This is a genomic window from Psychrobacter sp. TS_SC_6 (assembly GCF_056156305.1).
In genome coordinates this window covers 2,825,902-2,883,572 of sequence record NZ_CM149590.1, presented here as the reverse complement: position 1 = coordinate 2,883,572, position 57,671 = coordinate 2,825,902, and the positions used below count along the sequence as shown (strand labels likewise).

The following is a 57,671-nucleotide window of genomic DNA, read 5'->3' as shown; positions in this document are numbered from 1 at the left end:
GCTTTTAAGGACTTCTGGCGCGACCACCACATTGTCAGACGTGAGTTGTTGCCATAAGGGCAGCCCTGAGGACAGTTCTACTTTTCCGTATAGTGGGTAAGAAGGGGAGACGGCTTTGACACGGGCAAGTAAGGTTTGCTCATCAGTCACAACCATTGCGCTAAATTGGTAATCAAACACCTTTTGGGTATCAGCGATGGTGTCTACTTGCGCCAAAACCTCGCTTGGCCAGTCTTGCTGACTGTTTAATATCAAATCACCACCGACCAGCGCCCGCTGATTGTCATTGATATAGCGATCAACAGACTGCTGGATAGAGTCAAGGGTGAGGTAAGTGGCAAGCGATAACGTCAGCGTTAATAGAAACAATACGGGATATATCCAGCGTTGCCACCAGCTGCGGCTGAGTGCTTGTGCGCCCAAGTGACGCGCTAATATTTGGCTAATGATAGAATCAGAGCGACTGTCCATTGATTTATGATCTATTGGTTGGTTACTCATTAAGATACAACCCGTCCATCATGCATGGTAATGACGCGATCAGCCATCTCGGCAAGCGCGGGATCATGGGTCACGACGACCAATGCCGAACCAACTTGTTGCCTCAAATCTAATAACAGTTGCATGACTTGATTGGCATTTTGTTCATCTAAATTGCCCGTTGGCTCATCGGCAAAGACAATCTTTGGGTGTGAAACCAAAGCTCTTGCGACCGCTGTACGTTGCTGCTCACCACCTGACAACTGATTGGGCAAACTGTCACGCCTGTGACCCAAATCGACCGCGTCGATCAACTCATCTACACGTGCTGTATTGGGACGACGAGCGATATCGAGTGGAAAAGCAATGTTCTCCGCCACCGTCAATGTCGGCAGCAAGTGAAACGATTGAAAAACAAATCCCATGTCGCGCTGACGAATGACAGCAAGCGCATCTTCATCAAGACTGCTTAACGTTTGATCCGCCAGCTCAACTGAGCCACTATCAGGATAATCGAGTGCCGCCAGCAGTCCTAGTAGTGTCGATTTACCAGAGCCTGATTTACCCATGATGACCACAAACTCGCCAGCGTTGACATGAATATCGACGTCTTTAATAATAGATAAGGACTGGTCGCCAACGTGTACGGTTTTATTTAGCTTAGTGGCAGTGAGCAGGGCTGCTTGCGAGGTAGGTAAGTCTGATGTCATTGTGCAGTCTCAGTAGGCGTATTGGTCACATTCGACGGATTTATTTTTTTAAGCTCAGGCTGCAATATCGGCAAGATATTGTTGTTAACGATCAGCGTATAACCTTCTTTGGTCGGATGAATGGCATCCGCTTGATTGAGCTTAGGATCGCCGCCAACACCGTCTAAAAAGAACGGAATAAGTGTCAAGTTCATGTCTTTCGCCACGCGAGGATATATCTCTGCAAAAGATTTTACATAATCAGAGCCAAGGTTATCATAGATCTGCATACCGCCCAAAATGACTTCGCTGCCGTTGTCTTGCAAGCGTTTAACAGCGGTACGGATATTGGCCTCAACCGTCGCGACATCAATACCACGGATAGCATCATTGGCACCAATGGTCAAAATAGTGATATCAGGTTTGGTCTGCAATACCCAATCTAATCGGTTGACCAAGCCTGTACTGGTCTCGCCGCTCAATCCTGAATTAATCACTTTAAGGTCTTTATAACCAAGTTCTTGCAGGCGTGTTTGTAGCTGAGCGGGGTAATTGGCGTTGTTATCGACCCCAAGCCCTTCTGTCAACGAGTCACCTAACGCCAATATGGTCAAAGACGCTTGTTGTTCAGCGGGGATCGTTGTAGATGTGGTTTGAGACAGTTGAGTGTCAGAGGTTTGATTGGTATTTGTATGGCTGTTTTGAGTGCCAGTATCCGTCTTAGCTTCATTGGCATCAGGCGTTTTTTGACAACCACTGATTGCGATTGCTACGGTCAATACTGCAACCGTGAGCAAGCGCTGCGGTAAGCGAAAAGGTCTGTTCATCATAATTCTGCTGTCCTATAGTCAATAGAACCAGTCTAGCAGAATCAGAGAAACAGCAATATGGTGCAAAAGTTAATTGATTAATGATAAAAATTAAACCTTCTTACCATCGACCATCACTGGACGGCTGACTAGCCACGCAAATCCTACGTTTACCACCATCAATATCAGCATAATGAGTAAGGGTAAATCCCAGTTGTCCGTTCTTTCATGTAACCAACCAGTCCCTAATGGGCCAAAAAACGCAATCAAATAACCAACGGCTTGAGCCATACCAGACAGCTCGCTAGATTGGTTGGTGGTATAAGTCCGCAAAGAGAACAGCATCATGCTCAACGTAAAAATCGCTGAACAACCAATGCCCATCAGCGCCGACCACAACCACGCCAAATCAGCAGATAAATAGCTGACTCCTAAGATACCAATCACATTTAAAACCGCCGCAAGTACTGCCAGTGCCTGAATAGGCCGCCCACGGTTAATCAGCCACGTTAAGCTTAAGATAGATATCGGTGCCATAAACTGAAACACTGATCCCATTTGTCCAGCCTGCACAGCTGACAGCCCTTTACTGACCCAAATAGACGGTAAAAAACTGGCAACAGTATAAAATAACAAAGATTGTAACCCCATAAAGACAGCGATTTGCCACGCAAAAGGCGTACGCCACATCGATATTTCTGAAGATCCGATTGTTGGTAAGGGAACTGCTTGATAACTGGATGAACCAAGCTGCAATCGTAAAAATGTCCAAATAACGATAGCAAAGACGCCCAATAATGACCAGCCACCCAGCGCCCATTGCCAGCCTACTTGTTCAGATAATGGTAGTACCACCCCAGCCACTATGCCCGCTGTTACTGTCATAGTTAAACTAAATAGCCCAGTTATCAAAGGAATCTGCTTGGGCGTGCGCTGTTTAATCACAGGGGCAGCCAAGGTATTGGCAAAACCGATAGCCAAGGTTAGCAATAATGTGCCAACTAAAAACCCAGACCAAGTGGGAATAACCGTACGAATAATCATACCGACGGTCAATAATGCAATCATCGCAATGAGCGTATTTTCAAGCCCAAAGCGCTTGCCAATCGTTGGAGCAATGAGCGCGCCCATCGCAAAAGTTAGCATCGGTACTGCACCCAGCCAACCAACTTGAGTCTCAGAGATATTAAGGGCGTCTTGTACCACGGGCGCAATAGAACCAAGTGCAACGATAGGCGCGCGCATATTGGTCGCCAAAAGAATCATGGCACACAACACCAGCCAAAACGTAAAGCGCGAAGAGGGCAGCTGAAACGGTGAAGGATTATCCGTCTGAGACTGTAAAGGCAAATCATTTTGCACATTAGGAGAGGTAGAAGACATGGCAGCACGAATATTATTAGAATAAGAAAAAGGACACGTCATTAAACAGCGCCAAAGAGTCGTCGCTTGCAAAATAACACCGAAAAAATCTCACAAAGAAGATGAGTGAGATGAAAAAATAGAATGTCGAAATATTGGCAGAAAGCAATTCATATGAACTTGTTGCCTTAACGGGTAAGGCAATATGAATATCTATAAGTAATGATGTAGAACAATAACGCTGCACCACAAAAAATAGCGCCAGCCCTTTTTTTATAAGGTCTGGCGCTATTATAAGAACAAATGACGGCTAAATACTACCAGCGTATGGTAACAAACCGACTATTTATACCGATTTGCCCAATTGAGCCGCTTTTAAAGCGTTCTCTTGTTGTTCGGCGATTAGAGAGTCGCATTTATTAGGATCATCACCGCAGTACGAGCATTTCTCATTGCCCATCAATTTGGCAACACCGCCACAAGACCCTCTAAGCGGCTTTTTATTGACCATATAACCGATACCCATAAAGATAAAAAACAGTATGAATACAGTAAAGGTGATAGCAAGCATAGGAAGCAGTTGGCTAAGCATAGAGGAGACCTCGCGTTAAAAGTAGGACAGTTATCTGTGTGATAACCTCTTAATAGTATAGCAAAAATTCATCTTGTCCGTTTGAGCTTCTCAGCTTAGTAAGACAACTTAAGAAAGATACCGAATTAGCTTCTATGAGTTTTTTTAGATTTAGCTGGACTTTTTATCAGCACGTAATGCTTGCATAGCAGGTGTTTGCACCACTTGCCAATCATCAATGCTGTCCGCAGCTGCTTCTATGCTCACACCATCTGCCAATACAACAAACAATGCCGCTATGTTTTGCTCCTTGGCGAGGCTCAAAGCTTTTTTGTAAGGCATAGCAGTTAAGGCGGTTGCCCAAGCATCAGCCAGCGCGACAGTGTCTGCCGCGACGGTTACCGATGGTGCACCACCTACAATCGGCTCACCTGTGGTCGGGTCAATGGTATGACTGTAGTGCTTACCATCAAAGATGACTGAGTTACGATAGTTGCCAGAGGTCGCTAGATGCATCGTGTTGCCATTATTTATCGGTTGACGAATCACTGCCATAGTTTGGCGCTCGCTGACGGTACTACCTTCAATCGGTGCATCAATCGCAATTTGCCAAGGTTGTTGTTGTGCACTGACACCAGAGGTTGCCACCTCACCACCAATCTCAACCATATAGTTGCGAATTTGATAATTGTTTTTTAGCACATCAGCGATGACATCGACACCATAGCCTTTAGCCACTGCTGAAAAATCAAGCCCAACACCTTCTTTGGTTTTATAGATGGTCTTGTCCTTTTGAATGATACTTTCAAAGTCGACCAAGGCTTTGGCTTGCGCAATCTCAAGCGCCGTCGGTGGGCTTTGCAAACGCTCAACGGTCATCGTGCTACCAAAGCCCCAAGTGTCTATTAATGGCATCACTGTAGGATCAAAGGCGCCACTAGATAGCTCGTAAACTCGTCTTGAAGCTACCAATACATGATTAAAATCTTCATCAATGGTTATAGGCTCATCTTTGCCTAATTGATTAAATCTAGAGATGGTAGAATCCGCTTGATAAGTGGACATACTGTCATTGATATCTTGTAGGCGCTTATTTATGGCTGCTTGTATAGCCGCTTCATCAGCACCCTTAGGAAGCTGATAACTAATATGATAGCTGGTGCCCATGGTCTCACCGCTCAGGTTATTATAATCGGTCTTTTGCTGGCAAGCGCTCATCCCTAGTGCGGCGCTTATAGCAATAGCAATAGTAGGTAGTAGGGCGGTATTCATCGATTCAACAGAAAATAAGAGTGGTGTTGATTTTTGCATGCTTGGTTTTTTCATATGAGTCATCACAACTTGATATAGCTAAGGGGTAAATGAGATGTTAGCTATTAAGTAAGCTAAGCGCTGCCTATTTTACACCCCTTGTCACCCATAACGCCAATTGTCGGCTTAAAACATTTTTAAACATGGATTGCTATGTAATATATAGTTATTTAACATGCTAGATTTATTTGACTTGCGACTCACGAATGAGCTTATAAAGTTTTAGCGGTAGCGTATGCTTGTTTTGCTTGCTGAACATCGGTTATATCAAAAGGGATAAAGATATGATTTTTGCTATTTTTACAGCGGCTTTTTAGGGCGTGTTGAACATTCACAAATAGGCACTGCTGATCGCTAAAACTGTTCCAGACAAGGCGCAAGTCGATGATAATGTGAATACCTTAGCAAGACTTGCAACACCGTATGGGGCAGTTTTAGCATCAGCCTGAAAGGACAGGACTCTTTTTTGCCGCTTCATTGCTAAAAATAGACGTATAGAATGACTATACTTACTATTTTTACCTTCGAATCGCCTAAAAAATAGTCTTTGTCAGTGCCATGGTCGAATGTTCAACACGCCCTACCATTGCTAGATTTTCTTTATCACGTCCACTTAGAATAATACGAGCGCCGCGTTTGGCAAAGGCGATGGTTAATGCTTCGCCGATACCGCTTGATGCGCCTGTTATCCAAATGGTCAAATCTTTATAGTTGCTTTTCATAGGAATCCTTTCCGTTTCGCCCATAAAAAAAGAGCCTCAATTGAGACTCTTTTTTTAGCATATATTATTCTGTTAATTGTGATTGCTTAATGATTAAGCTTAACCACTTATCTTAACCGCCGAAGTCATCAAGCATGATATTTTCATCTTCAACACCCAAACTGTGTAGCATATCGATGACCGCCGCATTCATCATTGGTGGTCCACACATATAAAATTCACAGTCTTCAGGATTTGGATGATCTTTCAGATAGTTTTCAAGTAAGACGTTATGGATAAACCCAGTTGGACCTTCCCAGTTGTCTTCAGGAAGTGGGTCAGACAAGGCCACATGCCACTCAAAGTTATCAAACTCTTCTGCTAGTTGATCATAATCTTCAACATAGAACATCTCACGAATAGAGCGTGCACCGTACCAGAAACTAATCTTACGATCTGTATTCAAACGTTTTAACTGGTCAAAAATATGCGAGCGCATCGGTGCCATACCCGCACCACCACCGACAAATATCATCTCAGCTTCCGTTTTCTTGGCAAAGAATTCACCATAAGGACCTGAAACCGTGACTTTATCGCCAGGTACTAAGCTAAATACCCATGAAGACATTTTGCCTGGTGGAATATTGTCAGGACCACGTGGTGGTGGACTTGCGATACGGATATTGAACTTGATTAAGCCTTTTTCTTCAGGATAGTTAGCCATCGAGTAAGCTCGGATAACAGGTTCATCGACTTTTGACACATAGTTGAAGATACCAAATTTTTCCCAATCTTCACGATACTCCTCGTCAACCACAAAGTCTTTATAATGTACTTCATGCGGTGGCGCTTCTAATTGCACATAACCACCAGCGCGGAAGTTCACTTCTTCGCCTTCTGGAATTTTAAGCACCAATTCTTTAATAAAGGTGGCAACGTTATCATTAGAGACAACCTCACATTCCCACTTTTGTACATCAAAAAACTCAGGGTCAATCTCGATTTTCATGTCTTGCTTAACGGCTACCTGACAGGCAAGACGCATATGATTGCGAATCTCACCTTGGGTAAAGTAGCCAGTTTCGGTGGGCAAAATAGAGCCACCACCTTCAATCACTCGGCAACGACACTGCGCGCACGTACCACCGCCACCACAAGCGGAAGATAAGAATATACCTTCACTAGCAAGGGTTTGTAGTAGTTTGCCGCCTGCAGGCGTCACCACATCATTGTCGGGATTATCATTGATATGAATGGTCACATCGCCTGAACTGACCAGTCTTGAGCGCGCCATCAAAATAACGGCAACGAAGCTCATGATGATCAAGGTAAACATAGCAACGCCACCAATCGTCGTAGCATAATCCATGGTAGGTATCCTTAATCTATGGGGTAGGGGCAAGGTCACTATAATCATGCTGCCTAACCCTACCGAATAAATGAATTAAATAGGTCAAAGTGCTGAGTGAGTAAGCAATAGCCTTTAAATAGACAATCGCTTAAATGGACATGCCGCCAAATGACATAAAACCCAATGACATCAGACCAACTGTAATAAAGGTAATACCCAAGCCCCGTAGCGGTGCAGGTACGTCTGAATACTTGAGCTTTTCACGGATACCCGCTAAGGCAGTAATAGCAATCGCCCAACCAAAGCCTGCACCCAAACCATAAACGACCGACTCACCGAAGTTATAATCACGTTCAACCATGAACAGTACACCACCCATAATGGCGCAGTTAACCGTAATCAGTGGTAAGAAAATTCCAAGCGCGTTATATAAACTGGGTACAAATTTATCCAAGAACATCTCTAAGATTTGTACCACAGCAGCAATCAGACCGATATAACTGAGGAAACCCAAAAAGCTTAAATCTACATCTGGAAAACCTGCCCAAGCGAGTGCGCCATCTTTTAGAATGAACTGAAAGAGTAGGTTATTTAGCGGTACGGTAAGTGCCATGACAAAAACCACAGCAACCCCAAGACCGATAGCCGTAGAGACCTTTTTTGATACGGCTAAAAAGGTACACATGCCTAAGAAGTAGGCCAGCGCCATATTCTCGATAAAGACCGAGGTTATAAATAAACTGACATAATGTCCCATTAGTGACCGCCTCCTTGTGCCATGCCTTTAGATTGCGGCTTCATTACGAATTCAGCATCTTCGACCTGTTCTGGTTTCCATGTACGGATAATTACGATAAACAGGGCAATAATAAAGAACGCTGACGGCGGTAATAACAGCAGTCCGTTTGGTACATACCAACCCCCATCAGCCACGGTTTGTAAAAGAGTGATACCAAACCAGCTACCACCGCCCAAAATCTCACGAATAGTTGCGACAAATAATAGGACTGCCGAATAACCCAAACCGTTACCGATACCATCTAAGAAACTTGGTATAGGCGGATTGCTCATGGCAAATGCTTCAGCACGACCCATGACGATACAGTTGGTGATGATCAAACCAACGAAGACGGATAAGCCTTTACTAACGTCATAAGCGACCGCTTTTAATATCTGATCGACTACGATAACCAAAGAAGCAATAATCGTCATCTGCACAATAATACGAATACTTGATGGGATTTGTTTACGAATGGTAGAGATAAAGAAGCTTGAAAAGGCAGTAACTAACGTTAACGCAACGCTCATTACCAGCGCATTTGCTACGCTAGTCGTTACCGCGAGCGCAGAACAGATACCTAAAATTTGCAAGCCAATCGGGTTGTTGTCAAAAATAGGGTTAACTAAAATACTCTTAGTATCAGCCATGTTATGCCTCCTTGCCGTGAGCTACTGGTGCTACTGCTACCAGTTCAGTTACGGGATGGGTCAGTTTTTGAGTCTGATTGTGATGTAGGTCTTGACCCAATTTTTTATACGGGCTTTGACTTGCTTTGACTTCAGCATCTGTCAATGTTTTACCGCTTTCTTTACGCAGCTGGTCTAAGTACGGCTTATAGCCTTGATCGCCAAGCCAAAACTGAATCATATTGCTGACGCCGCGACCAGTTAAGGTTGCCCCGCTGATACCATCTACCCAATTTTCTTTCGGACTACCAGCTTTGGTGACACCAGTAGCAACAGCACCGTTCTCGTCATAAGATTGAATGCCGCTCCACATGGCGCGCCATTCTGGCTCTTCGATACGAGCGCCTAGACCTGGGGTTTCTTTATGCTCATAGAAGCTGATACCTTTGATAGTATTCATGTCGCTCTCAAGCGTTAAGAAACCATAAATCGTACCCCAAAGACCGTAACCTTGAATCGGTAGAACTATCACTTCAGGTTTGCCAGCCTCATCATTTTTGACATAGACTTTGGCATATTTAGGCTTACGACCGATACCAGCAGGATCATTACCGCCCAAGTCTTCACTAAGCGCTTTATTTTTGGTCGCTTGGCTGGCGTCATAAGCATTACGATCTGGAATGCCAGCTGCTTTTAGGGCGTCGTCATCAAGGTAGTTGCCTTTATTAAGGTCAACGATTTGGACTTCAAAATCTTTAAAACGCTCAGCGACATCTTCATTGGTATCAGATGTCGGGTCAAACATACCCGCGGCAACCAAGATATTCTTATTACGGTCTAAGCGCGCGTTTTCTATTTGTGCAGGCTTTAGACCAACAGCTGCAGCCGAGACCAATACTGAACACACCAAGCATAGCGTCAACGCCACGCCGATGGTTTTTGCATTATTACTTTTGGGCTTGGACATAGCGAACCCTCCGAGCGGTTTGGCGTTTGATGTTTGCTTGGGTCACAAAGTAATCAAACAATGGAGCAAATAAGTTAGCAAATAAAATGGCTAGCATGATGCCTTCTGGGAAAGCTGGGTTGATGACACGAATCAATACGGTCATAAAACCAATCAAGATACCGTAAGCCCAGCGCCCTTTATTAGTATGCGCAGCAGATACTGGGTCAGTTGCCATAAATACGGCACCAAAGGCAAAACCACCGATAACTAAATGCCAGTAAAACGGCAAGCTCATCATCATATTATCTTCAGAGCCAATCATATTAAACACAAGAGATGTGGCAATCAGACCGACCACACAACCTGCCATGATGCGCCATGAGGCAATGCGCGTCCAAAGTAGGACCGCAGCACCCATGAGGATTGCCAAGGTTGATACTTCACCTATACTGCCTTGCATATTGCCTAAGAATGCATCACTCCACGTGATGGCATTGCCATAAACATCAACAAAATCTTGTGGGACAACCCCAAGGGCAGCAAGACCAAGTGGCGTTGCACCTGAAAAACCATCAACCGCGGTCCATACTGAGTCGCCTGACATATAGGCAGGATAAGCAAAGTATAAGAACGCACGACCCGATAGGGCAGGGTTAAGAAAGTTTTTACCCGTACCACCGAATACTTCTTTTGCCACGACCACACCAAAGATAATACCTAAGGCAACTTGCCATAATGGAATATCTGGTGGTAGAGTTAGCGCAAACAGTACAGAGGTAACGAAGAAACCTTCGTTGACTTCATGACCACGGACGACGGCAAAGATAATCTCACAGAGAATGCCAACCCCAAAGGTCACAAGATAAATCGGTAAGAACTGCATAGCACCGTAGACGAAACTTGCCCAGATACTGTCTGGGTTATAGCCTGCCATACTGGTGATAATGGTGCGCCAGCCTTCAGGCTGTAAGCCGAGAGTTGCAATCGCAGTCAATGCTTGATGACCGACATTGTACATACCCCAAAACATCGCTGGGAATGTACATAGCCACACAGTAATCATAATACGCTTTAGATCGATACCGTCGCGTACATGTGATGAGGCGTAAGTCGTTGAGCTTGGTTGACGCAAAAACGTATCAAACATCTCAAAGATAGCGTAGTATTTTGCATGTTTGCCACCCTTGGTGAAAGACGGCTCCATACGATCGAACATATTGTGTAAAAATTTCATCGTGGTTAGCCCTCCAGCTCAATGCGCGTTAAGTTATCACGCAAAATATCGCCGAATTCATATTTGCCAGGAGATACGAAGGTGCATAATGCTAAATCTTCTTCGTCCAATTCAAGTACACCCAAATCTACAGCCGTGATAATGTCTTCGACAATCAAAGCACGTAGTAATTGCGTTGGCAGATAGTCTTGTGGCATGACCTCTTCATAGACACCGATTGGCACCATCGCTCTAGGTGAGCCATTACTCGTCGTGGTGAAGTTATACTTTTTACCACCAAAAAACTGTGAAATATAGATAGGCAGTTTAGAGAAACGATTTGCACCTGGCGTAAAGAAGTGGAACGCTGGACGCTCACGACCTTCTGCCAACACGCTGACTTGATTATGAAAACGACCAAGATAGGCAATATTGCCAAATACTTGACGCCCAGACAGCACTGAACCTGAAATCACACGGTTCTCGCCAGCTGTCAAATTACCTTTGGTCAAGGCAGCAATATCCGCACCGCGTTCGGTGGCGATAATATGAGGTTTGCTAACAGCAGGACCAGCTAAGCTCAACAGGCGACGCGTATATAAACGCCCGCTAGTAAATAGCTTGCCAATCGCAATCACATCTTGATAACCAATCGTCCAGACGCTTGTACCGCGCATGATAGGATGCAAGAAATGAATGTGCGTGCCTGCAAGACCAGCAGGATGTTTACCCGCAAAGCTATGATATTCAGTGACATTATTAGCCGCAGTTTTTGCAACTGGCGTCAACTGACTAGTGCCATGATGGCAGACAAAGGTCTTTGGGCTGAGGGTAGATAATACGGCAAGACCGTCATTAAATGCCTGCAATTGCTCATTAATCAGCAACATCGGGTCAAACGCCAATGGATTGGTATCCATTGCCGTGACAAAGATAGCATGAGGACGAGCACCGATTTCAGGAGCACGGCTAAATGGGCGCGTACGGAACGCCGTCCATTCACCAGAGGCAAGCAGTTGGGTTTCAACAACTTCAGAATCTAGGTCAGCAAGTTGCTGGGAGTCGTAGCGCTGAAATTCTACTTCCGCACCATTTGGGTCAACCGCAATCACAAGACTTTCAAACACACGACGTTCACCACGTTTGATCGCGATGACCTTACCAGCAGCAGGCGCAGTGTAGATAACGCCAGCCCGTTTTTTGTCTTCAAAAACGGGCTGGCCTTTTGCTACGATATCGCCTTCTTTGACATTCATTGTTGGCTTCATGCCAATATAATCATAGCCAATAAGTGCCACATGGGCGGGTCTGTGCTCAGATATCTCGCGGGAGGGTTCACCAGTGATGGGTAAATCCAAACCTTTCTTGATGGTAATCATAAGCGAAAACTTAGTCCATAGTCTAAAACGATACCAGACGTCCTGTGTGGTATATCGGCAGCATGAATGGTAACGCCATCACTAAAATAACCAAATCATATCTTATAGAAAGATAGGGATAAGGTTTTCTAACAATGACACTTCATGACTGCTAGTAAGAGTATTAACGCTGACCTTAGACTCCTTAACAACACGTTAATGTCTTATTCGAATGACCAAAGTGGCGACTGGCTACCAAGGTGTATACTAAAACATTCAAATTTAAAACCGTCCATAAAGGGATGGTTTTAAATAAAATACAGTTTTACCATACGATTTATTAAAATCTTAAAATTCATAATGTTGTGAGATTTAAGCAGCGCTATCCATTTGACTGAATATAAATAAGAGGTAAATGACTTATGATACTGAGTGAAAGCTATCTAAGCATTGTTGAATGACCTATGATTATAGGATAAACAACATTACTGAGTAATAGTCGTTGCTAAGCACAACGCTTAATAGATTATCAATGCCGTGCTGTCATCTACCTTGTGCTGATCGAAATCATCTATAGGTAGCAGACGATCGGGTTTTATCGCACAAATACAAATTTATCTAGGATTATACGCTAAACTGACCTAAAATTACCAGTTAGCAAGTGAATTTACCTAATGTTGCCAGTGATTCTTTGGGCTAAAACTTATGGTTATGAATATTTGTTTTTGCCATAAATAAGAGAGAGCTGTAGTCGATTCTATGACGGTATCTTAGGTTTGCACTTCTAGCCTCTTTATATTACCTTGATTGCTTGATACAAAGGGAGCTTCATGAATTTTATCAGTCATAAGTTCTATCCAGTTTTTGATTATTTTATTATTAATATCGTTTTATAAGGAATCCTATATGTGCGCTGTCCCTGTGATTATCCCTGCTATCGATCTAAAAGATGGTAAGTGTGTGCGCTTAAAACAAGGTCGTATGGAAGATGATACGGTATTTTCTGATGATCCTGTGGCAATGGCTGCACGTTGGGTAAAAGAAGGCGCACGCCGCTTGCATCTAGTTGATCTAAATGGGGCATTTGATGGGATTCCGGTACATAAGCAAGTGGTACATGATATTGCTAAAGCCTTCCCTAAGCTGCCCATTCAATTGGGCGGCGGTGTGCGCAATATGCAAACCATTGAGCAATATATTACTGCTGGTCTGACCTATATTATTATCGGTACTAAAGCGGTTGAAGATCCAGATTTCGTTGCCGAGGCGTGCCGTGAGTTTGCTGGACATATTATCGTTGGTATCGATGCCAAAGATGGCATGGTTGCCACTCATGGTTGGGCAAACGTGACTGACACCAAAGCCACGGAGCTTGCCAAACGTTTTGCTGATGTTGGCGTGTCTTCTATCGTCTATACCGATATCGCCCGTGATGGCATGATGCAAGGCGTTAATGTCGAGCAAACCGTCAATTTAGCACGTGAAGGTGGATTACCAGTGATTGCTTCAGGCGGCGTCACCGATATGAAAGATATTGAGCTGTTAAAACCTTATGGTGATTGTATCGAAGGTATCATCACTGGTCGCGCTATCTATGAAGGCACGTTAGATTTGGGCGAGGCACAACTTTATTTGGACGGTAAATAATATTTGAAAAATACGCTTATTAGATTTTGGATAGATAAGGTGTAATCAAGGATGCTTATGGCCGCTTATTTTGACCGCATTATGTTACGCAAGTGCCTAAAAGTGTGGAGTCAATGGCTGCTATTAAGCATCATGTTCAGCTTACCGGCTTATGCCATTCAAGAAAGCGAAACCGTTAATCCTACTGTATTAGATAATAATTCTGGCAAGCCTGCGCTTGATAGCAACGCATTACCTAATGCGGCTAATGACATTAATAGCACCCCTCTTCCTAGTAATACTCCTGAAAGTGGCATTTTGCCGGCTCAAGCACCAACTGTACCACCTCCGCTAACACCTATTTCAACTGAGCCAGCGCCTCTTATCAATGGCGAGAGTAGTAATAATACTCAAATTGAAACTGCTCAAACTGCGCAACATGATGATGACATCCGCCAACGTATCAGTGGGATATTTTCAGAAATTGAAGGATTGCAAGCCATCAATGTTGGTGTTACTCAAGGGATTGTCACTCTAACCGGTGAAACACCCAACGAGAAAAAAGCCCAGCAAGCCATTAATCTTACCAACCGTTTGACAGATGTCGTAACGGTCGAAGATAAGATTAACCGAACGCTTGATGTCCAAGATAATGTCACCACGGTTTACCAAAGCATTAAAGCCCAAACTAAAAACCTTATCAAAGCCGTGCCGTTATTATTGGTCGGGATTATTTTATTTGCTTTAGTAACTTGGTTTGGTAGTTGGTTGTCCAATCGACAAAAAATGTGGCAACGCTTAACGCCCAACCCTTTTGTCGCAGAATTATTATCGCAAACTGTCAAAGTCATCTTTATTATTTTGGGGCTTATATTAGCGCTAAGTTTGATTGGCGCGGAGACGATTTTAGGGACCTTACTTGGCGGTGCAGGGGTCATCGGTATCGCCGTTGGTTTTGCGGTCAAGGATACCATTGAAAACTATATTGCTTCTTTAATGCTCAGTATTCGCCAGCCATTTCGCGCTCGCGATCATATTTTGATTAATGCTCAGGAGGGAATAGTGGTGCGCCTGACGTCACGTGCGACTATTTTAATGACATTAGACGGCAATCAATTACGTATACCCAATGCCGAAGTCTTTAAAGCCACCATTTTAAATTACACCAAAAATCCTGAGCGCCGTTTCACTTTTGAATTAGGCGTTGATGCTAATGACGATCCGCTTGCTGCCATCAAAGTGGGTATCGATGCGATTTCTCAATTGGGTTTTGCCTTAGATAAGCCAAAAGTCACTGCGGTTATCAAGGAAGTGGGCGACTCAAACTTTATTTTGCAGTTTCAAGTATGGGTCAATCAATCAGAAGCTGATTTTTCCAAAGCCCGCAGTATCGCCATTCGCGAAACCAAGCATGCGTTGGAAGATGAAGGCTTTAGCTTACCTGAGCCTATTTACCAGCTGCGTTTTAATCATAAGCTAGAAAAAGCATTTGAGCATTTTCAAAACAATCACATCAGTGACGATAATGCTAACGTAAAGGTAAATGTGACGCCCAATACGTTGAATACTTCCAAAGCATCTAACAGCTCTCAAGCTACTGAAACGATGGTTGAGGATAAAGATAAAAGGCAAGCAAAGGCGCGAGCGAAGCATATCTTACAAGGTCGTAATGCTGAGGAGGTGCTTGATGCTCGTCCCGATGAAAAACTGATGGAAAAAGTTGAGCAAGAAATTGCCGAAAATTCAGATGAAACTGATTTATTGAGTAATAGTAGCCCGCAAGAGTAGCGTTGAATACCAACTATAAAAATGGGCATAAAAAATGCAGCGAAACGTCTAAATACATTTTATCTAAATAGACGAGAGTTTTTTATGCAAATAAAACATCTGATTATATTCGCGGTCGTTGGTATGGTTATGTTACTCGGTTTCAATGTCATGAATGGCAGTCAACGTGAAAAAAACCGAGAAGTTATAGCAGCGAGTAGTGAAAAGGAACTGGCTGATACAGCCGTCTCTGAAAATAAAGGTTCCCATATAAGCGATGCTAATGCCAGCGATACATCGAATATCGCAAGCGAACCCTTAGGTCAGCAGCCTAAAGCCCTTCTAGATGATGCTACTACCAAGATCGATCAGGCACAGCAAGCAGATGCTGCGCGCTTAGAGCAAATGAGTCCTGCGGAGCAGTGATAAATCTGTTATTAGAAAACTGAAGACAAAAAAAGGCTAACGATAACGTTAGCCTTTTTTAATACTTATAGATTCAAGCTGGTTTAGCTCTTTTTACTACTGCCTCTACCACCACGATTGCTGTTTCTCTTCGCAGGTGATTTCTTTGGCTGATCTTTGCTTGTGGAGCTGCGGTTTAGCTGACTAGAGTTTGAATGATCTTTCTTAGTTTGATTCATTTTACTAGATTGCAGCTTTGCTTGTAAACCAAAGTCAATTTGTAGCAGATCCATATTAACGCCAGCTACTTTCACTTTAACCAAATCGCCCAGCCCAAACACTGTGCCTCTGTCTTTACCGATAAGCTGTTGCTGCTGCTCATCATAAACAAAGAAATCGTCACCAACGTTTGAGATATGCACCAAACCATCGATATACAAATCCGTCAGAGTAATAAATAAACCAAAGTTCGTGACGGTAGTTACGACACCATCGAACTCTTCACCGACATGATCTTTCATATAATGACATTTGAGCCATGATTCTACGTAGCGTGAAGCCTTTTCAGCACGGCGCTCAGTATCTGAGGTTTGCATGCCAGCACCTTCTAATGAAAAATCCATCACAGGCTGTTTGGCATTTGTCACTTTCGCCTTGATCGCACGATGCAACATTAAATCAGGATAACGACGAATCGGCGAGGTAAAATGGCTATACTCGTCATAAGCCAAACCAAAGTGACCGATATTATCAGGAGAATAGTTTGCTTGCATCATCGAACGTAACAGCATGCTATGAATACTGATAGCATCAGGACGCTCTTTAGTCGCTTCAATAATACGCTGATAATCCGCTTGAGTAGGATTTTCTTCTGGGAAGCTTAGACCAAAGTTTTTGGCATATTCATGGATACGCATCGACTTTTCGCCATCAGGCTTATCATGATTGCGATATAACACAGGCAGCTCATTTTTTAGCGCAAAGTTTGCTGCACAAGTATTGGCAAGCAGCATACACTCTTCGATAAGCTTTTGCGCATCACCGCGCGTACGAGGCAAGATGGCTTCGATACCACCTTTTTCATTGAACTTAATATATGTCTCAACGGTCTCAAACTCCATTGCATGACGTTCTTCACGCTTTTTGAGGAGTAGCTCATACAGTTGATGTAAGGTATCGACAGATTTTTTGACCTCTTTATTTTCTGTCAACGATTTTGGAACGCTACTGTCTTTTGGATTCTCAAGATAAGCGTTTACTTGATTATAAGTCAAGCGTGCTTGCGAGTGCATGACGCCAGGATAAAACTCATAACTGGTAATTTTACCAGCACGTGATATCTTAATATCGGCAACCATACAGAGACGATCAAGATTAGGATTCAGCGAACATAGACCATTAGAAAGTACTTCAGGCAACATCGGAATCACTTGATGCGGGAAATATACTGACGTACCACGTTCATAAGCATTTTGATCCAGTGGCGAGTTCGGTGTCACATAGTAACTGACATCGGCAATTGCTACCAAGACGCGATAATTACCACCAGAACGCTTTTCTGCAAACACAGCATCATCAAAATCACGAGCATCTTCACCATCAATAGTTACTAATGGCAACTCACGTAAGTCGACACGACCTTTTAGATCTTTTTCAGTCGGCTCTTTATAATCATTTGCTTGATTGAGCACCGCTTCACTGAACTCTGATGGAATATCATAATTAAGTAACGTAGTCTCAATGATCAGTTCGCGATCATTGTCATCAGATAAGACTTCAGTGATTTTGCCTGTGGCAAATTCATGTTGATTTGGCCAATCAATAATATCAACTTTTACCGGCGAGCCTTGCTTAGCATTGAAAGCCTGTACATTGTCTTCTGTGACGGTAATCGGCTGATGGTTATTTGGGCTACCAAGCTCAACACAGTAACCGTCTTCATCATGAGCCAGCGTACCGATAAAATGATTTTGACGACGCTCAACGACATCAACGATACGACCTTCAGTACGACCGCGGTTGTCTGTTGAAGTACCGACCGCTTCTACGGTATCGCCATTAAAGACCCAACGCATTTGTTTTTCATGCAAGAATAGGTCAGGCATATCACTTAATAACACAAAGCCAAAACCTTTTGGATGGGCAGTCACTGTACCAGTGACGATATCGTGCTGAGTGACTGTACGATATCGATAAGGACGACCGTCGCGGTTTACTTGTCCATCGCGTGCCATCGCTTTTAGGCGATTGCCCAAAGCGTCAAATTGATCAGGATCAGCAATGTTAAAGGCTGTCGCCAATTGCTGATGGGTGATTTCACCGTGTTCATTAATCGTGCTTAATATAAGCTCGCGACTAGGAATCGGGTTATCATATTTTTGTGCCTCACTTGAGGCGTTTGGATCATTCCAACTCATAAATTACCGTATCTATTTTTAAATTATTAATAATGGCTATCTTAACACGAACAACGTCCCAATATCTTAGGTCAATTGTCTTATCTGTATTTGATAGCGAGTAGTCTTTAGTGGTCAAATTTTATTAAAAGTGAATGCTTATCCAAATTAAATATCAATATCGACCGTATTTGATTGATTGGTTATTTTTTCCATGTTCAATTCTTTTGACACTTCCAATACCGTGGTCTGATTAGATTTATCGAGGTATTTTTGGGCTTTATCAACCTCAGTGGTCAAAGTATTGACCGTTTGCTTCATACTCTCAAGCGCTTCAATTTTATAATTACTAATCATATCCATGGTGTCATAGACATTATTGAAGGCATTTTGCAGTTTATCAAGCTCAATAGTGCTGCTGGTCGCTTGCTCATGAATCTCAAGTGATTGACGCTTGAGCATTGCCGAAGTTGATTCAATCAAGCTACTGGTGGTTTTATTCAAAGCTGTGATTTGGTCAAGTACCAGTTTTTGGTTAGTCATGGCTTGTGCGACAACCACTGCCGTACGTAGGGCTGATATAGTGGTAGTAGTGGCGCGATCTACCCCTTTAATCAGCTCTAAATTGTTTTTACGGATAGTATCCAATGCTAAATAACCTTGAACGTTTACTGCCAATTGTGTCAAAAAGTCGGTGTTTTTTTGGCGGACATAAAACAGCATCTCTTCTTTAATAATACGTGCTTTCTCAGGGTCAGTCGCTTCTATCGCATAGACTTTTTGTTCAAGCTGCTCATCGATTTTTTTACCCACATAGATATACTGACGAATCGACTGCATCAGCTCCCACATATTGATTTTTTCTTGCTCAATCATGGCATTGTCTTTGAGTAGCTCATCTTTTCCATTATAGAGGCTTGTTACTACCGCATTAATATGTGATTGCGCCGATTCGTACTGACGGAAATAATCTTGTACTTTATTGCCAAATGGAATCAAACCAAACAGCTTACGTGAGCTGGTCAGCTCTTTTTTACTGGGGTCTAAATCTTCGACGATACCACGCAGCTCCGTCAACGACTTGGCAATAGGGGAGTTGTCAAATAAGCTGTCATTCAGGCTTTTTGCAGGTAGCGCTAACATACGATTAGAAACTTGCGCCGACTCGCGAATCTCTTTATTGCCCAAATTATGGATAGACTGGACGTTTTCTTTAAACTCATTACTATGCACTGAATTGTTGATTACATGATCAACAAAAGCATCGACTTTGGCATCAAGCTCTGGAATATCGCTTTCGTCCAATTTTACCATCTGATCAGCTTCACTTTTTTGTATCTCTTTGACAGGCTCAGGTGCAGTGAGGGTAAGGGTTGGTGTAGAGGTATTGGCAGGTGGAGTTAATTCTTGCATAAGATTTCCTATGATATCTAAAAGAGGTTATATTTTTTATCAGCGACATTTATAGCCGAGGTATAGATTATTTTTATCAGTTAAATTGCTTTTATTGAAATTATTATTAACAATTGCAGAATAGGTCTTTAGGTTACCGTGTAATGAAAAGTTTGAGAAGATGGATTTTGTAAATCACTGTCGGCTTCTTATATTTAAGGTTAACGATAGCCAAAGAGGTACAAGTGTCATAATTAACTGTAAAAATGCTTATTAAGCCCTACATACTAAAAACCACCAATACGCCGTAGCATATTGGTGGTGGGAAATCACGGATATCTATATAACCACAGCCACTACTAAGAATAGACGATTAAAAAGTCTATTTCTTCTTAGTAGGTCCTAACAGCATACCCATTTGACGACCTTCCATCTTAGGATACTGTTCGACGTTTGAGATATCAGCCGTATCTTCAATGATACGATCAAGTTGCTTGCGACCAATTTCTTGGTGCGCCATTTCACGTCCGCGGAAACGGATGCTAATTTTAACTTTGTCCTGATCTTCTAAGAAGCTAACGATTTTTCTGAGTTTAACCTGGTAATCGGCCTCTTCAGTGCTAGGACGTAGCTTCATCTCTTTTAGCTGAGTCTGCTTTTGATTCTTTTTAGCTTCTTTCGCCTTTTGCTTTTGATCATAGAGGAAATGTTTATAATCCATGATTTTACATACTGGCGGTTTGGCTTCGGGAACCAGCTCTACTAAATCTAGACTGTCTTCACGTGCCGCTTTCATTGCGGTGTCGATATCGACCACGCCCATTTGTTCACCGTCTTCTTTGACCAGACGGACTTCTTTGGCACTGATATCTTCATTGATGTTCAAACGGTTTGACTGTTTAATAGGTATTACTCCTGATCTATTTTTGGGATCTGTCGGCCTTTTTCAGCAACAGCTGCTTCTACTAATGTGATAAATTCAGCGACACTCATCACGCCTAGATTTTCGCCTTCGCGAGTCCTGACGTTGACGCTGCCTGATTCGACTTCTTTATCCCCTAATACTAGCATATAGGGAATACGTTCTAATGTTTTCTCTCGTATCTTAAATCCAATTTTTTCGTTACGCAAGTCACTAATGGCGCGTAAGCCTGCTTTTTTCAACTCATTGACCACATTTTCACACGCATCTGCCTGTTTATCTGTGATATTCATGACTACCACTTGTTGCGGTGCTAGCCATACTGGCATCCAACCAGCATAGTTCTCAATCAAAATACCGATAAAGCGCTCAAATGAACCCAAGATGGCACGGTGCAACATAATCGGTACTTCGCGCTCGTTTTGCTCATTGACAAATTCTGCATCAAGGCGTTCAGGCATGTTTGGATCAACCTGAATGGTGCCACACTGCCACACACGTCCTAAAGAGTCTTTGAGACTAAACTCAATCTTCGGGCCATAAAATGCACCTTCACCTGGGAGATAATCCCAATCAAGACCTGAACTATCTAATGCATCCGCTAGCGCTTTTTCTGCAAAATCCCAAGACTCATCGCTGCCGACACGTTTTTCAGGACGGGTCGAGAGTTTCATAATGATATTATCAAACCCAAAGTCTTCATAAACAGCAAGGGTCAGCTTAATAAAATCAGCAACTTCTTGCTGGATTTGCGACTGCGTACAGAAGATATGCGCATCGTCTTGAGTAAAACCGCGAACCCGCATCAAACCATGGAGCGAACCTGATGGCTCGTTTCGATGACATGAGCCAAACTCTGCCATACGTAGTGGCAAGTCACGGTAAGATTTTAAGCCTTGGTTAAAGACTTGCACGTGACAAGGACAGTTCATGGGTTTTACGGCATAATCGCGATTTTCGCTCGAAGTGGTAAACATATTGGTCGCATAGTTTCCCCAATGTCCAGAACGCTCCCACAAACTACGATCAACGATCTGTGGCGTTTTGATCTCTTCATAACCATTATCGTATTGTACTTTACGCATATATTGCTCAAGTACTTGATAAATCGTCCAGCCGTTCGGATGCCAAAACACCATGCCCGGCGCTTGTTCTTGCATATGGAACAGATTTAACGCTTTACCAATTTTACGATGGTCACGTTTTTCGGCTTCTTCGATACGCTGAATATACGCTTTTAAATCTTTCTTATCCGCCCACGCTGTACCATAAATACGTTGTAGCTGTTCGTTCTTAGCATCACCGCGCCAATAAGCACCTGACATTTTGGTCAGTTTAAAGACTTTTAAGAAGCGGGTGTTTGGTACATGCGGACCACGGCACATATCGACATATTCTTGATGATGATATAACCCAAAAGCCTCTTCACTCGGCATATCATTAATCAGTTTAAGTTTATAGTCTTCACCACGTGACTGAAATATCTCAATAGCCTCAGCACGTGGCGTCATTTTTTTGATAACGTCATAATCTTGCTTAATCAGCTCCATCATACGTTTTTCAATAGCTGCCATATGCTCAGGCGTAAACGGCGTCTTACTATAGATATCATAATAAAAACCGTCATCGATAACGGGACCAATCACCATTTTTACATCAGGATAGAGTTGCTTGACTGCATGACCTAATAGGTGAGCACAAGAATGGCGAATAATATCGACACCGTCATCATCTTTTGGCGTTACGATTTCAACTCTCGCATCTGCAACAATAGGATCGTGCGCATCTACCAACTGACCATCTACACGTCCAGCAACCGTCGCTTTAGCAAGTCCTGTCCCAATACTTTGCGCCACTTCCATGACCGTTGTATTGCCTTCGAAGTTTTTTACGCTACCATCGGGTAAAGTAATCGCTACCATAATCTATTCACCTTTTTGCGTCCGTTGGCAGTGATGATTGCAACCATCAATCATATAACCGTAAGACTACGTCAATTATATCTAATTGCTATGATATGTTGTAAGAGATAGGTATTACCTAAAGGCATAAAGTCCAGATAAGCAAACTTTGAACTACAAGGACTTATAAGAAGCACCATTAAGTAATATTATAAAGTCAGCTATTATAGCAAAAACTACTTATCAACACTAGATAGCTAGGGAATAGTGGCAGTTATGAATAGCCTTCTATATAGTCATTGATCAGTTTTCATATATAGGTGCTTTATGTTCCAATATCAATACAATCAAATAAAAGGTTGTTTAGTGATAAAAGCGGCTATTAAAGTAAGTTGATGACGGCGTTGAACAAACAGTGGGAAGGAAATTAGATAGAATATTCATAGAGTCAAAGTCTATTTACAACATGATTTGGAAATAGTAAAGTCAACTAACTGCTTAACCCATTGAAAACAATCGACTATTCAAAACCTGATGAAATTAGTTTAAGAATCTTTCATAAAGCGATTGACACCCTTGTCAGAATCTATATAATACGCCCCACAGCAAAGGAAGCTAGGCAGTAAGTTAACCAACTTATCACTTAGATTACCGAGTTGAAACAAATCAAGAAAAGAAGTTGACAGACTATTAAAACATGATATGATGGTCAGCTTGCTAAATAGGATAAACCAGATTGGTTTAATTATTTAGAAAGAACACTCTTACTGGACGACAGTAGAGACATTATTTAAAAGCATAACTAAAGAACAACTTGTGTGGATTTTTGCTGATTCAGAATGTTAAAAAATAAAGTTGGTTTTACTCTCTTTTCGGGAGTCATTCTAACTATAAAAATTATCATTTAAGACAGCAGAAAAACTCAAAGTTAATTCATTACGAACATAATTTTTAGCGATTTGCCAGATTAAATGAGCCAAGTTTAGAAGCTTCTTTAAAGAGCTTCATAGCAAGATTAAACTGAAGAGTTTGATCATGGCTCAGATTGAACGCTGGCGGCAGGCTTAACACATGCAAGTCGAGCGGAAACGATGATAGCTTGCTATCAGGCGTCGAGCGGCGGACGGGTGAGTAATACTTAGGAATCTACCTAGTAGTGGGGGATAGCACGGGGAAACTCGTATTAATACCGCATACGACCTACGGGAGAAAGGGGGCAGTTTACTGCTCTCGCTATTAGATGAGCCTAAGTCGGATTAGCTAGATGGTGGGGTAAAGGCCTACCATGGCGACGATCTGTAGCTGGTCTGAGAGGATGATCAGCCACACCGGGACTGAGACACGGCCCGGACTCCTACGGGAGGCAGCAGTGGGGAATATTGGACAATGGGGGAAACCCTGATCCAGCCATGCCGCGTGTGTGAAGAAGGCCTTTTGGTTGTAAAGCACTTTAAGCAGTGAAGAAGACTCTTCGGTTAATACCCGGAGACGATGACATTAGCTGCAGAATAAGCACCGGCTAACTCTGTGCCAGCAGCCGCGGTAATACAGAGGGTGCAAGCGTTAATCGGAATTACTGGGCGTAAAGGGAGCGTAGGTGGCTCGATAAGTCAGATGTGAAATCCCCGGGCTCAACCTGGGAACTGCATCTGATACTGTTGAGCTAGAGTATGTGAGAGGAAGGTAGAATTCCAGGTGTAGCGGTGAAATGCGTAGAGATCTGGAGGAATACCGATGGCGAAGGCAGCCTTCTGGCATAATACTGACACTGAGGCTCGAAAGCGTGGGTAGCAAACAGGATTAGATACCCTGGTAGTCCACGCCGTAAACGATGTCTACTAGTCGTTGGGTCCCTTGAGGACTTAGTGACGCAGCTAACGCAATAAGTAGACCGCCTGGGGAGTACGGCCGCAAGGTTAAAACTCAAATGAATTGACGGGGGCCCGCACAAGCGGTGGAGCATGTGGTTTAATTCGATGCAACGCGAAGAACCTTACCTGGTCTTGACATATCTAGAATCCTGCAGAGATGCGGGAGTGCCTTCGGGAATTAGAATACAGGTGCTGCATGGCTGTCGTCAGCTCGTGTCGTGAGATGTTGGGTTAAGTCCCGCAACGAGCGCAACCCTTGTCCTTAGTTACCAGCGGGTTAAGCCGGGAACTCTAAGGATACTGCCAGTGACAAACTGGAGGAAGGCGGGGACGACGTCAAGTCATCATGGCCCTTACGACCAGGGCTACACACGTGCTACAATGGTAGGTACAGAGGGCAGCTACACAGCGATGTGATGCGAATCTCAAAAAGCCTATCGTAGTCCAGATTGGAGTCTGCAACTCGACTCCATGAAGTAGGAATCGCTAGTAATCGCGGATCAGAATGCCGCGGTGAATACGTTCCCGGGCCTTGTACACACCGCCCGTCACACCATGGGAGTTGATTGCACCAGAAGTGGATAGCTTAACCTTCGGGAAGGCGTTCACCACGGTGTGGTTGATGACTGGGGTGAAGTCGTAACAAGGTAGCCGTAGGGGAACCTGCGGCTGGATCACCTCCTTATAGATGACATTCGGTCAGCAAGAATTCACAACAAGTTGTTCTTTAGTTTAAGCTAGTTTATTAGCTAGAGGTATATGCCTCGTACAGGCCTGTAGCTCAGCTGGTTAGAGCACCGTGTTGATAACGCGGGGGTCGGCAGTTCAAGTCTGCCCAGGCCTACCATTATTAGGGGCCATAGCTCAGTTGGTAGAGCGCCTGCCTTGCACGCAGGAGGTCAACGGTTCGACTCCGTTTGGCTCCACCACATAATAAACGAATCTTTAGATGCTAATAAGTAAATAGGTATCAAATAGAAACAAGTGATTCTGATATAGCAATATATCAACATGATTACTTCTTTCTGTTTTATACAGAATCTGTGACTCGACGAGAGCATAGAGACTATTTAAAAACATAGATATGAGTCTGGGTTAGGAACACGTGTTCACGCGTTGTTTCTAACCTTAGTAATCAGCTCCTTAACGACATCAGTTGTTATCCCAGGGGTTGATTGCTAAAAAAGTAAAGAGAACTGAATCAAGCGTATAAAATTAGGTGATATCGTTATCATAATTAGACTTATATAACACTTTGAAGTCGAAAGACTACTTGGGGTTGTATGGTCAAGTAATGAAGCGCACATGGTGGATGCCTTGGCAGTCAGAGGCGATGAAAGACGTGACAGCCTGCGATAAGCTTCGGGGAGGCGGCAATATCCTGTGATCCGGAGATTTCTGAATGGGGAAACCCACCTAGCATAAGCTAGGTATCTTGTACTTGTACAAGAGGCAAACGAGGGGAAGTGAAACATCTCAGTACCCTTAGGAAAAGACATCAAATGAGATTCCCCAAGTAGCGGCGAGCGAACGGGGAGAAGCCGATTAATGCTAATGTAGAAGAACAGCGTGGGAAAGCTGACCGTAGTAGGTGATAGTCCTGTATTCGAAACATTAGCGTTAACATATTAAGTAGGGCGGGACACGAGAAATCCTGTTTGAAGATGGGGGGACCATCCTCCAAGGCTAAATACTCCTGACTGACCGATAGTGAACCAGTACCGTGAGGGAAAGGCGAAAAGAACCCCTGTGAGGGGAGTGAAATAGAACCTGAAACCGTGTGCGTACAAGCAGTAGGAGCCTCAATTTATTGGGGTGACTGCGTACCTTTTGTATAATGGGTCAGCGACTTATGTTCTGTAGCAAGGTTAACCGTTTAGGGGAGCCGTAGGGAAACCGAGTCTTAATAGGGCGTTTAGTTGCAGGGCATAGACCCGAAACCGAGTGATCTATCCATGAGCAGGTTGAAAGTGTCGTAACAGACACCGGAGGACCGAACCCACTATCGTTGAAAAGCTAGGGGATGACTTGTGGATAGGGGTGAAAGGCTAATCAAACTCGGTGATAGCTGGTTCTCCCCGAAAGCTATTTAGGTAGCGCCTCGGACGAACACCATTGGGGGTAGAGCACTGTTTCGGCTAGGGGGTCATACCGACTTACCAAACCGATGCAAACTCCGAATACCGATGAGTGATATCCGGGAGACACACAGTGGGTGCTAACGTCCATTGTGGAGAGGGAAACAACCCAGACCGCCAGCTAAGGCCCCAAATTCCTAGTTAAGTGGGAAACGAGGTGGGAAGGCATAGACAGCTAGGAGGTTGGCTTAGAAGCAGCCATCCTTTAAAGAAAGCGTAATAGCTCACTAGTCGAGTCGGCCCGCGCGGAAGATGTAACGGGGCTCAAACTAGGAGCCGAAGCTGCGGATTTGAATTTGTTTTCAAGTGGTAGGGGAGCGTTGTGTAAGCCTGTGAAGGTGTGTCGTAAGGCATGCTGGAGGTATCACAAGAGCGAATGCTGACGTGAGTAACGATAATGCGAGTGAAAAGCTCGCACGCCGGAAGATCAAGGGTTCCAGTCCAACGTTAATCGGGGCTGGGTGAGTCGACCCCTAAGGCGAGGCCGAAAGGCGTAGTCGATGGGAAATCGGTTAATATTCCGATACTTGTTTATAATGCGATGGAGGGACGGAGTAGGTTATGTCAGCCTGGCGTTGGTTGTCCAGGTGAAAGGATGTAGGCAGACAGTTTAGGCAAATCCGGACTGTCATTATGCTGAGATCTGATAGCAAGCTGTACTTGTACAGCGAAGTGGCAAATACCATGCTTCCAGGAAAAGCTTCTAAGCTATAGTTATAAACGAATCGTACCCTAAACCGACACAGGTGATCAGGTAGAGAATACCAAGGCGCTTGAGAGAACTCTGCTGAAGGAACTAGGCAAAATGGTACCGTAACTTCGGGAGAAGGTACGCTGCCGATGGTGATAGGACTTGCTCCTTGAGCTGTTGGCAGTCGCAGATACCAGGCTGCTGCAACTGTTTATTAAAAACACAGCACTCTGCAAACACGAAAGTGGACGTATAGGGTGTGATGTCTGCCCGGTGCTGGAAGGTTAATTGATGGGGTTAGCGTAAGCGAAGCTCTTGATCGAAGCCCCAGTAAACGGCGGCCGTAACTATAACGGTCCTAAGGTAGCGAAATTCCTTGTCGGGTAAGTTCCGACCTGCACGAATGACATAATGATGGCAGCGCTGTCTCCAGCAGAGACTCAGTGAAATCGAAATCGCAGTGAAGATGCTGTGTACCCGCGGCTAGACGGAAAGACCCCGTGAACCTTTACTACAGCTTTACATTGAACTTTGACCTGACTTGTGCAGGATAGGTGGGAGGCTTTGAAGCCGAGACGCTAGTCTCGGTGGAGCCAATCTTGAAATACCACCCTGGTCATGTTGGGGTTCTAACTCAGGTATAACAATACCGAGGACAATGTATGGTGGGTAGTTTGACTGGGGCGGTCTCCTCCTAAAGAGTAACGGAGGAGTACGAAGGTGCGCTCAGACCGGTCGGAAATCGGTCGTAGAGTATAAAGGCAAAAGCGCGCTTAACTGCGAGACCCACAAGTCGAGCAGGTACGAAAGTAGGTCTTAGTGATCCGGTGGTTCTGTATGGAAGGGCCATCGCTCAACGGATAAAAGGTACTCTGGGGATAACAGGCTGATACCGCCCAAGAGTTCATATCGACGGCGGTGTTTGGCACCTCGATGTCGGCTCATCTCATCCTAGGGCTGAAGCAGGTCCTAAGGGTATGGCTGTTCGCCATTTAAAGAGGTACGCGAGCTGGGTTTAGAACGTCGTGAGACAGTTCGGTCCCTATCTACCGTGGGCGTTGGAAATTTGAGAGGATCTGCTCCTAGTACGAGAGGACCAGAGTGGACGAACCTCTGGTGTTCGGGTTGTCACGCCAGTGGCATTGCCCGGTAGCTACGTTCGGATGGGATAATCGCTGAAAGCATCTAAGCGAGAAGCCCACCTCAAGATTAGATTTCCCTAAAGAGCCGTTGAAGACTACGACGTTGATAGGCAGGGTGTGGAAGTGCAGCGATGCATGTAGCTAACCTGTACTAATTGCTCGTTTGGCTTGACCATACAACACCCAAGTGGTTTGTATCAAAGCTCTAATTAATCTATCTTGTAAAGCGAAAGCTTTAGAATATATATATTTCGATATCACCTTTAACCTTGATTCAGTGAGGTTACAAGTTGGTCGATGACAAGCTAAAACTTGACGTCATAATAACAACTACAGACTCATATCTAACCCCCTTTGCTGACGACAATAGCAAGACGGAACCACCTGATCCCTTCCCGAACTCAGAAGTGAAACGTCTTTGCGCCAATGGTAGTGTGGTTCGCCCATGTGAGAGTAGGTCATCGTCAGCTCTCTATTCCTAGATAACCCCCCCTTCGCGAAAGCGATGGGGGGTTTTCTTTGCCTGACGGTTGGTATTTGGTTTGTAAAAAATACTGGTTTATTAGTTGGGAAGAAGTGTTGAAAGCTAGAAACTATAGATTAAAGACTTCTTTAAGTTTGTTTTTTTAGATCTCGTTACCTATTCAGCTGGTTAAATAAGCTTCATCACATGAAGTTAAAGGTACTATCCAAGCTTATAACAGTTTTAAAGCGTTCCAATTTCAGATTAATAGAGGATCTATCTAAATATTTATTAGTTAGAGTCAAAACCATCCAAATGAATATTTTCGCTAACCCATTGAAAACAATCGACTATTCAAAACCTGATGAAATTAGTTTAAGAATCTTTCATAAAGCGATTGACACCCTTGTCAGAATCTATATAATACGCCCCACAGCAAAGGAAGCTAGGCAGTAAGTTAACCAACTTATCACTTAGATTACCGAGTTGAAACAAATCAAGAAAAGAAGTTGACAGACTATTAAAACATGATATGATGGTCAGCTTGCTAAATAGGATAAACCAGATTGGTTTAATTATTTAGAAAGAACACTCTTACTGGACGACAGTAGAGACATTATTTAAAAGCATAACTAAAGAACAACTTGTGTGGATTTTTGCTGATTCAGAATGTTAAAAAATAAAGTTGGTTTTACTCTCTTTTCGGGAGTCATTCTAACTATAAAAATTATCATTTAAGACAGCAGAAAAACTCAAAGTTAATTCATTACGAACATAATTTTTAGCGATTTGCCAGATTAAATGAGCCAAGTTTAGAAGCTTCTTTAAAGAGCTTCATAGCAAGATTAAACTGAAGAGTTTGATCATGGCTCAGATTGAACGCTGGCGGCAGGCTTAACACATGCAAGTCGAGCGGAAACGATGATAGCTTGCTATCAGGCGTCGAGCGGCGGACGGGTGAGTAATACTTAGGAATCTACCTAGTAGTGGGGGATAGCACGGGGAAACTCGTATTAATACCGCATACGACCTACGGGAGAAAGGGGGCAGTTTACTGCTCTCGCTATTAGATGAGCCTAAGTCGGATTAGCTAGATGGTGGGGTAAAGGCCTACCATGGCGACGATCTGTAGCTGGTCTGAGAGGATGATCAGCCACACCGGGACTGAGACACGGCCCGGACTCCTACGGGAGGCAGCAGTGGGGAATATTGGACAATGGGGGAAACCCTGATCCAGCCATGCCGCGTGTGTGAAGAAGGCCTTTTGGTTGTAAAGCACTTTAAGCAGTGAAGAAGACTCTTCGGTTAATACCCGGAGACGATGACATTAGCTGCAGAATAAGCACCGGCTAACTCTGTGCCAGCAGCCGCGGTAATACAGAGGGTGCAAGCGTTAATCGGAATTACTGGGCGTAAAGGGAGCGTAGGTGGCTCGATAAGTCAGATGTGAAATCCCCGGGCTCAACCTGGGAACTGCATCTGATACTGTTGAGCTAGAGTATGTGAGAGGAAGGTAGAATTCCAGGTGTAGCGGTGAAATGCGTAGAGATCTGGAGGAATACCGATGGCGAAGGCAGCCTTCTGGCATAATACTGACACTGAGGCTCGAAAGCGTGGGTAGCAAACAGGATTAGATACCCTGGTAGTCCACGCCGTAAACGATGTCTACTAGTCGTTGGGTCCCTTGAGGACTTAGTGACGCAGCTAACGCAATAAGTAGACCGCCTGGGGAGTACGGCCGCAAGGTTAAAACTCAAATGAATTGACGGGGGCCCGCACAAGCGGTGGAGCATGTGGTTTAATTCGATGCAACGCGAAGAACCTTACCTGGTCTTGACATATCTAGAATCCTGCAGAGATGCGGGAGTGCCTTCGGGAATTAGAATACAGGTGCTGCATGGCTGTCGTCAGCTCGTGTCGTGAGATGTTGGGTTAAGTCCCGCAACGAGCGCAACCCTTGTCCTTAGTTACCAGCGGGTTAAGCCGGGAACTCTAAGGATACTGCCAGTGACAAACTGGAGGAAGGCGGGGACGACGTCAAGTCATCATGGCCCTTACGACCAGGGCTACACACGTGCTACAATGGTAGGTACAGAGGGCAGCTACACAGCGATGTGATGCGAATCTCAAAAAGCCTATCGTAGTCCAGATTGGAGTCTGCAACTCGACTCCATGAAGTAGGAATCGCTAGTAATCGCGGATCAGAATGCCGCGGTGAATACGTTCCCGGGCCTTGTACACACCGCCCGTCACACCATGGGAGTTGATTGCACCAGAAGTGGATAGCTTAACCTTCGGGAAGGCGTTCACCACGGTGTGGTTGATGACTGGGGTGAAGTCGTAACAAGGTAGCCGTAGGGGAACCTGCGGCTGGATCACCTCCTTATAGATGACATTCGGTCAGCAAGAATTCACAACAAGTTGTTCTTTAGTTTAAGCTAGTTTATTAGCTAGAGGTATATGCCTCGTACAGGCCTGTAGCTCAGCTGGTTAGAGCACCGTGTTGATAACGCGGGGGTCGGCAGTTCAAGTCTGCCCAGGCCTACCATTATTAGGGGCCATAGCTCAGTTGGTAGAGCGCCTGCCTTGCACGCAGGAGGTCAACGGTTCGACTCCGTTTGGCTCCACCACATAATAAACGAATCTTTAGATGCTAATAAGTAAATAGGTATCAAATAGAAACAAGTGATTCTGATATAGCAATATATCAACATGATTACTTCTTTCTGTTTTATACAGAATCTGTGACTCGACGAGAGCATAGAGACTATTTAAAAACATAGATATGAGTCTGGGTTAGGAACACGTGTTCACGCGTTGTTTCTAACCTTAGTAATCAGCTCCTTAACGACATCAGTTGTTATCCCAGGGGTTGATTGCTAAAAAAGTAAAGAGAACTGAATCAAGCGTATAAAATTAGGTGATATCGTTATCATAATTAGACTTATATAACACTTTGAAGTCGAAAGACTACTTGGGGTTGTATGGTCAAGTAATGAAGCGCACATGGTGGATGCCTTGGCAGTCAGAGGCGATGAAAGACGTGACAGCCTGCGATAAGCTTCGGGGAGGCGGCAATATCCTGTGATCCGGAGATTTCTGAATGGGGAAACCCACCTAGCATAAGCTAGGTATCTTGTACTTGTACAAGAGGCAAACGAGGGGAAGTGAAACATCTCAGTACCCTTAGGAAAAGACATCAAATGAGATTCCCCAAGTAGCGGCGAGCGAACGGGGAGAAGCCGATTAATGCTAATGTAGAAGAACAGCGTGGGAAAGCTGACCGTAGTAGGTGATAGTCCTGTATTCGAAACATTAGCGTTAACATATTAAGTAGGGCGGGACACGAGAAATCCTGTTTGAAGATGGGGGGACCATCCTCCAAGGCTAAATACTCCTGACTGACCGATAGTGAACCAGTACCGTGAGGGAAAGGCGAAAAGAACCCCTGTGAGGGGAGTGAAATAGAACCTGAAACCGTGTGCGTACAAGCAGTAGGAGCCTCAATTTATTGGGGTGACTGCGTACCTTTTGTATAATGGGTCAGCGACTTATGTTCTGTAGCAAGGTTAACCGTTTAGGGGAGCCGTAGGGAAACCGAGTCTTAATAGGGCGTTTAGTTGCAGGGCATAGACCCGAAACCGAGTGATCTATCCATGAGCAGGTTGAAAGTGTCGTAACAGACACCGGAGGACCGAACCCACTATCGTTGAAAAGCTAGGGGATGACTTGTGGATAGGGGTGAAAGGCTAATCAAACTCGGTGATAGCTGGTTCTCCCCGAAAGCTATTTAGGTAGCGCCTCGGACGAACACCATTGGGGGTAGAGCACTGTTTCGGCTAGGGGGTCATACCGACTTACCAAACCGATGCAAACTCCGAATACCGATGAGTGATATCCGGGAGACACACAGTGGGTGCTAACGTCCATTGTGGAGAGGGAAACAACCCAGACCGCCAGCTAAGGCCCCAAATTCCTAGTTAAGTGGGAAACGAGGTGGGAAGGCATAGACAGCTAGGAGGTTGGCTTAGAAGCAGCCATCCTTTAAAGAAAGCGTAATAGCTCACTAGTCGAGTCGGCCCGCGCGGAAGATGTAACGGGGCTCAAACTAGGAGCCGAAGCTGCGGATTTGAATTTGTTTTCAAGTGGTAGGGGAGCGTTGTGTAAGCCTGTGAAGGTGTGTCGTAAGGCATGCTGGAGGTATCACAAGAGCGAATGCTGACGTGAGTAACGATAATGCGAGTGAAAAGCTCGCACGCCGGAAGATCAAGGGTTCCAGTCCAACGTTAATCGGGGCTGGGTGAGTCGACCCCTAAGGCGAGGCCGAAAGGCGTAGTCGATGGGAAATCGGTTAATATTCCGATACTTGTTTATAATGCGATGGAGGGACGGAGTAGGTTATGTCAGCCTGGCGTTGGTTGTCCAGGTGAAAGGATGTAGGCAGACAGTTTAGGCAAATCCGGACTGTCATTATGCTGAGATCTGATAGCAAGCTGTACTTGTACAGCGAAGTGGCAAATACCATGCTTCCAGGAAAAGCTTCTAAGCTATAGTTATAAACGAATCGTACCCTAAACCGACACAGGTGATCAGGTAGAGAATACCAAGGCGCTTGAGAGAACTCTGCTGAAGGAACTAGGCAAAATGGTACCGTAACTTCGGGAGAAGGTACGCTGCCGATGGTGATAGGACTTGCTCCTTGAGCTGTTGGCAGTCGCAGATACCAGGCTGCTGCAACTGTTTATTAAAAACACAGCACTCTGCAAACACGAAAGTGGACGTATAGGGTGTGATGTCTGCCCGGTGCTGGAAGGTTAATTGATGGGGTTAGCGTAAGCGAAGCTCTTGATCGAAGCCCCAGTAAACGGCGGCCGTAACTATAACGGTCCTAAGGTAGCGAAATTCCTTGTCGGGTAAGTTCCGACCTGCACGAATGACATAATGATGGCAGCGCTGTCTCCAGCAGAGACTCAGTGAAATCGAAATCGCAGTGAAGATGCTGTGTACCCGCGGCTAGACGGAAAGACCCCGTGAACCTTTACTACAGCTTTACATTGAACTTTGACCTGACTTGTGCAGGATAGGTGGGAGGCTTTGAAGCCGAGACGCTAGTCTCGGTGGAGCCAATCTTGAAATACCACCCTGGTCATGTTGGGGTTCTAACTCAGGTATAACAATACCGAGGACAATGTATGGTGGGTAGTTTGACTGGGGCGGTCTCCTCCTAAAGAGTAACGGAGGAGTACGAAGGTGCGCTCAGACCGGTCGGAAATCGGTCGTAGAGTATAAAGGCAAAAGCGCGCTTAACTGCGAGACCCACAAGTCGAGCAGGTACGAAAGTAGGTCTTAGTGATCCGGTGGTTCTGTATGGAAGGGCCATCGCTCAACGGATAAAAGGTACTCTGGGGATAACAGGCTGATACCGCCCAAGAGTTCATATCGACGGCGGTGTTTGGCACCTCGATGTCGGCTCATCTCATCCTAGGGCTGAAGCAGGTCCTAAGGGTATGGCTGTTCGCCATTTAAAGAGGTACGCGAGCTGGGTTTAGAACGTCGTGAGACAGTTCGGTCCCTATCTACCGTGGGCGTTGGAAATTTGAGAGGATCTGCTCCTAGTACGAGAGGACCAGAGTGGACGAACCTCTGGTGTTCGGGTTGTCACGCCAGTGGCATTGCCCGGTAGCTACGTTCGGATGGGATAATCGCTGAAAGCATCTAAGCGAGAAGCCCACCTCAAGATTAGATTTCCCTAAAGAGCCGTTGAAGACTACGACGTTGATAGGCAGGGTGTGGAAGTGCAGCGATGCATGTAGCTAACCTGTACTAATTGCTCGTTTGGCTTGACCATACAACACCCAAGTGGTTTGTATCAAAGCTCTAATTAATCTATCTTGTAAAGCGAAAGCTTTAGAATATATATATTTCGATATCACCTTTAACCTTGATTCAGTGAGGTTACAAGTTGGTCGATGACAAGCTAAAACTTGACGTCATAATAACAACTACAGACTCATATCTAACCCCCTTTGCTGACGACAATAGCAAGACGGAACCACCTGATCCCTTCCCGAACTCAGAAGTGAAACGTCTTTGCGCCAATGGTAGTGTGGTTCGCCCATGTGAGAGTAGGTCATCGTCAGCTCTCTATTCCTAGATAACCCCCCCTTCGCGAAAGCGATGGGGGGTTTTCTTTGCCTGACGGTTGGTATTTGGTTTGTAAAAAATACTGGTTTATTAGTTGGGAAGAAGTGTTGAAAGCTAGAAACTATAGATTAAAGACTTCTTTAAGTTTGTTTTTTTAGATCTCGTTACCTATTCAGCTGGTTAAATAAGCTTCATCACATGAAGTTAAAGGTACTATCCAAGCTTATAACAGTTTTAAAGCGTTCCAATTTCAGATTAATAGAGGATCTATCTAAATATTTATTAGTTAGAGTCAAAACCATCCAAATGAATATTTTCGCTAACCCATTGAAAACAATCGACTATTCAAAACCTGATGAAATTAGTTTAAGAATCTTTCATAAAGCGATTGACACCCTTGTCAGAATCTATATAATACGCCCCACAGCAAAGGAAGCTAGGCAGTAAGTTAACCAACTTATCACTTAGATTACCGAGTTGAAACAAATCAAGAAAAGAAGTTGACAGACTATTAAAACATGATATGATGGTCAGCTTGCTAAATAGGATAAACCAGATTGGTTTAATTATTTAGAAAGAACACTCTTACTGGACGACAGTAGAGACATTATTTAAAAGCATAACTAAAGAACAACTTGTGTGGATTTTTGCTGATTCAGAATGTTAAAAAATAAAGTTGGTTTTACTCTCTTTTCGGGAGTCATTCTAACTATAAAAATTATCATTTAAGACAGCAGAAAAACTCAAAGTTAATTCATTACGAACATAATTTTTAGCGATTTGCCAGATTAAATGAGCCAAGTTTAGAAGCTTCTTTAAAGAGCTTCATAGCAAGATTAAACTGAAGAGTTTGATCATGGCTCAGATTGAACGCTGGCGGCAGGCTTAACACATGCAAGTCGAGCGGAAACGATGATAGCTTGCTATCAGGCGTCGAGCGGCGGACGGGTGAGTAATACTTAGGAATCTACCTAGTAGTGGGGGATAGCACGGGGAAACTCGTATTAATACCGCATACGACCTACGGGAGAAAGGGGGCAGTTTACTGCTCTCGCTATTAGATGAGCCTAAGTCGGATTAGCTAGATGGTGGGGTAAAGGCCTACCATGGCGACGATCTGTAGCTGGTCTGAGAGGATGATCAGCCACACCGGGACTGAGACACGGCCCGGACTCCTACGGGAGGCAGCAGTGGGGAATATTGGACAATGGGGGAAACCCTGATCCAGCCATGCCGCGTGTGTGAAGAAGGCCTTTTGGTTGTAAAGCACTTTAAGCAGTGAAGAAGACTCTTCGGTTAATACCCGGAGACGATGACATTAGCTGCAGAATAAGCACCGGCTAACTCTGTGCCAGCAGCCGCGGTAATACAGAGGGTGCAAGCGTTAATCGGAATTACTGGGCGTAAAGGGAGCGTAGGTGGCTCGATAAGTCAGATGTGAAATCCCCGGGCTCAACCTGGGAACTGCATCTGATACTGTTGAGCTAGAGTATGTGAGAGGAAGGTAGAATTCCAGGTGTAGCGGTGAAATGCGTAGAGATCTGGAGGAATACCGATGGCGAAGGCAGCCTTCTGGCATAATACTGACACTGAGGCTCGAAAGCGTGGGTAGCAAACAGGATTAGATACCCTGGTAGTCCACGCCGTAAACGATGTCTACTAGTCGTTGGGTCCCTTGAGGACTTAGTGACGCAGCTAACGCAATAAGTAGACCGCCTGGGGAGTACGGCCGCAAGGTTAAAACTCAAATGAATTGACGGGGGCCCGCACAAGCGGTGGAGCATGTGGTTTAATTCGATGCAACGCGAAGAACCTTACCTGGTCTTGACATATCTAGAATCCTGCAGAGATGCGGGAGTGCCTTCGGGAATTAGAATACAGGTGCTGCATGGCTGTCGTCAGCTCGTGTCGTGAGATGTTGGGTTAAGTCCCGCAACGAGCGCAACCCTTGTCCTTAGTTACCAGCGGGTTAAGCCGGGAACTCTAAGGATACTGCCAGTGACAAACTGGAGGAAGGCGGGGACGACGTCAAGTCATCATGGCCCTTACGACCAGGGCTACACACGTGCTACAATGGTAGGTACAGAGGGCAGCTACACAGCGATGTGATGCGAATCTCAAAAAGCCTATCGTAGTCCAGATTGGAGTCTGCAACTCGACTCCATGAAGTAGGAATCGCTAGTAATCGCGGATCAGAATGCCGCGGTGAATACGTTCCCGGGCCTTGTACACACCGCCCGTCACACCATGGGAGTTGATTGCACCAGAAGTGGATAGCTTAACCTTCGGGAAGGCGTTCACCACGGTGTGGTTGATGACTGGGGTGAAGTCGTAACAAGGTAGCCGTAGGGGAACCTGCGGCTGGATCACCTCCTTATAGATGACATTCGGTCAGCAAGAATTCACAACAAGTTGTTCTTTAGTTTAAGCTAGTTTATTAGCTAGAGGTATATGCCTCGTACAGGCCTGTAGCTCAGCTGGTTAGAGCACCGTGTTGATAACGCGGGGGTCGGCAGTTCAAGTCTGCCCAGGCCTACCATTATTAGGGGCCATAGCTCAGTTGGTAGAGCGCCTGCCTTGCACGCAGGAGGTCAACGGTTCGACTCCGTTTGGCTCCACCACATAATAAACGAATCTTTAGATGCTAATAAGTAAATAGGTATCAAATAGAAACAAGTGATTCTGATATAGCAATATATCAACATGATTACTTCTTTCTGTTTTATACAGAATCTGTGACTCGACGAGAGCATAGAGACTATTTAAAAACATAGATATGAGTCTGGGTTAGGAACACGTGTTCACGCGTTGTTTCTAACCTTAGTAATCAGCTCCTTAACGACATCAGTTGTTATCCCAGGGGTTGATTGCTAAAAAAGTAAAGAGAACTGAATCAAGCGTATAAAATTAGGTGATATCGTTATCATAATTAGACTTATATAACACTTTGAAGTCGAAAGACTACTTGGGGTTGTATGGTCAAGTAATGAAGCGCACATGGTGGATGCCTTGGCAGTCAGAGGCGATGAAAGACGTGACAGCCTGCGATAAGCTTCGGGGAGGCGGCAATATCCTGTGATCCGGAGATTTCTGAATGGGGAAACCCACCTAGCATAAGCTAGGTATCTTGTACTTGTACAAGAGGCAAACGAGGGGAAGTGAAACATCTCAGTACCCTTAGGAAAAGACATCAAATGAGATTCCCCAAGTAGCGGCGAGCGAACGGGGAGAAGCCGATTAATGCTAATGTAGAAGAACAGCGTGGGAAAGCTGACCGTAGTAGGTGATAGTCCTGTATTCGAAACATTAGCGTTAACATATTAAGTAGGGCGGGACACGAGAAATCCTGTTTGAAGATGGGGGGACCATCCTCCAAGGCTAAATACTCCTGACTGACCGATAGTGAACCAGTACCGTGAGGGAAAGGCGAAAAGAACCCCTGTGAGGGGAGTGAAATAGAACCTGAAACCGTGTGCGTACAAGCAGTAGGAGCCTCAATTTATTGGGGTGACTGCGTACCTTTTGTATAATGGGTCAGCGACTTATGTTCTGTAGCAAGGTTAACCGTTTAGGGGAGCCGTAGGGAAACCGAGTCTTAATAGGGCGTTTAGTTGCAGGGCATAGACCCGAAACCGAGTGATCTATCCATGAGCAGGTTGAAAGTGTCGTAACAGACACCGGAGGACCGAACCCACTATCGTTGAAAAGCTAGGGGATGACTTGTGGATAGGGGTGAAAGGCTAATCAAACTCGGTGATAGCTGGTTCTCCCCGAAAGCTATTTAGGTAGCGCCTCGGACGAACACCATTGGGGGTAGAGCACTGTTTCGGCTAGGGGGTCATACCGACTTACCAAACCGATGCAAACTCCGAATACCGATGAGTGATATCCGGGAGACACACAGTGGGTGCTAACGTCCATTGTGGAGAGGGAAACAACCCAGACCGCCAGCTAAGGCCCCAAATTCCTAGTTAAGTGGGAAACGAGGTGGGAAGGCATAGACAGCTAGGAGGTTGGCTTAGAAGCAGCCATCCTTTAAAGAAAGCGTAATAGCTCACTAGTCGAGTCGGCCCGCGCGGAAGATGTAACGGGGCTCAAACTAGGAGCCGAAGCTGCGGATTTGAATTTGTTTTCAAGTGGTAGGGGAGCGTTGTGTAAGCCTGTGAAGGTGTGTCGTAAGGCATGCTGGAGGTATCACAAGAGCGAATGCTGACGTGAGTAACGATAATGCGAGTGAAAAGCTCGCACGCCGGAAGATCAAGGGTTCCAGTCCAACGTTAATCGGGGCTGGGTGAGTCGACCCCTAAGGCGAGGCCGAAAGGCGTAGTCGATGGGAAATCGGTTAATATTCCGATACTTGTTTATAATGCGATGGAGGGACGGAGTAGGTTATGTCAGCCTGGCGTTGGTTGTCCAGGTGAAAGGATGTAGGCAGACAGTTTAGGCAAATCCGGACTGTCATTATGCTGAGATCTGATAGCAAGCTGTACTTGTACAGCGAAGTGGCAAATACCATGCTTCCAGGAAAAGCTTCTAAGCTATAGTTATAAACGAATCGTACCCTAAACCGACACAGGTGATCAGGTAGAGAATACCAAGGCGCTTGAGAGAACTCTGCTGAAGGAACTAGGCAAAATGGTACCGTAACTTCGGGAGAAGGTACGCTGCCGATGGTGATAGGACTTGCTCCTTGAGCTGTTGGCAGTCGCAGATACCAGGCTGCTGCAACTGTTTATTAAAAACACAGCACTCTGCAAACACGAAAGTGGACGTATAGGGTGTGATGTCTGCCCGGTGCTGGAAGGTTAATTGATGGGGTTAGCGTAAGCGAAGCTCTTGATCGAAGCCCCAGTAAACGGCGGCCGTAACTATAACGGTCCTAAGGTAGCGAAATTCCTTGTCGGGTAAGTTCCGACCTGCACGAATGACATAATGATGGCAGCGCTGTCTCCAGCAGAGACTCAGTGAAATCGAAATCGCAGTGAAGATGCTGTGTACCCGCGGCTAGACGGAAAGACCCCGTGAACCTTTACTACAGCTTTACATTGAACTTTGACCTGACTTGTGCAGGATAGGTGGGAGGCTTTGAAGCCGAGACGCTAGTCTCGGTGGAGCCAATCTTGAAATACCACCCTGGTCATGTTGGGGTTCTAACTCAGGTATAACAATACCGAGGACAATGTATGGTGGGTAGTTTGACTGGGGCGGTCTCCTCCTAAAGAGTAACGGAGGAGTACGAAGGTGCGCTCAGACCGGTCGGAAATCGGTCGTAGAGTATAAAGGCAAAAGCGCGCTTAACTGCGAGACCCACAAGTCGAGCAGGTACGAAAGTAGGTCTTAGTGATCCGGTGGTTCTGTATGGAAGGGCCATCGCTCAACGGATAAAAGGTACTCTGGGGATAACAGGCTGATACCGCCCAAGAGTTCATATCGACGGCGGTGTTTGGCACCTCGATGTCGGCTCATCTCATCCTAGGGCTGAAGCAGGTCCTAAGGGTATGGCTGTTCGCCATTTAAAGAGGTACGCGAGCTGGGTTTAGAACGTCGTGAGACAGTTCGGTCCCTATCTACCGTGGGCGTTGGAAATTTGAGAGGATCTGCTCCTAGTACGAGAGGACCAGAGTGGACGAACCTCTGGTGTTCGGGTTGTCACGCCAGTGGCATTGCCCGGTAGCTACGTTCGGATGGGATAATCGCTGAAAGCATCTAAGCGAGAAGCCCACCTCAAGATTAGATTTCCCTAAAGAGCCGTTGAAGACTACGACGTTGATAGGCAGGGTGTGGAAGTGCAGCGATGCATGTAGCTAACCTGTACTAATTGCTCGTTTGGCTTGACCATACAACACCCAAGTGGTTTGTATCAAAGCTCTAATTAATCTATCTTGTAAAGCGAAAGCTTTAGAATATATATATTTCGATATCACCTTTAACCTTGATTCAGTGAGGTTACAAGTTGGTCGATGACAAGCTAAAACTTGACGTCATAATAACAACTACAGACTCATATCTAACCCCCTTTGCTGACGACAATAGCAAGACGGAACCACCTGATCCCTTCCCGAACTCAGAAGTGAAACGTCTTTGCGCCAATGGTAGTGTGGTTCGCCCATGTGAGAGTAGGTCATCGTCAGCTCTCTATTCCTAGATAACCCCCCCTTCGCGAAAGCGATGGGGGGTTTTCTTTGCCTGACGGTTGGTATTTGGTTTGTAAAAAATACTGGTTTATTAGTTGGGAAGAAGTGTTGAAAGCTAGAAACTATAGATTAAAGACTTCTTTAAGTTTGTTTTTTTAGATCTCGTTACCTATTCAGCTGGTTAAATAAGCTTCATCACATGAAGTTAAAGGTACTATCCAAGCTTATAACAGTTTTAAAGCGTTATCATGAGATTTTTAAAAAAGCTTACCCACCTCAGCTGTGTCTTCAAAATCAAATCCTAACTGTTCATCTTTAAGCTGTCTCATTTGTTCTATACGCTGTTTACGTCCTACGATAAGCCTCAGCACTTCGCGTTGCTGCTCTGTGGTCATATTATGCCATCGTTGGCGTTCCGTTCGACTGCGCAGGCAACCAAAGCAATAGCCTTTTTTGTTGCTTCGGCAGACACCAATACATGGATTGGCAATCTCAAACAGCTCAAACTGTTGGTTCATGGCGGCTCCATCGCGTTTATCGTTATCCCTTCAAATTGAATCATTTTATTGTAAAACATTATTATGTCGTAAATAACGAATAACAGTGTGCCGCTTTATTGTTACTATTTTTGACGAGGCAATGCTATGCTTAGCCTTTATAGTCTATATAAAGGCTAAGCATAGCAAAATTAATAAGTGAGATTGCACGTGAACATTATTTATATCCATGGACTGGACAGTGATGCCAACTCGACCAAAGGGGTGCTGTTAGAAAAATACTGCCTACGTCATCATCCTGATGTTAATGTATTACGCCCTAATTTGAATAAATCGCCTGCGCAAGTGTGTGAGCAATTGCTGTCTTTAATAAAAAATCTAAATAATAGTGACAGTCAAAATGCTGTTGACAAGCACTCTGCATTATCAAATACGGTATTGGTCGGTAGCTCATTAGGTGGTTATTTTTCCACATTAATAAGCAACCATACAGGCTGCCCAGCGTTACTGCTAAATCCCAGTATTCAGCCTCATATCACCCTACAGCGTTTTTATAATACATCGATATCAAATCGAGGTAGCAGTGATGGGTTACTTAATAATAAAGTCCTGCATACGACGGCGGGCGGCTGGAATATTACTCCCTTAGATTTGCAATGGTTTGCAGACCATCAACTTTTAGCACTAAACTATCCCTATAAAGTTGCTGTGCTACTGAAAAAGGGCGATGAGCTGTTAAATTCTGAATTGTCTAAAGCTTTTTATCAGAGTCAGGGCGCATCGGTAACGATGCAAGCCGGTGGCGATCATCGCTTCAGTGATTTTAGTGAGCAGTTGCCGATGGTGTTAGATAGGCTACAAGATTTAATACTGGTTTAAACAGGCGACATTATATGACGTAAGCGATGGACTGTTAACGTTAACGTCGCTATTTTTCGTTATAATGGTTTAATAGAATTAAACGCACGTGAACAGTTAAGGATGCATTTGTGAGTCAATATAATGCGCAATCGTTAGAAGTTTTAGAAGGTCTTGAGCCAGTCCGTCGTCGTCCAGGTATGTACACCGATACCACGCGCCCGAACCATTTGGCGCAAGAGGTCATTGATAACTCGGTTGATGAAGCGTTGGCTGGTTATGCTAAAACCATTAAAGTGCAGCTGCATAGTGATGGCTCGTTGTCTGTCGAAGATGATGGACGCGGTATGCCAACGGATATTCATCCTGAATTTAACCAATCAGGTATTGAGCTGATTTTGACCCGCTTACATGCAGGTGGGAAGTTTTCGACCTCCAATTATGAGGTGTCAGGTGGTTTGCATGGCGTGGGTATCTCTGTCGTCAATGCGCTATCAACGCGTGTTGAGGTTACGGTTTGGCGTGATAGTACGCAGTTTGATATGGCGTTTGAAAATGGTGCCCCCGTTACGCCGTTGACTGAAGCGGTCAGCTCAAATAAGCGCAAACGCGGTACTAAAGTACACTTTTGGGCAGATGGTAGTTTCTTTGATACGCCAAAATTTAATGTAAAACAGCTCAAGCATAATTTGAAAGCCAAAGCGGTGCTAGCAGCTGGACTGACAATTGAATTCACCGATGATATTAATCATGAAAAGGTGGTTTGGCAGTTTACCGATGGGGTAGTCGAGTATTTAAATGAACAATTAGATGGTCTTGAGACATTGCCTGAAGCTCCGTTTTATTATAATTACGATGCGAAAGCGGGTGAACGAGCTGCTATTACTTTTGCATTGTCTTGGTTGCCTGAGGGCGGGACGCCAATTCAAGAAAGCTATGTGAATTTGATTCCAACGGCTCAGGGCGGTACGCACGTTAATGGTCTGCGCACTGGTATTTTAGAAGCATTGCGTGAGTTCTGTGATATTCACAACTTATTGCCACGCAGTGTGAAATTGACGGCAGAAGATGTGTGGGATGGGGTGAACTATATCCTGTCTCTTAAGTTCTCTGAGCCGCAGTTTTCTGGACAGACCAAAGAGCGCTTGTCTAGCCGTGAGGCTGCAGGAGCTGTGCAGACATTGGCAAAAGATGCCTTCAGTCTTTGGCTAAACCAACATGCCGATATGGGTACGCAAATTGCCGAGTTGGCAATTAACAAAGCAGGACGTCGTTTAAAATCGGCAAAAAAAGTCGCTCGTAAGAAAATCACTCAGGGGCCAGCATTGCCTGGTAAATTGGCAGATTGCCGCGGTGATTTGCGTGATGGGGCTGAGCTGTTTTTGGTGGAAGGTGATTCTGCGGGTGGTAGTGCTAAGCAAGCACGTGATCGTCATTACCAAGCAATTTTACCCTTGCGTGGTAAGATTTTAAATACGTGGGAGGTCTCATCAGATACAGTGCTCTCGAGTCAAGAAATTCATGATATTGCGATTGCCATTGGTGTCGATCCGGCATCTGACGATTTATCTGAGCTGCGTTATGATAAGGTATGCATCTTAGCGGATGCCGATTCTGATGGACTACATATTGCTACTTTGATCTGTGCGCTATTCGTGAAGCACTTTCCTGCCTTAGTCGATGCTGGTCATTTATTTGTTGCAATGCCGCCACTCTATCGCGTCGATGTGGCTAAAGAAGTGCATTATGCGTTAGATGAGATCGAGCTTCAGCATATTTTAGCCAATGTACCGGGCAATAAAAAAGCCCAAATCACACGTTTTAAAGGCTTGGGTGAGATGAGCGCCGAGCAGCTGCGTGAAACAACCATGAATCGCGATACTCGTCGTTTAGTTCAATTAGATATGGATGACATGGTACTGACTAATAGTGTGATGGATATGCTGCTAGCCAAAAAGCGTGCTGCTGATCGTAAGATATGGTTAGAAGATAAGGGGAATTTAGCTGATATCCCATAGCTATTTTTAGGGCGCTTAGCATTATTTATAGTCATGATTGAGTAAGCTATAACATAACAAAAGCATGCAAAATCTAGATTAGTGATACCAGCTTAATGGTATTATATGGATATCTTCTACTACACGGTGCCGTTATGACATCAAAATTATCCAATCGCTCTAATGCTAACAGTGCTAAGCGGCCACGCTCTAAAATATTACCAAGTCTCAATAAAGAACAGCTTGGGAATTTGGTTCCTAGACGCGGCAGCAAGATTGCGCCAGTGATTGCATCTGCATTGTTAAAAGCGGCAGGCTGGCGCACCGTTGGTGAGATAGCAAATATTCCACAGGCGGTGGTGCTAGCGCTGCCGCATACATCAAATATCGACGGTGTATATGCGATACCCAGTTTGTTTGCGCTCGATTTGAAAATCAGTATTATGGGCAAACACACCTTATTTAAGGTGCCGGTCCTTGCACAGTTGCTTTATTGGATAGGTATTGTTCCGATTGATCGCCGTAATAAAGGTTCCGTATTACAAGCGAGTATTGATAAATTTAACACAGGGGAGCCATTATTTTTGGGATTGTCACCAGAAGGTACGCGTCAGTACACCAAAAATTGGAAGTCCGGCTTTTATTATTTAGCAATGGGTGCCGGTGTGCCAATCTTGCCCGTGGCACTGGATTACAATACCAAAGAGATACGCTTTATGCCTTTGGTCTATCCTACCGGAGATATCGAAGCCGACTTGCCAAAAATATATGCTCAGTATAAAGGTGTGGTGCCGCGACATCCTGAGCGCTTGTCGCAGCCACTACAGGACGTTAACAACGCTGCTGAGTAAGATGATTGACACAGCAGTTCTGATGATTGACTATATAACTGAAAAGCCCTTGATATGTGATATCAAGGGCTTTTGCTTAATTGACAGAAAACAGTATAACTATATAATTGAAAAACCTTAAAGTTGATACAGTGTTGCTGATGTAAATTTTTCGTAGCATCGAGCTGCGAAGGCACAGCAAGCAAGACGAATTTGCATCAGCAGTACGTGTGGTATCGATATTACTTTTCACTAACTATAAATGGTTTGTCAGTATTTTTTAGAAATGTGGCTGGCCGTTGGAAGCGCTGACGCCGCCATCGACTGGCAAGTTAACACCCGTAATCATAGCAGCGTCATCGCTCGCCAAAAAGGTAATGGCTGCTGCAATGTTTTGGGAGGTTGCAGGACTGCTCAGTGCAGAACGGATTAAGGATTTTACCGTTTCCGCTGGATGGTCTTCAATCACACTTGGGTTGACAGCATTGATACGGACGCCATTATGCCTATTATCTGCGGCCAAAGTGCGCGTTAGGTTGCATACGCCAGCTTCGTAGGTTGCCATGTTCCAGTCGCTGTTTATGCTTGAAAGTGCAGAGACGTTGATGATGTTGCCTTCAGCCTGAATTAAATACGGCAAGACGGCTTGACAGAGATGGAGCATATTATGCAGATTGCCATCGATTGCTGGTTGCCACTCTTCCGCTGACAGTTGCATGAAGTCATCTTGTGTGGCTTTGCCGGCATTATTGACCAAAACATCAATTCTTTCAAATTTGTCTATCACGGCTTTAATCATTTCTGGCACTTGGCTTGGTACACTCACATCGCAAGCAATCGTCAAATAGTTATCGGTATGAATCCAAGTTCGATCTTGCGGAAACTTTTTTACCGCTTCCTTCAAAGTCTCAGTCGTGCGTCCTACCAAAACGACATTGGCACCTTCTTGCGCGAAACGAATGGCGGTTGCGCGGCCAATATCTGAACCCGCTCCTGTGACGATAACGGTTTTTTCTTTAAAGCGCTTCATAATGTTCAATCCTTGTTATTATACCAAACCCAAAAAGTACGATTAGTTGTGTCAAACTCGTTTAGTCTACCAGGCGTCGTACTTTCACTCGTTTTCCTTGCTATTCTAATTTTTGTGAATGGTACTATATGACGATGATTCAATAAATTTGGTCAATGTGTCTGGGACAGCTCATGGGGTACAGTCTATCATTCGTAGCACTGTACACAAGCTCATTTGTCTTGATATCATCATAACAACTCATGGTTATAAAAGCGACTGTGTCTAATAGTGCTTATCGCGCTTAAAATTTTGTTGCTATGAACAGCTGGCGCACGAATCATGGTCTTAGGCGTATGAGTAGCAACATACCATCATTATATATAAGTCCACTCGACAATAAAGGGTCAACACTATGTATCATCCGATGACGATAGCTGAGAGGAGTTGCCTTGCTAATGCGTTGATTTGCTATGTGCAGTCAGATGCTGTGGCAATGACTCTCGCCAATATGCAGGCGCTTGAGCATCAGTATGGCGTTCACTATAACGCTCGGCGATATCATTATCTACTACCCTTAGGTAAGCTATCGCTATTTGAGCTGGTACTACATTTGCCAGTTGATAGTAAGCCCGTAGATATCGAATCAGTACGTATGGCGGCGTTAAAGGCGGCGCTGGCATGGCAAAAAACGCGCTTATCTCAAGATAAAGAGAACGAAGCGATTGGCCATGATGTTTTAGTTTTTGATATTCAATTCACTGAATGCACGAGCAGTAGCAATCAATGTCATAACCATAACCATAATCATGACCAGCACAATAACTCTCCAAACCGTCTCAAACATGATTTTGGTGTTCGCTATTTTATGGAAGATTTGATTGTCGATACGAATGATAGCACGGGGCAACTGCAAATATTTAGCTGGCACGATTGGCACTCTATATTGGCAATGCTACAGACACCTTGCGAGCTATGGCGATTTTTAGTGTACCGTTTAGAGCAGTTATATGATTTGGCGGCCTATCAAGGATCACGCTTTGTATCAGAAGAGTCGCTTGCCACGCAGTTTTTGTATAGCACCTCACTATTGGCACCAGCCATTGTGATAGACAACGCACTCATAACATCCAAAATCCAAGATGAACCCAATCCAGCACTGGTCGCTATGATGCTCGCTTATAGGCATCAAAGCACGACAGCGCACATGTATCATCAACACATGCAGCAATCATCAGCACTATGGTCGCAACTTTGCTCACAGATGATAGAGGTGTTGGATGAGAAGCGAACAAGCTATCATGACAAAGCACAGGAAAAAGTAGAACTGGCGAGTTGGCAGCAGCAATTATTGGATGAATCTTTGTTTTCGCGTCATGAATTGGTTCGTACTCTCTATCAATATCCTAAGCAAGGACAGAAATTACAGCAAACTGGTTATGTGGTACATCAACATTCTTATGAGTGTTTAGGACGGCACTATGTCTTAATATTTTATGGACAAGATGCAGAAGGAAAGCATGGTAAGTTGGCTATACGCCCAAATTTAGCGAAAATTGCTTTAGATGTGGCGACACGATTGCCAATAGCAGAACTTCATCATGTGATTGTATTGGGTATAGATTTTATAGTAGAGTCTGAAGAGACTTTTATAGATATCGATTTATGGATTCAGCCCGTCGATCCCATGACCCAGCGTGAGCGTCAACTGACTAAAAAAATTCAGCAATTGCAGCAAGGTAATCAGCATAGCTGAACTAAATGACCGTAAATAGTAAGGAAAAACCTGACTCTAATCATCTATCACATGTACGCTTACCTTTCTTGATTGCATCTTATCTGAAACATTCTGACTTAGATGTCTGAGCATTAAGCATTGAGCATAAAAAAGACAGCCTAAGCTGTCTTTTTTATTACTCAAATAGCGATAAATTATTTTAAATTATTAGGACCATCAATATCGCTATCATCAGTTGCGATATGATTGATATCAACCGTAGAAGAATCTACATCACTAGTAGAGCTTAAGTTATTAGGTGTGATGGTATTATTATCTACTTGGATTGTGCTGCTACCAAACGTATCAGTAGCTGTACTTGGCGTATTGTCCCGTACTGAAGCAGCAACCTTATCTTGAGTCGATGAGTGTGGTTTCAAAGCAGATTTTGCCTTTGCTTCGTCACGTTCTCTGTCCATTTTATCCTGCATCTTGCGTAAGAAACGTGCTGCTGCTTCTTGACCACCTAGACCAAACGATAGGGCAAATGCTACAGCAACCGCGCCTAAAGTTAAACCAAATGCTAGGTTAACAATAGAGTCTGCAATACCCATCGCTTTTAGACCCATGGCAAGAACTAAGCCCATGATCAAAACGCGCACGATATTTGCTAAAAACTGTGAACCTTGTTCAGAGCGCTCAACGACACCAGCGATGATATTGGCAAGCCAAAAACCGATGAATAGGATGATTGCGCCTAGGATGATATTGGCACCAAAAGCAATAAACATCGTAATAATGGCTGAAATAGGCTCAAAACCTAATAAGTCAGCAGCAGCGATAGAGGCAAATAACATGGCAAAAAATACGATGGCATAGCCAACTAAGTCAGAAACCTTTTTATCACCCATGGTCTGTTGAAGACCAACTTTGGCAGGTAACTGATTGATTTGCGTATTTTCAAGTAAGCCTTTGATAATGTTTGCAACCATACGTACAACATAGAAAGTCACAACCAAGATAGCGATTGCCATAAAAATATTTGGCAGGGCTTCCATGATTTTGTTTAACATGTTAGTTGCAGGACGAGCAATTACATCAATTTGTAAGGCATTTAACGCAGCAATAATTGTTGGAATAATCACCACTAAAAACGCTAAAGAACCAGCAATGTTAGGCAAGCTGTTTTGTTCGCTTAAACCAGCTTTGGTTGCAAGCTTTTGCACATCAAACGTAGAAACCAAGTTGGTTACGATACCACGTACCACTTTGGCAATGATGTAACCTACTACAAATACTACAGCAGCAATCAAAATATTAGGGATAAAGCTGAAGATTTTATCAACCATATTGGTTAATGGAGCAAATAAACCGTCAAGCTCCAGTTGGCCTAATACCATGGTCAATACTACTAATAGAATGAACCAATAAACCATGTCAGCAATCGTGCTGCTCATTGGTTTTACACCAGCTTTTGCACTCAAACGCTCATCCATTGAGGTTTTTGAAAGTGCAGCATTGATGGCAGTACGTGCAACCGTTGCAATAACCCAACCGATCACGCCAACTGCAATGGCAGCGATAAGATTAGGGATAAAGGTGAGTACTTGGTTTACCATGTTGGCAAACGGTGCTGAAATAGAGTTTAGGTTTAACTGACTTAACGCGCCAGAAATAGCGATAACGAAAATAAACCAAAAAACAATCTTAGAGATGATGCCCTCTAAGTCATAGCTTTTACCCGTTGAAGAGTTCATACGTTGATTGAGATTGATTTTAGCCAGCACGCCGCGTACGAGAGCAGCGATGCCCAAGGCGACAAGCCAACCAATGATGAAAATAAGAATAGCGCCGATGATGGAGCCGATAGGGCCACCCAGATAACCGTTGAACGATGTAAACATTGGATTCATCCTGTCCTCCTCTAATGATCATGTGTCTGCTATAAGATAAGAAAATTACTTCAATTCAAGCATTTAATCTAAGGCAAACACACACCTATTTTATTAGTATTTTTAATTAAAATTACTTTGGAAATTTGATTTTACTGATTTATAAGAAATTTATGCTTAACAGTCAGTAGTCACTATTAACAAAACATACCTTTTGTTATTTCTTTCCTTAACCAATTTAGCTTAACTTATGTAATTATAAATTTAAAGATAGAAAGCTTAACGTCTTACTATATTTGTGTGATAAGTTGTTATTTTTACGATAAATATTAACATAGACTGTACATTTGACCGATAATTTCAAGTGAGTCATAGCAGGCAAAACTAAGATTTGCTATTATAGATGAATGTGACATCTCGCCACTATTATTACAATTTGAGAGCATTTTATGAAAAAAATCACTACCCTAAGCATCAGTGCCCTTGCTAGTGCTATGTTATTAATCACAGGCTGTAGCGCAAACAATGGCAGTAAAGAAACCGCTACTAAAAGTGTTTCAGTGACTGAACAAAGCCCTGCCAAGGAAAAAGTAGGTTATAGCTTGGGCTATATGATGGCAGAAGGGAATAAAGAAGCGGTTGGGGATCTAAACCTTGATACGTTTGAAAAAGGTTTCCGTGATGGTTATGAAGGCAAAAAAGCGGCGTTAACAGAAGAGCAAATGCAAGAAGTGTTAATGACCTATCAAAAAGAACAGGAAGAGAAGTTTGTGAAAGATATGGAATCTAAGGCGGGTGCAAACAAAACTAAGGGCGCCGCATTCTTAGTAGAGAATGGCAAAAAAGCTGGCGTAAAAACCACTGCTTCAGGTCTACAATATAAAGTAGTGACCGCAGGTACTGGCAAGTCGCCAAAAGCTACGGACGTGGTTGAAGTAAACTACGAAGGTAAATTGATTGACGGTACTGTATTCGATAGCTCATATGAGCGCGGTGAGCCAATTGAATTCCCACTGAACCAAGTAATCGCTGGCTGGACTGAAGGTTTACAGTTGATGAAAGAGGGCGGTAAATACGAGTTTTATATCCCCTCTGATATCGCTTATGGTGAAGCGGGTAATGCAGGTATCGAGCCTAATAGCACACTAATCTTCACTGTTGAGCTATTAAAAGTAAAGTAGTTAACAGTAATTAATGCTAATTTAGTATTGATACAATAGACGTTAAAAGAAGCCCTCTTAATTTAAGAGGGCTTCTTTTTGCGCAAGAAATAGCACTTAAGCTTTCGGCATTAATGAGCCATTATTTAAAGGTTCTTTTGGAAAACTTTAGAATTGCGACCGTTATTATACTTCTCGCGGCGCACTTCAGGTAAGGCACTTGCCTCAACTTCAGCAAACCCTTGTTCAACGAACCAATGTGCTGTACGAGTGGTCAATACAAATAACTTGTGTAGACCATGGCTACGTGCTTGTTGCTCCAAAAATGCCAGTAAATCAGCGCCGCGGCTACCGCTACGATATTCTGGATGTATCGCGACGCAGGCAACTTCTGCTGAATCTGTATCGAGTGGATAAAGCGCTGCACAACCTAAAATCATGCCGTCACGTTCGATGACGCTATAATTATCAATCTCTTGCTCCAAGCGTTCGCGTGAGCGACTGACCAATATACCTTGCTCTTCTAACGGCGATAATAGCTCTATCAGCCCCACCACGTCATCGACATCAGCGCGGCGAATCTCTTCGTAAGGGTCGTGACTAATCAAGGTGCCAGAACCATCACGGGTAAATAGCTCTTCAAGTAGTGCGCCGTTTTTGGCATAAGAGATAATATGGGTGCGATGAACCCCTTGGCGACAGGCATTGCTGGCACAGCTTAAGAAGTAATTAATCTCACAGTTTAGATCACGGTCACGTAAAAAGCGATCGACCTCATTTGGAATCATCTCACGTAGCAAACGATCATTGTGATTGATACCGGCTTCTTCGCCCAAGAATATAAGCTTGTCGGCACCAAGCGCAACGGCGGCACTAAGAGCAACATCTTCCGCAAGCAAGTTGAAAACCTCGCCGGTTGCCGAATAGCCCATTGAGCCCAAAATTACAATATGATCGTGTAGTAAATTATTTTTGATGGCTTCAACATCGATGGAGCGTACTTCGCCTGTCATCTGGTAATCAATGCCATCGCGGATACCATAAGGACGCGCAGTGACAAAATTGCCCGACACTGCATCAATACGTGAGCCGTACATAGGTGAATTGGCAAGTCCCATCGATAGCTGCGCTTCAATCTGCAAGCGAATAGCACCAACCGCTTGTAATATAGAAGGCATTGCAACGCGAGGTGTCACACGAATGTCTTTATGCAGTGGCGACTCAATATCAGCATCTTTGAGGTTTTTCTCGATTTGCGGTCGCGCCCCATGCACTAATACCAGCTTGATACCCAAGCTATGCAATAAAGCAAAGTCATGAATCAGTGTGCTGAAATTTGGATGATTGACCGCCTCACCACCAAACATAATCACGAACGTTTTGCCGCGATGGGTATTGATATAGGGGGCGGAATTACGGAACCAATGGACGTATTCAGGGTTAATCTGGGGCATGGCACTAGTAGTCATAATGGGAGCAATAGTCGTTAGAATAAGAAAAAGGATGTGACAGAAAATGCCTGTCGCTAAAGGATCGCTAAAGATTTACCATAGCAAAAAACGTCGTTATGAGCTATCTTTTATTTCAGTAGCGTTAAAGAGTCCTCAAAGCAGATTAACGATATACACAACATCAACACAGGGTTAATGTACGTATAAATGCTTTTTGTTATGCTAAGCCCTATTGCTTTACCGCTGGCTTACGCAGATAATTGATAAAAACAATAATGTTTAAAAGTTAACATGACTGAGTATGACCATATATGATGGTAAATTGCTTATTGTCCTATATTTTTAAAACTAATAAATTTTACCAGCTTTGTTTTACCGATACATTAACTAGGGATAATGAATGTCATGAAGAAAAGTAACCATTTTGCGAACCCATTCAGTGCATGGACTGGACACCGCCTGTTTCATGTTGTCGCTGGTACGCTCGTTGGCGTTATGGCTGTCACGCAAGCATCAGCGATGTTACCCACACCAGAACAAGCCGTTAATAATTCAGTAGCGGTACAGTCAAACTTTAATCAAAACAGTCAGTCAAATGCGCAAGCAGTTAGCAGTAGAATCACAGCGTCATTAATCAGTGTTGATGCCAATGGTAAAGAAATACTGGTTCCTGTGGATGCGAATACGCGTTTGCAGTCAGGTAATGTCTTAGAGTATCAGGGCTATTTTACCAATACCAATGCGGATCGGGTTCGTAAAATGACCGTGACGATGAGCATTCCTGAACAAGTAGAATTGCTGCGTGCTGTTTCTCCTGATTTTCCTTATGGTAGTGCAGACGGCAATACATTTGCCCGTATGCCGCTACGTGGAAAAGTTGACAATCAGTTGCAAGAAATTCCGTTAAAATTCTATAAAGCCGTACGCTGGGATTTGGAAGGCGTTGGTCTTAATGATACAGTCGCAGTGAAATACCGTGCACGTGTCAAATAAGTATATACTTTGATATCTGCTTCATCAAAAAAGCACCGCAGCAATCACTGTGGTGCTTTTTTATCGTCAACCTTTAATATCTGTAGTTAGCAAGATCTTTATATATCCTTTTCCACTATAAATTAAAGAGTGGCATAGTTACTCTTGGATTTTTCGTTAATAAGTTGCTTAATGGCATGAATTTGGGCGGTAGTGGCTTGCGAGCCAGCAGCAATCAAAGCGCTACGCTGGCTGGTATCTAGCGAGCTGATATGAGCAACATTCGGCATAATCACAATATCAGCACGATCACGCTCATGGCGCATTGATGCATCGCTATGATTAATCGGAGATGCTTTCGCATTATAGGCTGCATTGGCGATTAAACTGTTTTCAAGAAAGCCCCAAAAGCTGGTTAATGTATTGAGGTTCGGTTTTTGATTGACAGTCGATGTATTAGCGTTAGCAGCAGTCACATCAACGGCGATGATAATATCGGCACCCAAATCACGGGCGCTATCAACAGGCACTAAGCTTATCACACCACCATCAATATATTTTTTGCCGACTTTTTCAGGGATGCGCGGTGCAATAAAGATATTAGGCACACTACAGGATGCTTGTACGGCAAGCCCAACATCACCCGTGGTAAAGACCGCTTTTTTCAGCGTGTTTTTATCCGCAGCAATAGCGGCAAAGCGGATTGGGAGTTTTTCTATCGTTCGTCCACCAACATTCGCGTTAATAAAGTTTTTGAGCTTAATACCTTCGATAAAGCCTTGGTTAGATAAGGTAAAGTCTGTTAATTCACTATCAGTGGTGTTCAGTGCCAAGCTCTCAAGCTCTTTGGCATTATAGCCACTGGCATATAAGCTACCAACCAAACTGCCGACACTGGTGCCAACTACTAGCGTTGGTGTGATTCCATTCTCTTCTAATGTTTTGATGACGCCTACATGAGCGAAACCTTTGGCACCGCCACCACCTAATACCAAAGCCACTGTAGGTTTATGGGTTAGCTGCACCGCTGTTGGTGCAACTGGCGTCAAATTATTGCAAGCACTCAACAATATAGCAAATATAGCGAAGAGGCTCAGACGAAGCGTCAATAAAAAATGATAATAAGGGTGGCAGATAGAATCAGAGGACATAAAAAACCTTATCAAAAATTATCATAGAGGAGTAAATAGCGGTGTAGTATGGTATTCATCAATAGGTTACGCAGAAATCAGCTAGACGTTGTATGACGAAATAGCTTAGCATAAGGTATTAGTTAGCATAATAATTTAGTGGTATAGCTTGGCACTTTACAGAAAATTGACCATTATCAGATGATAAGACAGCTTATAAGCTAGCATGAATTCTTGAACAAGACACTTGACCTTATAAAATTTATATTAACATCGTTAGGATTTTTGATGCCCACATCAGTTAACCTTGCTACACCTCATTTACTAGATGTTTTGGCACTTGATATGCCGGTGACGGCGCTGGCAGGTGTTGGGCCAAAAGTGGCCGAGCAATTGGCGCAATTAGGCATTGCCCGTATCTTTGATTTGCTACTACATCTGCCGCGTGACTATGAAGATCGTAGTCGCTTGGTGTCGATAGGCGATGTGGCTCATGGACAAGCCGCCATGATTACGGGTCGCGTCGTGCATGTCGATACCAATCGCAGCGGCATGACGGTGATTGTAGATGATGACACGGGTACGATATCTCTACGCTTCTTTAAGGTGTATCGTGGACTTGCTCAAACCATGTGTCTAGGTACCCATCTGCAATTATTCGGTGAGGTCAAGGTGAGTCGGTATGGTAAGCAGATACATCATCCTGAGTATCAAATTATCGGCAGTAACGAGACAGTAGTAAATACCGGTTTACAGCCTATTTATCCAAGTGTTAAAGGTTTACATCAAAATAAGCTGCGCACATTGATTAAGCTTGCACTGCAAACGGTTCGTAGTCAGGGCTTGCCAATGACTTTATTTACGCCTGAGGATTTTGCAGTTGTTGCGGATTTGCCATTAGTGCCCTTTGAGCCTGTTAAAACACTGAAAACCGAGCCAGATTATCCAGAAGATATCTTTTCCACCCTCGCGCGTAGTGTGCCTGACAACGGTTTTGCTAGTAGTGTTAGTGATAGCAGTAACAGTAGCGTCAATAGAACGAAGCCCTCTTTTTATCATAGTCAAAATAATACCAGTTCCGATGTTATAAGTATGGCTAACAATAACGTCTATAATTTAACCATATTTGAAGCATTGGTATTACTGCATACGCCGCCTACTTATACTGATGCTGGTCAACAATATAAATTATTAACCCAATTAAGCGCTCGTACTCATGCTGCTTGTCAACGCCTCATTATTGAAGAGTTGACTGCACATCAGCTCAGCTTATTATATCGCCGTCAGCAATTACATCAGTATAAAGCGCCAAAATGTGCTATCCAAAGTCCATTGGCAGATAAATTGTTTGGTGCGTTGCCGTTTGATTTAACGGGCGCGCAGAAAAGAGTTATGAGGGATATTACCGCTGATATGGCGACTTCAATACCAATGCTCAGATTGATACAAGGCGATGTTGGCGCTGGTAAAACCTTAGTCGCGGCAGGTGCGGCGGGTTATGCATTAGATAATGGTTGGCAGGTGGCCGTCATGGCACCGACGGAGATTTTAGCGGAACAGCATTTGGTTAATTTCAAAAACTGGTTTGAGCCGTTAGGCATTGGGGTCGGTTGGTTGGCTGGTAAACAAACCGCTAAGCAGCGCCGAGAAGCGTTAGAAGCGGTGAGCGAGAATACCGTACAAGTAGTCGTTGGGACGCATGCGCTTTTTCAGGATCAGGTGCAATTTGCCAAATTGGGTTTGGTTATTATCGATGAGCAGCATCGCTTCGGTGTTGAGCAGCGTATGGCGTTGACCAATAAAGGCGTGGCTGGTAGCACGCCGCATCAGCTTATTATGACTGCAACGCCCATTCCGCGGACGCTAGCGATGAGTGTTTATGGTGATATGGACACTTCTATTATCGATGAGCTACCACCAGGGCGTACACCAATTACTACCGTAACAATTGACCGCAACCGCCGTGATGAGGTGATTGAACGTATTGCAGTTAATTGTGAAGCTGGCAGGCAGGCATATTGGGTGTGCTCACTGGTTGAAGAGTCGAGTGTACTCGATGCGCAAGCTGCTGAGGCGACTTATGAAGATTTGAGCGAGCGTTTAGATATTCGTATTGGCTTGGTGCATGGCAAAATGAAAGGCGCTGATAAACAAGCTATTATGCAAGCGTTCAAGGCAGGGCAACTTGATTTGTTAATAGCTACTACAGTTATCGAAGTGGGTGTTGACGTGCCCAATGCTTCTCTGATGGTCATTGAAAATGCAGAGCGATTGGGTCTATCGCAATTGCACCAATTACGCGGGCGAGTCGGGCGCGGTTCAACAAAAAGCTATTGCGTGCTGTTGTATCAGAAGCCGTTGTCGGAGACAGGTACTGAACGTCTAAATGTATTGCGTGATAGTACTGATGGTTTTGTCATTGCCCAAAAAGATTTAGAGCTACGTGGTCCGGGCGAATTATTAGGAAAGCGTCAAACAGGTAATATCGGGTATTATTTGGCGGACCTTATTCGGGATGAGCAGTTATTTGCTATTGCCCAGCGTTTGGCAAAGCATCTGATTACAGATCCTGCACGCAAAACCGATGTCAGCCAACTGATTCATCGTTGGATGCCAGAGGCAAGTCGTTATACCAATGCCTAAAGAATCAGCATTCTTAAAGTCTTTATAAAGTAAAAAACATTTTTAAGATACTATATGTATAAATAAAGTGACTTCTTAATATATGCTATGCTCAATAAATTTACGGACTATTGTAGTCAAAACAGCGTTTTCACTATATAAAATCGCTTGTTTGACGTAATACTCGCCTAGTTTCACCTATTATTTTCCTCATATTATATATCCTTATTATTGCCTGTATTGACAGAGAATTATCATGAGCGATGTTGAAGACAACAAGCTGCCAGTTGAATCTGAGCTACCCCCATATCGTCAATCTGATGCGCGCGCGTCTGAGCCATTA

At 44.1% G+C, this 57,671-nt stretch carries 33 protein-coding genes, 6 tRNA genes and 9 rRNA genes (2 of these 48 only partly in view); 26 read left to right on the top strand and 22 right to left on the bottom strand.

The genetic code is table 11. The annotated features are described in order from the left end of the window. The 13 genes from AC0J5Y_RS12255 to AC0J5Y_RS12195 form a co-directional block, all read right to left on the bottom strand. Positions 1–471, bottom strand: partial view of an ABC transporter permease gene (locus AC0J5Y_RS12255; protein ID WP_475132167.1) — the start only. 2,100 nt of this gene lie to the left of the window's left edge; the window shows 471 of its 2,571 coding nt (coding positions 1–471); its start codon is at positions 469–471; the stop codon falls past the left edge of the window. 29 nt (positions 472–500) lie between these two features. Next, positions 501–1,190 (bottom strand): ABC transporter ATP-binding protein, encoded by a 690-nt coding sequence (locus tag AC0J5Y_RS12250; RefSeq protein WP_475130927.1) that lies wholly within the window; start codon positions 1,188–1,190, stop codon positions 501–503. Further along, on the bottom strand, positions 1,187–1,999 hold the full coding sequence (locus tag AC0J5Y_RS12245) for an arylesterase (protein WP_475130926.1): 813 nt from the start codon (positions 1,997–1,999) through the stop codon (positions 1,187–1,189). Before AC0J5Y_RS12245 ends, AC0J5Y_RS12250 begins: the two co-directional genes overlap by 4 nt. A gap of 90 nt (positions 2,000–2,089) precedes the next feature. Beyond that, positions 2,090–3,403 (bottom strand): MFS transporter, encoded by a 1,314-nt coding sequence (locus AC0J5Y_RS12240; RefSeq protein WP_475130925.1) that lies wholly within the window; start codon positions 3,401–3,403, stop codon positions 2,090–2,092. 283 nt (positions 3,404–3,686) lie between these two features. Further along, positions 3,687–3,932: a (Na+)-NQR maturation NqrM gene (gene nqrM / locus AC0J5Y_RS12235; RefSeq protein WP_475130924.1), complete on the bottom strand. Its 246-nt coding sequence runs from the start codon at positions 3,930–3,932 to the stop codon at positions 3,687–3,689. Positions 3,933–4,082: 150 nt separating this feature from the next. After that, a complete protein-coding gene (locus tag AC0J5Y_RS12230; RefSeq protein ID WP_475130923.1) occupies positions 4,083–5,237 on the bottom strand; it encodes an FAD:protein FMN transferase in 1,155 nt (384 codons plus the stop codon). A gap of 518 nt (positions 5,238–5,755) precedes the next feature. Continuing rightward, positions 5,756–5,944 carry an SDR family NAD(P)-dependent oxidoreductase gene (locus tag AC0J5Y_RS12225; protein ID WP_475130922.1) on the bottom strand — a complete coding sequence of 63 codons (189 nt, stop codon included), beginning with the start codon at positions 5,942–5,944 and terminating at the stop codon, positions 5,756–5,758. Between the two features lie 112 nt (positions 5,945–6,056). After that, positions 6,057–7,292 carry an NADH:ubiquinone reductase (Na(+)-transporting) subunit F gene (nqrF, locus tag AC0J5Y_RS12220; protein WP_475130921.1) on the bottom strand — a complete coding sequence of 412 codons (1,236 nt, stop codon included), beginning with the start codon at positions 7,290–7,292 and terminating at the stop codon, positions 6,057–6,059. A gap of 130 nt (positions 7,293–7,422) precedes the next feature. Continuing rightward, entirely contained in the window at positions 7,423–8,031 is a 609-nt protein-coding gene (gene nqrE, locus AC0J5Y_RS12215) for an NADH:ubiquinone reductase (Na(+)-transporting) subunit E (RefSeq protein WP_182405700.1), read from the bottom strand. Continuing rightward, positions 8,031–8,702 (bottom strand): NADH:ubiquinone reductase (Na(+)-transporting) subunit D, encoded by a 672-nt coding sequence (locus AC0J5Y_RS12210; protein ID WP_475130920.1) that lies wholly within the window; start codon positions 8,700–8,702, stop codon positions 8,031–8,033. The genes nqrE and AC0J5Y_RS12210 overlap by 1 nt, the downstream gene beginning before the upstream one ends. Before the next feature lies 1 nt (position 8,703). After that, positions 8,704–9,648 carry a Na(+)-translocating NADH-quinone reductase subunit C gene (locus AC0J5Y_RS12205; protein WP_475130919.1) on the bottom strand — a complete coding sequence of 315 codons (945 nt, stop codon included), beginning with the start codon at positions 9,646–9,648 and terminating at the stop codon, positions 8,704–8,706. After that, on the bottom strand, positions 9,629–10,864 hold the full coding sequence (locus AC0J5Y_RS12200) for an NADH:ubiquinone reductase (Na(+)-transporting) subunit B (protein WP_475130918.1): 1,236 nt from the start codon (positions 10,862–10,864) through the stop codon (positions 9,629–9,631). Before AC0J5Y_RS12200 ends, AC0J5Y_RS12205 begins: the two co-directional genes overlap by 20 nt. A gap of 5 nt (positions 10,865–10,869) precedes the next feature. Continuing rightward, the gene (locus AC0J5Y_RS12195) at positions 10,870–12,222 is read right to left on the bottom strand and encodes a Na(+)-translocating NADH-quinone reductase subunit A (RefSeq protein ID WP_475130917.1); all 1,353 of its coding nucleotides are present in this window, start codon (positions 12,220–12,222) and stop codon (positions 10,870–10,872) included. Positions 12,223–13,107: 885 nt separating this feature from the next. Here AC0J5Y_RS12195 and hisA point away from each other — a divergent pair. The 3 genes from hisA to AC0J5Y_RS12180 all read left to right on the top strand — a co-directional run bounded on the left by hisA (position 13,108) and on the right by AC0J5Y_RS12180 (position 16,020). Further along, positions 13,108–13,848 (top strand): 1-(5-phosphoribosyl)-5-[(5-phosphoribosylamino)methylideneamino]imidazole-4-carboxamide isomerase, encoded by a 741-nt coding sequence (gene hisA / locus AC0J5Y_RS12190; RefSeq protein WP_011514724.1) that lies wholly within the window; start codon positions 13,108–13,110, stop codon positions 13,846–13,848. A gap of 57 nt (positions 13,849–13,905) precedes the next feature. Then, positions 13,906–15,615 carry a mechanosensitive ion channel domain-containing protein gene (locus AC0J5Y_RS12185; protein WP_475130916.1) on the top strand — a complete coding sequence of 570 codons (1,710 nt, stop codon included), beginning with the start codon at positions 13,906–13,908 and terminating at the stop codon, positions 15,613–15,615. 84 nt (positions 15,616–15,699) lie between these two features. After that, on the top strand, positions 15,700–16,020 hold the full coding sequence (locus AC0J5Y_RS12180) for a hypothetical protein (RefSeq protein ID WP_475130915.1): 321 nt from the start codon (positions 15,700–15,702) through the stop codon (positions 16,018–16,020). A gap of 83 nt (positions 16,021–16,103) precedes the next feature. Here AC0J5Y_RS12180 and rnr read toward each other — a convergent pair whose 3' ends face one another. From rnr to thrS, 4 genes are all read right to left on the bottom strand, one after another. Then, complete coding sequence (rnr, locus tag AC0J5Y_RS12175) at positions 16,104–18,416, bottom strand: ribonuclease R (protein WP_475130914.1); 2,313 nt, start codon at positions 18,414–18,416, stop codon at positions 16,104–16,106. Positions 18,417–18,563: 147 nt separating this feature from the next. Continuing rightward, positions 18,564–19,808 (bottom strand): toxic anion resistance protein, encoded by a 1,245-nt coding sequence (locus tag AC0J5Y_RS12170; protein WP_475130913.1) that lies wholly within the window; start codon positions 19,806–19,808, stop codon positions 18,564–18,566. 361 nt (positions 19,809–20,169) lie between these two features. After that, positions 20,170–20,673 (bottom strand): translation initiation factor IF-3, encoded by a 504-nt coding sequence (gene infC, locus AC0J5Y_RS12165; RefSeq protein WP_011281352.1) that lies wholly within the window; start codon positions 20,671–20,673, stop codon positions 20,170–20,172. Positions 20,674–20,696: 23 nt separating this feature from the next. Next, positions 20,697–22,631 carry a threonine--tRNA ligase gene (thrS, locus tag AC0J5Y_RS12160; protein ID WP_475130912.1) on the bottom strand — a complete coding sequence of 645 codons (1,935 nt, stop codon included), beginning with the start codon at positions 22,629–22,631 and terminating at the stop codon, positions 20,697–20,699. Positions 22,632–23,627: 996 nt separating this feature from the next. Here thrS and AC0J5Y_RS12155 point away from each other — a divergent pair. The 15 genes from AC0J5Y_RS12155 to rrf (AC0J5Y_RS12085) all read left to right on the top strand — a co-directional run bounded on the left by AC0J5Y_RS12155 (position 23,628) and on the right by rrf (AC0J5Y_RS12085) (position 41,192). Continuing rightward, positions 23,628–25,166 (top strand): 16S ribosomal RNA (locus AC0J5Y_RS12155). 85 nt (positions 25,167–25,251) lie between these two features. After that, positions 25,252–25,328: transfer RNA gene (locus AC0J5Y_RS12150), tRNA-Ile, on the top strand. 6 nt (positions 25,329–25,334) lie between these two features. Further along, positions 25,335–25,410 (top strand) — tRNA-Ala (locus tag AC0J5Y_RS12145). Positions 25,411–25,766: 356 nt separating this feature from the next. Continuing rightward, a 23S ribosomal RNA gene (locus tag AC0J5Y_RS12140) occupies positions 25,767–28,628 on the top strand. A gap of 180 nt (positions 28,629–28,808) precedes the next feature. Continuing rightward, positions 28,809–28,922, top strand: a 5S ribosomal RNA gene (gene rrf, locus AC0J5Y_RS12135). A gap of 840 nt (positions 28,923–29,762) precedes the next feature. Beyond that, positions 29,763–31,301 (top strand): 16S ribosomal RNA (locus AC0J5Y_RS12130). 85 nt (positions 31,302–31,386) lie between these two features. Beyond that, positions 31,387–31,463 (top strand) — tRNA-Ile (locus AC0J5Y_RS12125). 6 nt (positions 31,464–31,469) lie between these two features. Then, positions 31,470–31,545, top strand: a tRNA-Ala gene (locus AC0J5Y_RS12120). Between the two features lie 356 nt (positions 31,546–31,901). Next, positions 31,902–34,763 (top strand): 23S ribosomal RNA (locus AC0J5Y_RS12115). 180 nt (positions 34,764–34,943) lie between these two features. Further along, a 5S ribosomal RNA gene (rrf, locus tag AC0J5Y_RS12110) occupies positions 34,944–35,057 on the top strand. Positions 35,058–35,897: 840 nt separating this feature from the next. Next, positions 35,898–37,436, top strand: a 16S ribosomal RNA gene (locus AC0J5Y_RS12105). An 85-nt stretch (positions 37,437–37,521) separates the two neighbouring features. Continuing rightward, a tRNA-Ile gene (locus AC0J5Y_RS12100) sits at positions 37,522–37,598 on the top strand. 6 nt (positions 37,599–37,604) lie between these two features. Further along, positions 37,605–37,680: transfer RNA gene (locus AC0J5Y_RS12095), tRNA-Ala, on the top strand. 356 nt (positions 37,681–38,036) lie between these two features. After that, positions 38,037–40,898, top strand: a 23S ribosomal RNA gene (locus AC0J5Y_RS12090). A gap of 180 nt (positions 40,899–41,078) precedes the next feature. Further along, positions 41,079–41,192 (top strand): 5S ribosomal RNA (gene rrf / locus AC0J5Y_RS12085). Together the 16S, 23S and 5S rRNA genes with 6 tRNA genes alongside form the textbook arrangement of a ribosomal RNA operon. Positions 41,193–41,450: 258 nt before the next feature. Here rrf (AC0J5Y_RS12085) and AC0J5Y_RS12080 read toward each other — a convergent pair. After that, complete coding sequence (locus AC0J5Y_RS12080; RefSeq protein ID WP_475130911.1) at positions 41,451–41,711, bottom strand: DUF1289 domain-containing protein; 261 nt, start codon at positions 41,709–41,711, stop codon at positions 41,451–41,453. Positions 41,712–41,900: 189 nt separating this feature from the next. Here AC0J5Y_RS12080 and AC0J5Y_RS12075 point away from each other — a divergent pair, with 189 nt between their 5' ends. The 3 genes from AC0J5Y_RS12075 (at position 41,901) to AC0J5Y_RS12065 (ending at position 45,396) form a co-directional block, all read left to right on the top strand. After that, on the top strand, positions 41,901–42,569 hold the full coding sequence (locus AC0J5Y_RS12075; RefSeq protein ID WP_475130910.1) for a YqiA/YcfP family alpha/beta fold hydrolase: 669 nt from the start codon (positions 41,901–41,903) through the stop codon (positions 42,567–42,569). A gap of 110 nt (positions 42,570–42,679) precedes the next feature. Beyond that, positions 42,680–44,566 carry a DNA topoisomerase IV subunit B gene (gene parE, locus AC0J5Y_RS12070; protein WP_475130909.1) on the top strand — a complete coding sequence of 629 codons (1,887 nt, stop codon included), beginning with the start codon at positions 42,680–42,682 and terminating at the stop codon, positions 44,564–44,566. A gap of 134 nt (positions 44,567–44,700) precedes the next feature. Beyond that, positions 44,701–45,396 carry a lysophospholipid acyltransferase family protein gene (locus AC0J5Y_RS12065; protein WP_475130907.1) on the top strand — a complete coding sequence of 232 codons (696 nt, stop codon included), beginning with the start codon at positions 44,701–44,703 and terminating at the stop codon, positions 45,394–45,396. Between the two features lie 259 nt (positions 45,397–45,655). Here AC0J5Y_RS12065 and AC0J5Y_RS12060 read toward each other — a convergent pair whose 3' ends face one another. Beyond that, complete coding sequence (locus AC0J5Y_RS12060) at positions 45,656–46,405, bottom strand: SDR family NAD(P)-dependent oxidoreductase (RefSeq protein WP_475130906.1); 750 nt, start codon at positions 46,403–46,405, stop codon at positions 45,656–45,658. 394 nt (positions 46,406–46,799) lie between these two features. On the opposite strand from AC0J5Y_RS12060, the gene AC0J5Y_RS12055 reads away from it, so the two are divergent. Further along, positions 46,800–48,140, top strand: a complete 1,341-nt coding sequence (locus tag AC0J5Y_RS12055) for a hypothetical protein (protein WP_475130905.1) — start codon at positions 46,800–46,802, stop codon at positions 48,138–48,140. Between the two features lie 176 nt (positions 48,141–48,316). Here the strand turns inward: AC0J5Y_RS12055 and AC0J5Y_RS12050 are convergent, their stop codons facing one another. Continuing rightward, complete coding sequence (locus AC0J5Y_RS12050) at positions 48,317–50,014, bottom strand: mechanosensitive ion channel (RefSeq protein WP_475130904.1); 1,698 nt, start codon at positions 50,012–50,014, stop codon at positions 48,317–48,319. A gap of 428 nt (positions 50,015–50,442) precedes the next feature. Here AC0J5Y_RS12050 and AC0J5Y_RS12045 point away from each other — a divergent pair, with 428 nt between their 5' ends. Continuing rightward, positions 50,443–51,174 carry an FKBP-type peptidyl-prolyl cis-trans isomerase gene (locus AC0J5Y_RS12045; protein WP_475130903.1) on the top strand — a complete coding sequence of 244 codons (732 nt, stop codon included), beginning with the start codon at positions 50,443–50,445 and terminating at the stop codon, positions 51,172–51,174. Positions 51,175–51,299: 125 nt separating this feature from the next. On the opposite strand, the gene argA is transcribed toward AC0J5Y_RS12045, so the two are convergent. Then, entirely contained in the window at positions 51,300–52,622 is a 1,323-nt protein-coding gene (gene argA, locus AC0J5Y_RS12040; protein ID WP_475130902.1) for an amino-acid N-acetyltransferase, read from the bottom strand. Between the two features lie 387 nt (positions 52,623–53,009). On the opposite strand from argA, the gene AC0J5Y_RS12035 reads away from it, so the two are divergent. Further along, positions 53,010–53,597, top strand: a complete 588-nt coding sequence (locus AC0J5Y_RS12035) for a hypothetical protein (protein WP_475130901.1) — start codon at positions 53,010–53,012, stop codon at positions 53,595–53,597. A gap of 122 nt (positions 53,598–53,719) precedes the next feature. Here AC0J5Y_RS12035 and AC0J5Y_RS12030 read toward each other — a convergent pair whose 3' ends face one another. Then, positions 53,720–54,727 (bottom strand): patatin-like phospholipase family protein, encoded by a 1,008-nt coding sequence (locus tag AC0J5Y_RS12030; protein WP_475130900.1) that lies wholly within the window; start codon positions 54,725–54,727, stop codon positions 53,720–53,722. A gap of 267 nt (positions 54,728–54,994) precedes the next feature. On the opposite strand from AC0J5Y_RS12030, the gene recG reads away from it, so the two are divergent. Continuing rightward, a complete protein-coding gene (recG, locus tag AC0J5Y_RS12025; RefSeq protein ID WP_475130899.1) occupies positions 54,995–57,349 on the top strand; it encodes an ATP-dependent DNA helicase RecG in 2,355 nt (784 codons plus the stop codon). Positions 57,350–57,584: 235 nt separating this feature from the next. Next, on the top strand, positions 57,585–57,671 hold the 5' portion of the coding sequence (locus tag AC0J5Y_RS12020; RefSeq protein WP_475130898.1) for an efflux RND transporter periplasmic adaptor subunit. Its footprint extends 1,245 nt past the window's final position; only the first 87 of its 1,332 coding nucleotides appear in the window; its start codon is at positions 57,585–57,587; its stop codon lies beyond the right edge, outside the window.

Coding starts and splice junctions, on each gene's coding strand:
- AC0J5Y_RS12250 (WP_475130927.1), bottom strand. CDS start 1,190: ATGACATCAGACTTACCTACCTCGCAAGCAGCCCTGCTCACTGCCACT.
- AC0J5Y_RS12245 (WP_475130926.1), bottom strand. CDS start 1,999: ATGATGAACAGACCTTTTCGCTTACCGCAGCGCTTGCTCACGGTTGCA.
- AC0J5Y_RS12240 (WP_475130925.1), bottom strand. CDS start 3,403: ATGACGTGTCCTTTTTCTTATTCTAATAATATTCGTGCTGCCATGTCT.
- nqrM (WP_475130924.1), bottom strand. CDS start 3,932: ATGCTTAGCCAACTGCTTCCTATGCTTGCTATCACCTTTACTGTATTC.
- AC0J5Y_RS12230 (WP_475130923.1), bottom strand. CDS start 5,237: ATGAAAAAACCAAGCATGCAAAAATCAACACCACTCTTATTTTCTGTT.
- AC0J5Y_RS12225 (WP_475130922.1), bottom strand. CDS start 5,944: ATGAAAAGCAACTATAAAGATTTGACCATTTGGATAACAGGCGCATCA.
- nqrF (WP_475130921.1), bottom strand. CDS start 7,292: ATGGATTATGCTACGACGATTGGTGGCGTTGCTATGTTTACCTTGATC.
- nqrE (WP_182405700.1), bottom strand. CDS start 8,031: ATGGGACATTATGTCAGTTTATTTATAACCTCGGTCTTTATCGAGAAT.
- AC0J5Y_RS12210 (WP_475130920.1), bottom strand. CDS start 8,702: ATGGCTGATACTAAGAGTATTTTAGTTAACCCTATTTTTGACAACAAC.
- AC0J5Y_RS12205 (WP_475130919.1), bottom strand. CDS start 9,648: ATGTCCAAGCCCAAAAGTAATAATGCAAAAACCATCGGCGTGGCGTTG.
- AC0J5Y_RS12200 (WP_475130918.1), bottom strand. CDS start 10,864: ATGAAATTTTTACACAATATGTTCGATCGTATGGAGCCGTCTTTCACC.
- AC0J5Y_RS12195 (WP_475130917.1), bottom strand. CDS start 12,222: ATGATTACCATCAAGAAAGGTTTGGATTTACCCATCACTGGTGAACCC.
- hisA (WP_011514724.1), top strand. CDS start 13,108: ATGTGCGCTGTCCCTGTGATTATCCCTGCTATCGATCTAAAAGATGGT.
- AC0J5Y_RS12185 (WP_475130916.1), top strand. CDS start 13,906: ATGGCCGCTTATTTTGACCGCATTATGTTACGCAAGTGCCTAAAAGTG.
- AC0J5Y_RS12180 (WP_475130915.1), top strand. CDS start 15,700: ATGCAAATAAAACATCTGATTATATTCGCGGTCGTTGGTATGGTTATG.
- rnr (WP_475130914.1), bottom strand. CDS start 18,416: ATGAGTTGGAATGATCCAAACGCCTCAAGTGAGGCACAAAAATATGAT.
- AC0J5Y_RS12170 (WP_475130913.1), bottom strand. CDS start 19,808: ATGCAAGAATTAACTCCACCTGCCAATACCTCTACACCAACCCTTACC.
- thrS (WP_475130912.1), bottom strand. CDS start 22,631: ATGGTAGCGATTACTTTACCCGATGGTAGCGTAAAAAACTTCGAAGGC.
- AC0J5Y_RS12080 (WP_475130911.1), bottom strand. CDS start 41,711: ATGAACCAACAGTTTGAGCTGTTTGAGATTGCCAATCCATGTATTGGT.
- AC0J5Y_RS12065 (WP_475130907.1), top strand. CDS start 44,701: ATGACATCAAAATTATCCAATCGCTCTAATGCTAACAGTGCTAAGCGG.
- AC0J5Y_RS12060 (WP_475130906.1), bottom strand. CDS start 46,405: ATGAAGCGCTTTAAAGAAAAAACCGTTATCGTCACAGGAGCGGGTTCA.
- AC0J5Y_RS12055 (WP_475130905.1), top strand. CDS start 46,800: ATGTATCATCCGATGACGATAGCTGAGAGGAGTTGCCTTGCTAATGCG.
- AC0J5Y_RS12050 (WP_475130904.1), bottom strand. CDS start 50,014: ATGAATCCAATGTTTACATCGTTCAACGGTTATCTGGGTGGCCCTATC.
- AC0J5Y_RS12045 (WP_475130903.1), top strand. CDS start 50,443: ATGAAAAAAATCACTACCCTAAGCATCAGTGCCCTTGCTAGTGCTATG.
- argA (WP_475130902.1), bottom strand. CDS start 52,622: ATGACTACTAGTGCCATGCCCCAGATTAACCCTGAATACGTCCATTGG.
- AC0J5Y_RS12035 (WP_475130901.1), top strand. CDS start 53,010: ATGAAGAAAAGTAACCATTTTGCGAACCCATTCAGTGCATGGACTGGA.
- AC0J5Y_RS12030 (WP_475130900.1), bottom strand. CDS start 54,727: ATGTCCTCTGATTCTATCTGCCACCCTTATTATCATTTTTTATTGACG.
- recG (WP_475130899.1), top strand. CDS start 54,995: ATGCCCACATCAGTTAACCTTGCTACACCTCATTTACTAGATGTTTTG.